54 protein-coding genes and 1 pseudogene (2 of these 55 cut by a window edge) are annotated in these 57119 nt (G+C 72.4%); 42 read left to right on the top strand and 13 right to left on the bottom strand.

Features of this window, described 5'->3' with window-relative positions; genetic code table 11:
* Window positions 1-1800: the 5' portion of a M14 family zinc carboxypeptidase gene (locus tag J2S42_RS32395; RefSeq protein WP_307245306.1), read on the bottom strand. 696 nt of this gene lie to the left of the window's left edge; the window shows 1800 of its 2496 coding nt (coding positions 1-1800); its start codon is at window positions 1798-1800; its stop codon lies off the left edge, out of view.
* An 82-nt stretch (window positions 1801-1882) separates the two neighbouring features.
* Window positions 1883-2320 carry a MarR family winged helix-turn-helix transcriptional regulator gene (locus J2S42_RS32400; RefSeq protein ID WP_307245308.1) on the bottom strand — a complete coding sequence of 146 codons (438 nt, stop codon included), beginning with the start codon at window positions 2318-2320 and terminating at the stop codon, window positions 1883-1885.
* A gap of 225 nt (window positions 2321-2545) precedes the next feature.
* Here J2S42_RS32400 and J2S42_RS32405 point away from each other — a divergent pair, with 225 nt between their 5' ends.
* Window positions 2546-2776: a hypothetical protein gene (locus J2S42_RS32405; protein WP_307245310.1), complete on the top strand. Its 231-nt coding sequence runs from the start codon at window positions 2546-2548 to the stop codon at window positions 2774-2776.
* A 1-nt stretch (window position 2777) separates the two neighbouring features.
* On the opposite strand, the gene J2S42_RS32410 is transcribed toward J2S42_RS32405, so the two are convergent.
* On the bottom strand, window positions 2778-3461 hold the full coding sequence (locus J2S42_RS32410; protein ID WP_307245312.1) for a pentapeptide repeat-containing protein: 684 nt from the start codon (window positions 3459-3461) through the stop codon (window positions 2778-2780).
* Window positions 3462-3544: 83 nt separating this feature from the next.
* Here J2S42_RS32410 and J2S42_RS32415 point away from each other — a divergent pair, with 83 nt between their 5' ends.
* From J2S42_RS32415 to J2S42_RS32425, 3 genes are all read left to right on the top strand, one after another.
* A complete protein-coding gene (locus tag J2S42_RS32415) occupies window positions 3545-3703 on the top strand; it encodes a hypothetical protein (protein WP_307245314.1) in 159 nt (52 codons plus the stop codon).
* Window positions 3704-3791: 88 nt separating this feature from the next.
* Window positions 3792-4418, top strand: a complete 627-nt coding sequence (locus J2S42_RS32420; RefSeq protein WP_307245316.1) for a winged helix DNA-binding protein — start codon at window positions 3792-3794, stop codon at window positions 4416-4418.
* Between the two features lie 29 nt (window positions 4419-4447).
* Window positions 4448-5407 (top strand): TIGR03557 family F420-dependent LLM class oxidoreductase, encoded by a 960-nt coding sequence (locus J2S42_RS32425; protein WP_307245317.1) that lies wholly within the window; start codon window positions 4448-4450, stop codon window positions 5405-5407.
* Window positions 5408-5465: 58 nt separating this feature from the next.
* Here J2S42_RS32425 and J2S42_RS32430 read toward each other — a convergent pair whose 3' ends face one another.
* Together J2S42_RS32430 and J2S42_RS32435 are read right to left on the bottom strand one after the other, a co-directional pair.
* Window positions 5466-5744, bottom strand: coding sequence for a GNAT family N-acetyltransferase (locus J2S42_RS32430; protein WP_307245319.1), 279 nt, complete (start codon window positions 5742-5744; stop codon window positions 5466-5468).
* A 31-nt stretch (window positions 5745-5775) separates the two neighbouring features.
* Window positions 5776-6972 carry a cysteine desulfurase-like protein gene (locus tag J2S42_RS32435; RefSeq protein WP_307245321.1) on the bottom strand — a complete coding sequence of 399 codons (1197 nt, stop codon included), beginning with the start codon at window positions 6970-6972 and terminating at the stop codon, window positions 5776-5778.
* A gap of 20 nt (window positions 6973-6992) precedes the next feature.
* Between J2S42_RS32435 and J2S42_RS32440 the strand changes: the two genes are divergently transcribed.
* From J2S42_RS32440 to J2S42_RS32465, 6 genes are all read left to right on the top strand, one after another.
* Window positions 6993-7370, top strand: coding sequence for a hypothetical protein (locus J2S42_RS32440; RefSeq protein ID WP_370879309.1), 378 nt, complete (start codon window positions 6993-6995; stop codon window positions 7368-7370).
* A gap of 42 nt (window positions 7371-7412) precedes the next feature.
* Entirely contained in the window at window positions 7413-8234 is an 822-nt protein-coding gene (locus J2S42_RS32445) for a DUF1206 domain-containing protein (protein ID WP_307245325.1), read from the top strand.
* A gap of 150 nt (window positions 8235-8384) precedes the next feature.
* Window positions 8385-9575, top strand: coding sequence for a mechanosensitive ion channel family protein (locus J2S42_RS32450; RefSeq protein ID WP_307245327.1), 1191 nt, complete (start codon window positions 8385-8387; stop codon window positions 9573-9575).
* A gap of 139 nt (window positions 9576-9714) precedes the next feature.
* Complete coding sequence (locus J2S42_RS32455; protein WP_307245330.1) at window positions 9715-10170, top strand: phage holin family protein; 456 nt, start codon at window positions 9715-9717, stop codon at window positions 10168-10170.
* Window positions 10167-10595 (top strand): DUF3618 domain-containing protein, encoded by a 429-nt coding sequence (locus tag J2S42_RS32460; protein WP_307245332.1) that lies wholly within the window; start codon window positions 10167-10169, stop codon window positions 10593-10595. The genes J2S42_RS32455 and J2S42_RS32460 overlap by 4 nt, the downstream gene beginning before the upstream one ends.
* An 18-nt stretch (window positions 10596-10613) precedes the next feature.
* Window positions 10614-10886: a DUF4235 domain-containing protein gene (locus J2S42_RS32465; RefSeq protein ID WP_307245333.1), complete on the top strand. Its 273-nt coding sequence runs from the start codon at window positions 10614-10616 to the stop codon at window positions 10884-10886.
* A gap of 157 nt (window positions 10887-11043) precedes the next feature.
* On the opposite strand, the gene J2S42_RS32470 is transcribed toward J2S42_RS32465, so the two are convergent.
* From J2S42_RS32470 to J2S42_RS32480, 3 genes are all read right to left on the bottom strand, one after another.
* Window positions 11044-11292 carry a hypothetical protein gene (locus tag J2S42_RS32470; RefSeq protein ID WP_307245336.1) on the bottom strand — a complete coding sequence of 83 codons (249 nt, stop codon included), beginning with the start codon at window positions 11290-11292 and terminating at the stop codon, window positions 11044-11046.
* 90 nt (window positions 11293-11382) lie between these two features.
* Window positions 11383-11694 (bottom strand): hypothetical protein, encoded by a 312-nt coding sequence (locus J2S42_RS32475; RefSeq protein ID WP_307245338.1) that lies wholly within the window; start codon window positions 11692-11694, stop codon window positions 11383-11385.
* Window positions 11688-12674: an aldo/keto reductase gene (locus tag J2S42_RS32480; RefSeq protein WP_307245340.1), complete on the bottom strand. Its 987-nt coding sequence runs from the start codon at window positions 12672-12674 to the stop codon at window positions 11688-11690. Before J2S42_RS32480 ends, J2S42_RS32475 begins: the two co-directional genes overlap by 7 nt.
* 78 nt (window positions 12675-12752) lie before the next feature.
* Between J2S42_RS32480 and J2S42_RS32485 the strand changes: the two genes are divergently transcribed.
* Genes J2S42_RS32485 through J2S42_RS32510 form a run of 6 tightly spaced genes read left to right on the top strand, consistent with a single transcriptional unit; the run spans window position 12753 to window position 22156 of the window.
* Window positions 12753-13538, top strand: coding sequence for a trans-aconitate 2-methyltransferase (locus J2S42_RS32485; protein ID WP_307245342.1), 786 nt, complete (start codon window positions 12753-12755; stop codon window positions 13536-13538).
* Window positions 13535-14566 (top strand): adenosine deaminase, encoded by a 1032-nt coding sequence (locus J2S42_RS32490; RefSeq protein WP_307245344.1) that lies wholly within the window; start codon window positions 13535-13537, stop codon window positions 14564-14566. The genes J2S42_RS32485 and J2S42_RS32490 overlap by 4 nt, the downstream gene beginning before the upstream one ends.
* Window positions 14567-14620: 54 nt before the next feature.
* Entirely contained in the window at window positions 14621-15634 is a 1014-nt protein-coding gene (locus J2S42_RS32495; RefSeq protein WP_307245346.1) for a zinc metalloprotease, read from the top strand.
* Window positions 15631-16812: a trypsin-like serine peptidase gene (locus tag J2S42_RS32500; RefSeq protein WP_307245348.1), complete on the top strand. Its 1182-nt coding sequence runs from the start codon at window positions 15631-15633 to the stop codon at window positions 16810-16812. The genes J2S42_RS32495 and J2S42_RS32500 overlap by 4 nt, the downstream gene beginning before the upstream one ends.
* The gene (locus J2S42_RS32505) at window positions 16809-18623 is read left to right on the top strand and encodes a trypsin-like serine peptidase (RefSeq protein WP_307245350.1); all 1815 of its coding nucleotides are present in this window, start codon (window positions 16809-16811) and stop codon (window positions 18621-18623) included. The genes J2S42_RS32500 and J2S42_RS32505 overlap by 4 nt, the downstream gene beginning before the upstream one ends.
* Entirely contained in the window at window positions 18620-22156 is a 3537-nt protein-coding gene (locus J2S42_RS32510) for an AAA family ATPase (RefSeq protein WP_307245352.1), read from the top strand. Before J2S42_RS32505 ends, J2S42_RS32510 begins: the two co-directional genes overlap by 4 nt.
* Window positions 22157-22232: 76 nt before the next feature.
* On the opposite strand, the gene J2S42_RS32515 is transcribed toward J2S42_RS32510, so the two are convergent.
* The 4 genes from J2S42_RS32515 to J2S42_RS32530 form a co-directional block, all read right to left on the bottom strand.
* Window positions 22233-22766: a hypothetical protein gene (locus tag J2S42_RS32515; RefSeq protein WP_307245354.1), complete on the bottom strand. Its 534-nt coding sequence runs from the start codon at window positions 22764-22766 to the stop codon at window positions 22233-22235.
* A gap of 6 nt (window positions 22767-22772) precedes the next feature.
* Entirely contained in the window at window positions 22773-25310 is a 2538-nt protein-coding gene (locus J2S42_RS32520; RefSeq protein ID WP_307245356.1) for an RICIN domain-containing protein, read from the bottom strand.
* Window positions 25311-25709: 399 nt separating this feature from the next.
* Window positions 25710-27113, bottom strand: coding sequence for a HAMP domain-containing sensor histidine kinase (locus J2S42_RS32525; RefSeq protein ID WP_307245358.1), 1404 nt, complete (start codon window positions 27111-27113; stop codon window positions 25710-25712).
* A 29-nt stretch (window positions 27114-27142) separates the two neighbouring features.
* Complete coding sequence (locus tag J2S42_RS32530; protein ID WP_307245360.1) at window positions 27143-27832, bottom strand: response regulator transcription factor; 690 nt, start codon at window positions 27830-27832, stop codon at window positions 27143-27145.
* A 356-nt stretch (window positions 27833-28188) separates the two neighbouring features.
* Between J2S42_RS32530 and mgrA the strand changes: the two genes are divergently transcribed.
* The 5 genes and pseudogenes from mgrA to J2S42_RS32555 all read left to right on the top strand — a co-directional run bounded on the left by mgrA (window position 28189) and on the right by J2S42_RS32555 (window position 34142).
* Window positions 28189-29223, top strand: coding sequence for an L-glyceraldehyde 3-phosphate reductase (gene mgrA / locus J2S42_RS32535; RefSeq protein ID WP_307245361.1), 1035 nt, complete (start codon window positions 28189-28191; stop codon window positions 29221-29223).
* A gap of 256 nt (window positions 29224-29479) precedes the next feature.
* Window positions 29480-31480 (top strand): annotated as a pseudogene (thrS, locus tag J2S42_RS32540) (threonine--tRNA ligase); the annotation flags it as partial.
* 404 nt (window positions 31481-31884) lie between these two features.
* Entirely contained in the window at window positions 31885-32904 is a 1020-nt protein-coding gene (locus J2S42_RS32545; protein ID WP_307245364.1) for a pectinesterase family protein, read from the top strand.
* Window positions 32905-33010: 106 nt separating this feature from the next.
* A complete protein-coding gene (locus J2S42_RS32550; protein ID WP_307249158.1) occupies window positions 33011-33469 on the top strand; it encodes an HIT family protein in 459 nt (152 codons plus the stop codon).
* 46 nt (window positions 33470-33515) lie between these two features.
* A complete protein-coding gene (locus J2S42_RS32555; protein WP_307245366.1) occupies window positions 33516-34142 on the top strand; it encodes a maleylpyruvate isomerase N-terminal domain-containing protein in 627 nt (208 codons plus the stop codon).
* Between the two features lie 43 nt (window positions 34143-34185).
* Here the strand turns inward: J2S42_RS32555 and J2S42_RS32560 are convergent, their stop codons facing one another.
* A complete protein-coding gene (locus J2S42_RS32560) occupies window positions 34186-36342 on the bottom strand; it encodes an elongation factor G-like protein EF-G2 (RefSeq protein WP_307245368.1) in 2157 nt (718 codons plus the stop codon).
* Window positions 36343-36560: 218 nt separating this feature from the next.
* On the opposite strand from J2S42_RS32560, the gene pgsA reads away from it, so the two are divergent.
* The 21 genes from pgsA to J2S42_RS32665 all read left to right on the top strand — a co-directional run.
* Window positions 36561-37193, top strand: a complete 633-nt coding sequence (pgsA, locus tag J2S42_RS32565) for a phosphatidylinositol phosphate synthase (protein ID WP_307245370.1) — start codon at window positions 36561-36563, stop codon at window positions 37191-37193.
* Window positions 37190-38086 carry a phosphatidylinositol mannoside acyltransferase gene (locus tag J2S42_RS32570; RefSeq protein WP_307245371.1) on the top strand — a complete coding sequence of 299 codons (897 nt, stop codon included), beginning with the start codon at window positions 37190-37192 and terminating at the stop codon, window positions 38084-38086. Before pgsA ends, J2S42_RS32570 begins: the two co-directional genes overlap by 4 nt.
* Before the next feature lie 11 nt (window positions 38087-38097).
* Window positions 38098-39240, top strand: a complete 1143-nt coding sequence (locus J2S42_RS32575; protein WP_307245373.1) for a glycosyltransferase family 4 protein — start codon at window positions 38098-38100, stop codon at window positions 39238-39240.
* Window positions 39241-39245: 5 nt separating this feature from the next.
* Complete coding sequence (locus tag J2S42_RS32580) at window positions 39246-39839, top strand: LemA family protein (protein WP_307249160.1); 594 nt, start codon at window positions 39246-39248, stop codon at window positions 39837-39839.
* Window positions 39840-40329: 490 nt separating this feature from the next.
* On the top strand, window positions 40330-41241 hold the full coding sequence (gene pdxS, locus J2S42_RS32585; protein ID WP_307245375.1) for a pyridoxal 5'-phosphate synthase lyase subunit PdxS: 912 nt from the start codon (window positions 40330-40332) through the stop codon (window positions 41239-41241).
* Entirely contained in the window at window positions 41238-41843 is a 606-nt protein-coding gene (gene pdxT, locus J2S42_RS32590; RefSeq protein WP_307245377.1) for a pyridoxal 5'-phosphate synthase glutaminase subunit PdxT, read from the top strand. The genes pdxS and pdxT overlap by 4 nt, the downstream gene beginning before the upstream one ends.
* Before the next feature lie 26 nt (window positions 41844-41869).
* A complete protein-coding gene (locus J2S42_RS32595; RefSeq protein ID WP_307245379.1) occupies window positions 41870-42625 on the top strand; it encodes a YebC/PmpR family DNA-binding transcriptional regulator in 756 nt (251 codons plus the stop codon).
* 603 nt (window positions 42626-43228) lie between these two features.
* Window positions 43229-43699, top strand: a complete 471-nt coding sequence (locus tag J2S42_RS32600) for a hypothetical protein (protein WP_307245381.1) — start codon at window positions 43229-43231, stop codon at window positions 43697-43699.
* Window positions 43696-44868: a sensor histidine kinase gene (locus tag J2S42_RS32605; RefSeq protein WP_307245384.1), complete on the top strand. Its 1173-nt coding sequence runs from the start codon at window positions 43696-43698 to the stop codon at window positions 44866-44868. Before J2S42_RS32600 ends, J2S42_RS32605 begins: the two co-directional genes overlap by 4 nt.
* Window positions 44865-45524, top strand: a complete 660-nt coding sequence (locus J2S42_RS32610; RefSeq protein ID WP_307245386.1) for a LuxR C-terminal-related transcriptional regulator — start codon at window positions 44865-44867, stop codon at window positions 45522-45524. The genes J2S42_RS32605 and J2S42_RS32610 overlap by 4 nt, the downstream gene beginning before the upstream one ends.
* A gap of 92 nt (window positions 45525-45616) precedes the next feature.
* The gene (locus J2S42_RS32615) at window positions 45617-46735 is read left to right on the top strand and encodes a DUF1996 domain-containing protein (RefSeq protein ID WP_307245388.1); all 1119 of its coding nucleotides are present in this window, start codon (window positions 45617-45619) and stop codon (window positions 46733-46735) included.
* A 110-nt stretch (window positions 46736-46845) separates the two neighbouring features.
* A complete protein-coding gene (locus J2S42_RS32620; RefSeq protein ID WP_307245390.1) occupies window positions 46846-48417 on the top strand; it encodes an MFS transporter in 1572 nt (523 codons plus the stop codon).
* Window positions 48418-48575: 158 nt separating this feature from the next.
* Window positions 48576-49190: a TetR/AcrR family transcriptional regulator gene (locus J2S42_RS32625; RefSeq protein ID WP_307245392.1), complete on the top strand. Its 615-nt coding sequence runs from the start codon at window positions 48576-48578 to the stop codon at window positions 49188-49190.
* Window positions 49191-49273: 83 nt separating this feature from the next.
* A complete protein-coding gene (gene ruvC, locus J2S42_RS32630) occupies window positions 49274-49831 on the top strand; it encodes a crossover junction endodeoxyribonuclease RuvC (RefSeq protein WP_307245394.1) in 558 nt (185 codons plus the stop codon).
* Window positions 49828-50430, top strand: a complete 603-nt coding sequence (ruvA, locus tag J2S42_RS32635) for a Holliday junction branch migration protein RuvA (protein WP_307245395.1) — start codon at window positions 49828-49830, stop codon at window positions 50428-50430. The genes ruvC and ruvA overlap by 4 nt, the downstream gene beginning before the upstream one ends.
* A complete protein-coding gene (gene ruvB / locus J2S42_RS32640; protein WP_307245397.1) occupies window positions 50427-51473 on the top strand; it encodes a Holliday junction branch migration DNA helicase RuvB in 1047 nt (348 codons plus the stop codon). The genes ruvA and ruvB overlap by 4 nt, the downstream gene beginning before the upstream one ends.
* Window positions 51474-51672: 199 nt before the next feature.
* On the top strand, window positions 51673-52035 hold the full coding sequence (gene yajC / locus J2S42_RS32645; RefSeq protein WP_307249162.1) for a preprotein translocase subunit YajC: 363 nt from the start codon (window positions 51673-51675) through the stop codon (window positions 52033-52035).
* Between the two features lie 162 nt (window positions 52036-52197).
* On the top strand, window positions 52198-54126 hold the full coding sequence (gene secD, locus J2S42_RS32650; protein WP_307245399.1) for a protein translocase subunit SecD: 1929 nt from the start codon (window positions 52198-52200) through the stop codon (window positions 54124-54126).
* A 1-nt stretch (window position 54127) separates the two neighbouring features.
* On the top strand, window positions 54128-55285 hold the full coding sequence (secF, locus tag J2S42_RS32655) for a protein translocase subunit SecF (protein WP_307245401.1): 1158 nt from the start codon (window positions 54128-54130) through the stop codon (window positions 55283-55285).
* 108 nt (window positions 55286-55393) lie between these two features.
* Window positions 55394-55942 carry an adenine phosphoribosyltransferase gene (locus J2S42_RS32660; RefSeq protein WP_307245403.1) on the top strand — a complete coding sequence of 183 codons (549 nt, stop codon included), beginning with the start codon at window positions 55394-55396 and terminating at the stop codon, window positions 55940-55942.
* Window positions 55943-56234: 292 nt separating this feature from the next.
* A protein-coding gene (locus J2S42_RS32665) for a RelA/SpoT family protein (protein ID WP_370879452.1) crosses the window boundary here: on the top strand, window positions 56235-57119 show its start. It continues 1512 nt past the right edge of the window; the window shows 885 of its 2397 coding nt (coding positions 1-885); the start codon lies at window positions 56235-56237; its stop codon lies beyond the right edge, outside the window.

A 57119-nucleotide genomic window follows, 5' to 3' on the forward strand; every position in this document is an offset into this window, starting at 1 on the left:
GGTGGCGGCGATCTCGGCGGCCGCCCGGCGCGGCACCACGACCGTGCCGTCCGCGAGCCGGCGGACCGGGACACCGCGGTCCAGCAGCGCGTTCAGCGCGCGGACGTCGGCCGCGTCGGTGAGCGTGAGCAACACGTCCCCGCGGCCGGCCGGCACCGCACCGGTGGGAGCAGCGACCGTGACCGGGTGCAGGCCGCCCGGCAGCGTGCCGCGCCGGACGATCGAGACCGGCGCGCCCCAGAGCAGCCGGTGCGACCAGCCGGAGATGTCGTACATCTGCGGCACCAGCGCGGAGATGTCCCGGCCGGCCTCCAGCATCGCGTTCGCCAGGCCGCGCTTGGGCTGATGCATGTCGACGACGTAGGTGCCCGCGGCGTAGGACCGCCCGGACAGCACGAAGCCGCGGGACGCCCGGCCGACCCGGATGTCGTGCGCCACCAGGTGGTCCACCAGGCGCGCGGCGGCCGGGGAACCGGCCGGGATCACGTACGCGCGCGGGAACTCGGTCTTGTAGCGGTCCTCCGGGCCGTACCCGGGCACGAACTCGTCCGGGACGTCGCGCAGCGGCTCACCGGCCCAGCCGCGGCGGAACTGCTCGATCTGGCCGGCGATCAGCGACTCCCGGTTCGCGGACGTGTACTCCAGCGCACCGCGGATCGTCGCCTCCACGACGGACGTGTTGAGCGCGGCGCGACGTTGCAGCTCCGCGGCCGGCAGCGCGTCGTAGTCCGCGTTGTTGACCCGCAGCGGGATCTCCACGGTGTGGCCGATCGCGCCGTGGTACATCGCGTACATCGGGGTGAAGATCGGTGGCCAGTCGTCCCAGTCGCCGGGCGCGTAGTCGCGGAACGGGATGTCGACGGCCTGGCCGAGCGCGTTGACCCGGCGTTCCATGCCGAGCGCGTTCCGGTAGGCGTGCGGCAGGTAGAGGTCGTACTCGTAGTTCTGGCCGTGCGGCGGCGTGCACGGCTCGATCAGCGTGGTGCCGGTGTAGCCGTGCTCGTCCAGCATGACCAGCGGCTGCGCGTCGATCGCGACCGCGCGCACGGCCCGGGACTCCGGCTGCGACGACGTGACGTGGTCCCGGTTGATGTCGAAGCCGGCGCCGTTCGCCCTGGTACCGGCGATCCGGCCATCCGGGTTGTTGGTGACGGTGAAGTAGACCCGGGTGCGGCGCAGCATGGCGGTGGTGGCGGCGTCCGTCGCGGTGGCGAGCTGCTCGATCAGGCGCAGCGAGCCGTCCGTACCCTCCCATTCGTTGCCGTGGATGTTCGCGTTGATCCAGATCGGCGCCTTGTAGTCGCGCTTCAGCGCGCGGTCGCGCGCGGCCCGGACCGGGTCGTCCTCGATCAGCCGCCGCCACTCCGACTGCCGGCGCGTCTCGGCCGCGCTCTCCGGTGCGGTGACGGTGACCAGGTAGAGGTCCCGGCCGAGCACGGACTGGCCGATCACCTCGGCGGAGACGCGGTTGCTCGCGGTCTGCAGCGCGTTCAGCCGGGGCGCGATCCCGTGGTACGGCACCAGCCCCAGCTTGATCGACTTGTCGGCCGGGTTCTCCGGGTAGACGCGCAGCCGGGTCTGCCGCGGGTAGCCGCCGCCGTGCCGGTCCGCGGTCCGTTCCGCGGCGGCCGTGCTCGGCGGCGCGTCGGCCGGTGCGGCCGCGATCTCGTTGCGCTCCGGCCCGTTGCCGAAGTCGCGGGTGACCGGATCCGGCGGGGCGGCGACCGCCGTCGATGGCAGCGCGGTGACACCGAGACCCGCGATCAGCAGCCCGGTGAGGATCTTGCCCGGTGAGCGCACGAAGCACCTCCACGATGGATGTGCTCAAGATCCTGGCCGGGCGACAGAGATCGAATCAATATCTGTCGCTGTCAAATGCGTGTTACAGCTGGTGCAGCGCCTTCACCAGTGGTGCCAGCTCCGGCGTCCGGCCGGCCTCCTCCAGCGCCCGCGCCAGCACCTCGTCGTGTGTGGGCCGCGCCTTCGCCAGCAGCTCGCGCCCCGCCGGCGTCAGCTCGGAGTAGATCCCGCGGCGGTCGTCCTGGCAGAGATAGCGCCCCAGCAGCCCGCGATCCTCCAGCCGGTTGACCAGCCGGGTCGCGGCGCTCGACGACAGCGCGGCCGCGCGCGCCAGCTGCGACATCCGCATGTGGAAGCCGTCCTGCCGGGACAGCGCGTCCAGCACCGTGAACTCGACCACGGACAGCCCGTGCCCGGACGACAGCGCCCGCTCCAGCGCCGCGTCGATCAGCCCGTACAGCGCGGCGAGCGTCCGCCACCCCTGCGCCCGGACCTGCACCGCGTCATCCGCGATCCCCATCCGGCCAGCCTAACAGGCGCAAGCCCATACCCGGCGTGTGCAAGTATCACCCGGTGCCGTCCTTCGCGCTGCTCGCCCGGCGACCGCTCCACGAGCGCCCCGGCGCGGCGACCGTCGTGGTCACGTCACGCGGCCGGCTCACCCCGTTCGCACCACACCCGCATCGAAGTCGCCACGGTCCGGCGTGAGCCGCCCCGGGCCCGTCCGGCCCCGCGGTGGCTCCGCGTGCCGGCCGCCCACGGCCCTCGCTGCTGGTCGCTCACCCAGCGCGGCCTGCTGACCCGCCACGACCTGGACACCGGCGCATCGCTCCGGGAACGCGCGCTGCGACCCCTCACCGGCCACCCGGCGCGGCCACACCGCAGCGGCACGCTGGACGCCGCGACCGGCGCGACGATCCACGGCGTGCCGGTGCTGGCCAAGCGGACGCTGTACGCGGTAGAGACCCGGCCGTAGGTCAGAACTCGGTGTCGACCGTGATGCCCATGGCGGCGGCGAGGACGTGGGAGAGGGCGGGTAGGTCGGTTTCGTGGACGATCGCGCCGCGGAGCTGGCTGGGGCTGCCGATGCCGGCCAGGGAGCAGGCGCGGAAGCGGGTGCCGGTGAGGTCGGCCTGGTGGAGCTGGGCGCCGGTGAGGTCGCAGCGGGTGAAACGGGCGCCGCGCAGATCTGCGCCGGTGAGGTCGGCGCCGGTCAGGTTGCAGCCGATGAAGTGGACGGCCTCGAAGCGGGTGAAGCGCCAGCCGGAGAGGTCGAGCCGGCACTCCTCGGCGCGCACGTCGCGCAGCGTGCCGTCGGTGATCGTGAGGCCGGTCATCCGGGAGTCGCGCAGGTCGACCCGGGTGAGTGCGCCGCCGTCGCTGGTCAGGTTGGCCCAGTTCGAGTTCTGCACCAGGCAGTCGGTCAGCGCGAGCTGGTCCAGGCGGGCGCCGGAGAGGTCGGCGGCGCGGAACCGGCACTGGGTGAACCGCAGCGCCTCGGCCGCGCGCCCGGACAGGTCGACGTCGTAGTAGGCGAGCCGGGCGTACGAGCCCTCCGGCTCCGGGTCGCCGGGGGCGATCTCCACGGTGGACGGCGGCTTCGGCGGCTTCGGCTCGGCGGAGCTGGGTGCTGAGGCGGCGCGGCGGCGGGACGGAGGCACCCGGACACCCTATGGAGCGGGCGCACCGCCGGTCCGACGTGCCCCTCTCGCCGTACCCTCGAATGGGTTTTATGGTTCTGGGCGTGGATTCTTTCGTGACACCCGACCGGGTGATGTCGGTGCTGGCGGCCGAGGAACGGGCCTGGTCCGACATCGGTGTCGTGCAGGCGCTCGGCATCGTGGCAGGCGTGTTGTTCCTGGTCCTGGCGATTCGGGCGATGTTCGGCGGCGGGAAGCGTTAGCCGTTCGGCCGTCATGCTCTGCAATTTGCACTCCGGGTACCGTGGCGACCTGCACAGAGACGGAGCGTCACCGACCTGGGGCGGAACTGTGGATCTCGAACTGTCGCAGCACCATCTGGCCGCCGGGCTCGCCCGGGTGGCGGTCGCGGTCCGCGCGGCCGACGACGACGCACCGGCGGCCGAACGCACGCTCGCCCAGCAGCAGGTGCTGCTGGTGTTGCGCCGGCGCGACGCCAGCTGCCCGCTGAGCGAGCTGTCCAAGGACCTCGGCATGACCACGAAGTCACTGCTCGCGGCCGTGGAGACGTTGGTCGCGGAGGGGCTGGTCGCGATGGGGCCGGCGCCGTCGTTCTCGCCGGCCGAGATGCGGCTGTCGCTGACCGAGGCCGGGCGTGCCGAGCCGGCCGAGCCGATGAACTGGGCCGCGGACCTGCTCAACGGGCTGCACGATCTGGACGCGCTGCGCCGCCAGCATCTGCTCGACGTGGTCACCACCAAGATCAGGACGATGCAGGCGGCCGACCAGATCCCGATCACGAAGATGTGTGTGACCTGCCGGTTCTTCGAGTCGTACGCGTACCCGGGCAGTGGCCAGCCGCATCACTGCTGGCTGGTCGGCAGCCCGTTCGGCCACCTGGACCTGCGGCTGCGCTGCCCGGAGGCGAAGCCGGGCGAGGCGATGCACGTGATGCTGGCCCCGCGCGACGACGATTGACCTGCTCGTCGCGGGGTAACCGGCATGCCATGAAGATCGGTTACTTCCTGTCCAGCGAGGAGTTCACGCCGGCCGAGCTGCTGGAGCAGGCGCGTGGCGCCGAGCAGGCCGGGTTCGAGGCGCTCTGGATCTCCGACCACTACCACCCGTGGGTGGACGCGCAGGGCCAGAGCCCGTTCGTCTGGTCCATGATCGGCGCACTCAGCCAGGTCACCACGCTGCCGGTCACCACGGCCGTGACCTGCCCGACCGTGCGCATCCACCCGGCCGTGCTGGCCCAGGCCGCGGCCACGTCCGCGGTGCTGCACAACGGGCGGTTCGTGCTCGGCGTCGGCTCCGGCGAGGCGCTCAACGAGCACATCCTCGGCGACGCGTGGCCGAACGCGGACACCCGCCTGGAGATGCTCGAGGAGGCGGTCGAGGTGATGCGCAAGCTGTGGGCGCACCCGGACTCGTTCGTCGACCACGAGGGCAAGCACTACCGGGTGGAGAACGCGCGGATCTACACGATGCCGGAGAAGCCACCGGCGATCTACGTGTCCGGCTTCGGGCCGAAGGCGGTGGACCTGGCCGCGCGGATCGGCGACGGCTACGTGAGCGTCATGCCGGACGGCGACATGGTGCGCCGCTTCCGGGAGAACGGCGGCGGCGACAAGCCCGCGCAGGGCGGCTTCAAGGCGTGCTTCGCGCCGACCGAGGACGAGGCGGTGGAGATCGCCTACCGGCGCTGGCCGAACGCGGGCGTGCCGGGCGAGCTGTCCCAGGTGCTGCCGTCGCCGAAGCACTTCGAGCAGGCGTCCGAGATGGTGCCGAAGGACAAGATGCGTGAGGCGCACGTCTGCGGCAGCGACCCGGAGGCCCACCTGGAGCAGATCTCGGCGTACGCGAAAGCCGGCTTCGACGAGGTCTACGTGTCCAACATCGGGCCGAACTGGGCGGGCTTCTTCGACCTCTACCGGGAGAAGGTCTTCCCCGCCCTCAAGAACTGAGATGCTGACCGCACGCCACGACCGCCGGCCGCTCCCGGCGGCCGTGGCGGGATCCGGGTCAGGCGACCAGGTCCTGGTAGTCCGGGTGGCGCTCGATGTAGGCCTTGATGAACGCGCACCGCGGGATCACGGTGGCGCCGCGCTCCCGGGCCGCGTCCAGCGCACCGGCGGCCAGCGTGGACCCGAGGCCCTGACCCTCGTGACCGGGCTCGACCTCGGTGTGCGTGAAGATCAGCGCATCGTCGCGCACCCGGTAGGCCGCGAACCCGGCGACCGCGCCGTCGACGACGATCTCGAACCGGCTCTCGGCCGCGTTGTCCCGTACCTCGGCACCCATCAGTGCGCCCCCTCGATCGACTTCCGCAAGACTAGCCCTGTAGCTCGGACAGCGCGTTCAGCAGCGTGTCCACCTCGTCCGCGGTGTTGTAGTGGTAGATCGACGCGCGTACCGCGCCGCCGCCGTCCCGCAGGCCGAGCGCCTCGAAGAACTCGTAGGCGTAGTAGTCGCCGGCCGACACGCAGATGTTCCGGTCACCGAGCAGCGCCGCGGTCCGGGCCGGTGCCTGGTCGGCCAGCCGGAACGACACGGTCGGGCAGCGCCGCCGCGGCGCCGGGAGCACGGTCACGCCCGGCAGCGCGGCCAGGCCGTCCAGCAGCCGGGTGAGCAGCCCGGTCTCGTACCGCTGGATCTCGGCGAACGAGGCGCGGAGCCGGCTGCGGCGGTCCGGCCCGGAGGACGAGGCGAGATCGGCCAGGTGTTCGACCGCCGCGGTCACGCCGGCCAGCTGCGCGAAGCCCGGGGTGCCCAGCTCGAACCGGTCCGGCACCGCCTCGGACGACGGCGCCAGCTTCATCGGCCGCAGCCGCTCCCACAGCGCCGGATCGGCCGCGACCGCCGCGAGGTGCGGGCCGGACCACTTGTACGCGCTGGTCACGTAGAAGTCCGCGGTCGTCTGGGTCAGCACGTGCGGCGTGCTGTGCACGCCGTCCACATAGGTCAGCGCACCGGCGGCGCGGGCGATCGCGGTGATCGCGTCCACGTCCGGCACCGCGCCGTTCGCGTTGCTGCCCGCGGTCAGCGCCACCAGCCGGGTCCGCTCACCGATCAGCTCGGTGAACTGCCCGGCCGGCAGGTCGCCGGTGGCACGGTCGAACTCGGCCCAGCGCACGACCGCGCCGGCCCGCGCCGCGAGCTGCACCCACGGGCGTACGTTCGCGTCGTGGTCGAGCCGGGAGACGATGATCTCGTCGCCCGGCCGCCAGGTGTCCGCTAGCGCGCGGGCCACCCGGTAGGTCAGCGCGGTGGCGCTCGGCCCGAGCACGACACCCTGCGGCGCGGCGCCGAGCAGGTCGGCCAGCGCGTGCCGGGCGGCCGCGACGATCTCGCCGGAACGGCGGCCGGGCTCGAACGCGGGACTGCGGTTGGAGACGGCCGCGCGCATGGTGGCCGCGACCGCGTCCGCGACCGGCGCGGCGACCTGGCTGCCGCCCGCGTTGTCGAAGTGCAGGTAGCCCTCGGCCAGGGCGGGATAGCGGGAACGGATCGCGTCGACGTCGAACGACATGCGGCGCACGATAACCGGCGATGATCATCGAGGTGGTGGCGGCCCCGTACCCTGGACGGGTGACGACGAACCGACGCATCATCCGCGCCGTGCCCGCCGCCCTTCTCGGAGCCGTTCTCGCGCTCTCGCTCGCCGCGTGTTCCGGTGAGGGCTACAGCACGCAGTGCGGCCTCGACCAATGCACCGTGACGTTCGACCGGGGCGCTACCGCCAGCGCCGAGATCCTCGGCATCGAGGCGAAGCTGGTGGAGGTCCAGGGCCAGGTCGCCACGTTCGAGGTGGCCGGCGAGCAGGTGGCGCTCACGGTCGGCCAGGCCGCCACCGAGGTCGGTGGCTTCCTGGTCCAGCTGGAGTCGCTGACCGACACCCAGGCGGCGATCCAGATCTCAGTCAACTGAGCAGTACGTTTACGAATCTCTCCATTCGGTGATTGACGGTTCATGTCGCTCACCCATGAAGCTCGAGGCACGGCGTCCCGTGCCGCCAACAGCAAGTCGCTGGAGCTGCTCGCCCGGGCCGGATTCATCGGGTACGGCGTGCTGCACCTCCTGCTCGCGTGGCTGGCCCTCCAGGTCGCGTTCGGCAACTCAAGCGGGGAGAACTCGCAGGCCGGCGCACTGGAGGAGCTGGCGTCGCAGTCGTTCGGCGCGTTCCTGGTCGGCGCGATCGGCGTGGGCCTGGTCGCGATGGCGATCTGGCAGGCGCTCGAGGCCGCGGTCGGCCACCAGGCCGAGCAGGGCCGGGAGCGGGTGTTCGAGCGCCTGGTCTCGGTCGGCCGCGCGCTGACCTACCTGTACTTCGCGTACACCGCGTACAAGGTGGTCTCCGGCGCGAACGCGTCGAACGCGGACAGCTCGCAGCAGCTGACCGAGAAGCTGATGGACTCCACCGGCGGCCGGCTGCTGGTCGGCCTGGCCGGGCTGGCCGTGCTGGGCGTCGGCCTCGGCATGATCTACCACGGCTGGAAGAAGAAGTTCGAGGAGCACCTGAAGACCGGCGAGATGAGCCCGTCGGTCCGCAGGATCTCTCGCCGCCTCGGCATGGCCGGTTACATCTCCAAGGGCATCGCGTACGGCATCGCCGGCTTCCTGGTGATCACGGCGGCCGTGACGTACGACTCGGAGAAGGCGCGTGGCCTGGACGCCGCGCTGCGTACCCTGGTCGAGCAGAGCTACGGACCGATCCTGCTGACGCTGGTCGCGCTCGGCATCGCCGCGTACGGCGCCTACTGCTTCGTGCAGTTCCGCTACCGCAAGGTCTGAATCACCGTTGCGTCACACCCGAGCCGGGTCGCGTGCGCGACCCGGCTCCGTCATGTGATGTGCCTAGCATGGGTCCGAGGTTTCCTCAGGAACAAGACGGGCAAAAGCCTCGGTTCGAATCAATCCCGACACGGAGGGAGAGACGTTTCCGTGGAGGACGTCCTGATCACGGTGGGCGTGACCGTCGCGGCCGCCGCGCTGGCGCTGCTGTTCGTCGCGGTCACCCACGTGATCATCAAGAAGCTCGCCGCTCATTCCCGGCTCGCGTCCGAACTCGCCGAGCACACCCACCGGCCGGTGCAGTTCGCGATCACGCTGATGGCGGTCCAGCTCGCGGTGCGCTTCACCACCGCGGACTCGGCCGGTGCGGAATGGCGCCGGCACCTGCTGCACGCGCTGGTGCTGCTCGTGATGGCCGCGGGCGCGTGGCTGATCGGCGCGTTCCTGGTCGCGTTCGAGGACCTGACGCTGTCCCGCTGGCGCACCGACGTGCCGGACAACCGCCGCGCCCGCCAGCTGCACACCCAGGTGGTGATGCTGCGCCGGGTCACCATCGCGGTGATCGTGGTGGTCACGGCCGGCGTGATGCTGATGACGTTCCCGGACGTGCGCGCGGTCGGCGGTGGTCTGCTGGCCTCCGCCGGTCTGGTGTCCGTGGTCGCGGCGCTGGCCGCGCAGACCCTGCTCTCGAACTTCTTCGCCGGCCTCCAGCTCGCGTTCAGCGACGCGGTCCGGCTGGACGACGTCGTGGTGATCGAGGGGGAGTGGGGCAAGATCGAGGAGCTGACGCTCTCCTACGTGGTGGTGCAGATCTGGGACGACCGCCGGCTGATCCTGCCCACGTCGTACTTCACCAGCAAACCGTTCCAGAACTGGACGCGTACGCAGTCCGCCGTGCTCGGCACCGCCGAGTTCGACGTCGACTGGTCCGTGCCGGTGCAGGACATGCGCGACGAGCTGCGTAACCTGCTGGAGGGCACCCAGCTGTGGGACGGCCGCGTCTGCGTACTTCAGGTGACGGACGCGACCGGCGGCATGATCCGCCTCCGCGCGCTGGTCAGTGCGCAGGACGCGGGCACGCTCTGGGACCTGCGCTGCCTGGTCCGCGAACACCTGGTCGCCTGGGTGCGGGACCGGCAGCCGACCACGATGCCGCGCTGGCGTGCCGAGGTCGGCGACTCCCGCGGGGACCTCAGCTGGCAGTGGGGCGAGAAGCGCCGCCCGGCGGCCGGACGGCCGTCCGAACCGCACGACGACGCGCGCCTGTTCGGCGGCAGCGAGGACGGCAACGAGCGCAACGACGCGTTCGTCGGACCGGAAGAGCCGGTACACACGCATTAGAGCCGGTATCGACGTGGCATGCCGGGCTGCGGCGAGGCCAGCCGCCGCCCGGACCGGACCGCGCGCCTCGCTCCGACCCTCACGTCGATTCAGGCGCTAGGCCTGCATAAACCGGCGCCTCGCGGGGAAGTAATGAGTCATGGCGGATGTCCTGAACCGAAGTTCCGCTCAGGCGGGTAACGGCCGGGTGGTGACCCGGGTCGGTGAACCCTCCACGTCCGAGCTGGTGCAGCGGGCCAGCGAACAGATCACACGACTCATCAGGGACGAGTTCGCGCTGGCGAAGGCCGAACTCACCGAGAAGGGCAAGCACGCCGGTGTGGGCGTGGGCCTCTTCGGCGGCGGCGGCGCGCTCGCGCTCTACGGGCTCGGCGCCGGCATCGCGACCATCATCCTGGCGCTCGCGCTGGTCATGCCCGCGTGGCTGGCCTCGCTGATCGTCACGGTGGTCCTCTTCATCGGCGCGGGCATCCTGGCGCTGCTCGGCCGCAAGCAGGTCAAGCAGGCCGTACCCCCGATGCCCCAGGCGGCCACGGACGGCGTCAAGGCCGACGTCGAGGCCGTGACCGAAGCGGTGAAGCGAGGTCGGGCATGACCATGGAAGACGTCCGGAAGAACGACGGGACCTCGCAGGACCTCGACGCACTGCGCGCCGAGATAGAGCGCACCCGGGCCGAACTGGGCGACACGGTGCAGGCGCTGGCCGCGAAGGCGGACGTGAAGGCGCGCGCCAAGGAACAGGTCGAGCAGGCCAAGGCCGCGTTCGCGATGCGCGTCCAGGACGCGAAGGACACGGTGACGCTGAAGGCGCACGAGGCGGCCGACATCGTGTCGCACCGCGCGCACGAGGCAGCCGGCGCGATGTCGCACCGCGCACACGAGGCCAAGGACGTCGTGTCGGTTCGCGCGCATGACGCGGGCGACACCGTGCGCCGCAACCCGGTGCCGGCCGCGGCGATCGCGGCCGCCACCGCCGCGGCGATCGTGCTCGCGATCTGGCTGATCCGCCGGCGTCGCTGACAATCAGGGGGAGGAACCGTGGGAAAGAAGATCAATAAGCTGGCCTACAAGCCGGTCGGTATCCTCGCCGGTGTAGCCGCGGGTGCGATCGCGGGCGCGGTGTTCAAAGAGGTCTGGCGCCTCGCCGGTAACGACGACGACGCACCGAACGCGACCGACGAGGACCGCGGCTGGACCGAGATCCTGATCGCCGCCGCGCTCCAGGGCGCGATCTTCGCGGTGGTCAAGGCCGCGGTCGACCGGGGTGGCGCGGTCGGCGTCCGCCGGGTCACGGGCCACTGGCCCGACTAGGCCGTACGTCCGGGAGCGCGCACCACGCTCCCCGTACGTCCACGCGGCGGGTGTCGCCTCCGGGCACACCCGCCGTGCCGCGTCCGCTGGAGGATCGTGGCTGATCGACGCGATCGCCGGCTCGCCCCTCCGCGGGTCGTGCGCTTCAGCCGGCGCATTAGTCGGAGATCTCGGTCGCGTAGTTCTTCCAGAGGGGTGCCATGGTCTCGGCGTTGACCGGCCGGCCGGAATCGATCATGGCCTTGAAGTCGCGGAAATACTGTACGTACCGGTCCGGCGTGAACGTGTTCAGCATGACCGCGTTCTCGTCTCCGACGGTGGCGAACGTGCCGGCCAGCTTGTTGACCAGCGGCGGAAACCCGCTGGCGGCCAGGGCGCCCTGAAACGTCCCGAGGTTGCCGATCACCGGTCAACGGTAACGGCTACCGAGCCGTGCACTCCTCTGCCGCGGGGCGGGGCCGGCCGCCCCGCGACCGGCCCCGGGCCGTGACGACTCTCAGCGCCAGGTGGGCAGTGGCGCGTTCTCCCGGATCGGGGGCAGGCCGACCGCGGTGGGCTGTTCGGTGATGGGGAGCTGGTCAGGCGCGGTGGGGGCCGGGGTCGGCGGCCGCAGCCGGGAGCGGAGACGGACGCCGAAGATCATCGCGATCAGGCCGCTGACCAGGAGAATTGCGCCGGCGATAGACCAGATCGGACCCTTGGTGATGGAACTGCCGGGGATCATCTCCAGGCCCTCGAAGATCCAGAGGGCGCCGAGGACGAAGCCGAGCAGGCCCAGCGTCAGCGTGCCCCACACCTTGGTCACCATCGCGTGTGCACCTGCGGGCGGATCAGCTCGTCGTAGACCTCGGTCACGGCGGCGTGGGTCTCCGGGGAGAGCGGCGGCAGCGCGGCGGCGGAGGCGTTGGCCCGGGCCTGGGTGGCGTTGCGGGCGCCCGGGATGATGACGGTGACGGCCGGGTGGTCGAGGATCCAGCGCAGCGCGAACTGGGCGAGCGTGGTGCCCTCCGGGACCAGCGGCGTCAGGCGGCGGACCGCCTCGAGGCCGGTCTCGAAGTCGACGCCGGAGAAGGTCTCGCCGACGTCGAAGGACTCGCCGTGGCGGTTGAAGCTGCGGTGGTCGTTCGCCGGGAACGTGGTGTTCGCGTCGTAGCGGCCGGAGAGCAGGCCGCTGGCCAGCGGTACGCGCGCGATGATGCCGACGCCGGCCTCGGCGGCGGCGGGGAGCACCGCCTCCAGCGGCTTGAGGCGGAACGCGTTGAGAATGATCTGGACACTGGCGGTGCCGGGACGGGCGATCGCCTCCAGTGCCTCCGCGGTGGTCTCGACGCTCACGCCGTACGCCGAGATGCGCTTCTCCTCGACCAGCGTGTCGAGCGCGTCGTAGACGGCCTGGGTGGAGAAGACCGGCGTGGGCGGGCAGTGCAGCTGGACCAGGTCGATCGTGTCCACGCCGAGGTTGGTGCGGGACCGGTCGTTCCAGGCGCGGAAGTTGTCCAGCGTGTAGTTGGCCGGCTCCTGCGGGACGCGGCGGCCCATCTTGGTGGCGACGGTCAGCCCGTGGCCGGGGTGCTCGCGCAGGTAGCGGCCGATCAGCTGCTCGCTGCGGCCGTCGCCGTAGACGTCCGCGGTGTCCAGGAACGTGACGCCCGAGGCCACGGCCGCGTCGACGGTGGCGAGCGCGTCGTCCTCGTCGACGTCCCCCCAGTCCGCGCCGAGCTGCCAGGTGCCGAGGCCGATGACGCCGACGGCACGGCCGCCGAGCTTGGGGAAGCTTCTTCTCTCCACGGTCCGAGCCTATCCCCAGCGCCCGGCGATGTCGTTTAGAGTCTTGCAAGACGGACGTACGGTTTGGTGGAGGTGCGCATGTGGGATCCGGACGTGTACCGGCGGTACGGCGACGAGCGCGCGCGGCCGTTCCTCGACCTGCTCGGCCGCGTGCGCACCACGGCGCCGCGCCGGGTGGTGGACCTCGGGTGCGGTCCCGGCGACCTGACCGCCACGCTGGCCGGGCGCTGGCCGGAGGCGCGGATCGAGGGCGTCGACTCGTCCCCGGAGATGATCACCAAGGCGGCCGCGATGAACGCGCCGGTGGACTTCACGGTGGGTGACGTCCGCGCGTGGGAACCGGCCCCGGACGTGGACGTGCTGGTCAGCAACGCGGTCCTGCAGTGGGTGCCGGGCCACGAGGAACTGCTGCCGCGCTGGGTGCGCGGCATCGCGCCCGGCGCGGTGATCGCGTTGCAGGTGCCGGGCAACTTCGACGCGCCGTCACACCGGGCACTGCGGGCGCTGGCCGCGGAGGAGCCGTGGAGCGAGGCGCTGGCCGGTGCGGGCATCATCCGCCGGGTGCCGGACTTCATCGAGTACGCCCGCATCCTCGCCCGGAGCGGCTGCACGGTCGACGCGTGGGCGACCACCTACCTCCACCTGCTCCCGGCGGCTGACGGGGACGAGCACCCGGTGCTCCGGTGGATGGACGGGACCGCGCTGCGACCGGTCAAGGCGGCGCTCCCGGAGGCCGACCATCCGGTGTTCCGCGCAACGCTGGGGGAGCGCCTCGCGGAGGCGTACCCCGTGGAAAATGGTCTTGTTTTCTTCCCTTTCCACCGCAATTTCGTGGTGGCCCGCACTCCACAGGGGGACGCGTGAGCGATCTGACCGACTTCATCGCCGGTCTGCCCAAGGCCGAGCTGCACGTGCACCACGTCGGCTCGGCGTCGCCGCGGATCGTGGCCGAGCTGGCCGCGCGGCACGAGGGCAGCACACCGGTGCCGGCCGACCCGGAGGCGCTCGCGACGTACTTCGAGTTCCGCGACTTCGCGCACTTCATCGAGGTGTACCTGAGCGTCGTCGACCTGATCCGGGACCCGGAGGACGTCCGCATCCTCACCTACGAGATCGCGCGCGAGCTGGCCCGGCAGCAGGTCCGGTACGCGGAGGTGACGATCACGCCGTTCTCCACGGTGAACCGGGGCATGCCGGCCGAGGCGTTCTGCGAGGCGATCGAGGACGCCCGGCTGAGCGCGGAGAAGGAGCTGAACATCGCGCTCCGCTGGTGCTTCGACATCCCGGGCGAGGCCGGCCCGAACGCGGGCGAGGACACCCTGCGGATCGCGCTGGACCAGCGGCCGGACGGGCTGATCAGTTTCGGGCTGGGCGGGCCGGAGGTGCCGCGGCCGCAGTGGAAGCCGTACTTCGACGCGGCGCGCGCGGCCGGGCTGCGCTCGGTGCCGCACGCCGGTGAGACCACCGGGCCGGAGACGATCTGGGACGCGATCCGGCACCTCGGCGCGGAGCGGATCGGGCACGGCATCGCGGCGGCGCGCGACCCGGAGCTGATGGCGTACCTGATCGAGCACGACATCGCGCTGGAGGTGTGCCCGACGTCGAACGTGCGGACCCGCGCGGTGCCGTCGCTGGCCGAGCACCCGCTGCCCGCACTGGTGGCGGCCGGTGTGCCGGTGACGATCAACTCGGACGACCCGCCGATGTTCGGCACCACGCTCAACGACGAGTACCGGGTCGCGGCCGAGCTGCTGGGGCTGGACGCGGCCGGCGTGGCGGAGCTCGCCAAGGCCGCGGTCACGCACTCGTTCATGCCGGCGGGGGACAAGGTCACCCTGACGAACGAGATCACCGCTTACGCGGGAGGCGGATTATCGGACATCCGTCGTTGACAGGCTCCCCACGTGGGCTAAGGCTCATATTCGTCCACGTTGGGGGGTGTGATCATGGCGAGATTGTTCGAGTCGCTGCCGGAGCACATCGAGGCGGCCGTCGAAGTCCGGGATGCCTGGCGCCGCCGGGTCGCGGCGGAGACGGCCGGCCTTGAGTTCCTGGTGCAGGACCTGTCCCGGTGGGCGCCCGGCGCGGTGCTCCGGGTCGCGTTCCTGGACGGTGACACCGAGGCGCACGCGCGGATCGAGGAGGCCACCCGGCAGATCACCGATGCGTGCGGCATCGCGCTCGACTTCGGCCGTGACCCGGCGACCGGTGCCTACCGGCGGTGGGCCACCACCGACACGGAGTACGCGGCGGAGATCCGGGTCAGCTTCGACCAGGGCGGCTACTGGTCGCTGGTCGGCACGGACAGTACGGACGCCACGCTCGCGGACGCGAACTCGCCGATCGGCGGCGCACCGTACCAGCGCAGCCTCAACCTGTCCGGATTCGACGGCATCCTGCCGGACGACTGGGCCGGGACCGTGCGGCACGAGTTCCTGCACGCGCTCGCGTTCAAGCACAGCCACCAGAACATGCGCGGCCCATGCCAGGACGAGTTCCGGTGGGAGGACGACGAGGGCTACGTGCCGACCCGGGACACCCGCGGCGTGTTCGTCGCGGACGAGGCGGGCCGGCGGCCGGGCGTCTACACCTACCTGGCCGGGCCGCCGAACCGGTGGACGCGCGCGAAGGTCGACTTCAACCTGCGGGCGCAGGACCCGGACGAGGCGGTCGCCGGGCCGTTCGACTCCGAGTCGGTGATGCTCTACCAGTTCGAGCCGTTCTTCTACCGGAGCGCGCCGTCGCCGTGCGCGCCGACCGGGAACGGCATCGACCTGTCCACCGGCGACATCCGCGGGCTGCAACTGCTCTACCCGCGGGCGCCCGAGCCGGACATGGTCAAGCGTGCGTCGACCGCGCTGTCCACGCTGGGCGGCGGCGTCGAGGGCGCGGCGTTCAGCCCGTACCGGCAGCGGCTCGTGGAGGTCCTGACCGCGCTGGTCGAGGGACGGGTGCCATGACCGGGGACGCGGGCCGGTACCTCGGCCTGATCGCCACCGGCGGCGGGCGGCAGACGCTGGCCGAGTCGGCCGCGTCGAGCGCCGGCAACGCGGCACCGGCCGCGAAGACCGAGCTGGTGGAACGGCTGGAGGCCGAGCTGGCCTACATCGAGTCGAAGACCGGCGTGACACCCGACCCGGCGCTGCGCGACGAGCTGCTCGCCCAGGCGGACACCGCGCTGGACAAGCTGCTCGGCGACGGCGCGGCCGCCGCGCTCACCGACGACGACGTCTCCGGCCTGGAGGCGGTCGTGGTCACCGACGGCACCCGTCCGGTGCTGTTCGTCGAGGACGACTTCGTCGACCTGCTCGCACCCAGCATCGGTGACTACGCGGCGCCGCTGTCCCGGCTCGCCGAGGAGGTCCGCTCGGTCTGCCGGTCGGTCGGCCGGGTCGACGACCCGGCCGCGGCGCCGCTCGGCTATCAGGGCACCGCCTGGGTGGTGGCCGAGGGCCTGGTCGCCACGAACTTCCACGTGCTGCAGGCGATCGCGCCGCGCGGCGTCCGCGAGGACGGCCAGTTCACCGGCCGGCTCAACCCGGGCGTGGCGGTCCACTTCGGGCACGAGGTCGGTCGGCCCTGGCCGGACCGGCGGTTCCCGATCCGGCGCGTGGTCGCGGTCGGCCGGGAGGGCGCGCCGGAGCACGTGCACACGGTGCTCGGCGGGCTCAACTTCGACGGCCTGGACCTGGCGATCCTGGAGCTGGAGCCGGTGCCGGGCCGCGCGTTCCCGCCGCCGGTGCCGGTGGCCCGCGGCGACGACCCGATCACCCGCGGCGGGCTGGCCACCGCCGGGCGCGGCGTCTACGTGGTCGGCTACCCCGGCAACGAGCACTCGACCACGCGTGAGCTGTTCACCCGGATCTTCGCGGGCGTGAAGAGCTACAAGCGGCTCGCGCCCGGCCGGATCACCGCGGCCGCCGGCGAGGTCCCCGACGACCCGCGCGGCTGGGTGTTCACCCACGACGTCTCGACGCTCGGCGGCAACTCCGGCTCCGCGGTCGTCGACCTGGACGCGGACGGGCGTGCCGTGCTCGGGCTGCACTTCGCCGGCCAGCCGGAACGGCAGAACTGGGCGCACGCGCTGGAGCGGATCACCGGGGAGTTGTCCGCCGTACTGCCCGCCGCGGCCCGATGACCGCGGCGACCTCGCTCAGCCTCTCCGCGCTCGCCGACACGGTCACCGCGCCCGCGACCGACTGGATCGTGGTCGAGCGCGTCTGGGAGCGGGTCAGCCGTGCCCGCGGCGTGCACATGCCGCCGCAGACCAGCCCGAATCTGCGGGACCTGCTGATCGGCGCGTTCGCGGCGGCCGGCGAGCACGGCTTCCTGGACGTCTTCGCGTTCGAGCTGATCAAAGCGGGGCTGGCCGGGCCGTCGCTGGTCACCGCGCTGCGCGCGATCGACGAGAACGCGGGCGGCTTCCAGTTGCAGGCGCTGCAGAACGGCGTGCGGCACGCGGTCAACCCGATGATGTACGCGGAGGGCCTGCTGCGCGCCTGCGACTACGTCTGCCGGATAGACATCAGGGGCGTGCAGGCCGGCACCGGCGTGCTGGTCCGGCCGACCGTGGTCGCGACCATGGCACACGTGGTCTGGCCGCTGCTCACCCAGGCGCCGGACGGCACGCTCGCGGCCGCGCCGGACAGCCTTCGCCACCTGGTGGTCACGTTCCGCGACTACGTGGACCGGGCCGCGACCCGGCTGGCCGGCGAGACCGCACCGCTGCACCCGGACTGGCTGCTGCACGGCAGCCCGCCGACCGAGGCCGAGCGGCTGCGCGCGGACGTGCGCGACATCGCCGGCATCGCCGCACCGGCCGGGCCGTGGGACCTCGCGCTGATCCGGCTCGCCGCACCGCCCAAGGGCGCGGCGCAGGCCGAGCTGATGGGCAGCCCGCCGGCCGGGCCGTTCGAGGTCAGCCTGCTGCACCACCCGCACGGGCCGCACGAACGCGGCGAGCCGCTGCTGCTCTCCGACGGGCGGCTGGACGAGCAGCTCGGCACGCCGCCGGTGCGGTACCTGCACGACGTGAACACGCTCGGCGGCTCGTCCGGCGCGCCGGTCTTCGACCAGCGGTGGCGGATCGTGGCGCTGCACCAGGGCGGCGTCACCGGCGTGCGCAACCGGGCCGTGCCGGTGCGCGACTGGTCGCCGATGCTGGACCGGCCGCTGCCGGACGGCGTGCCCTACCTGCGCGGCCTGGAACGTTCCACCGACCTGGCGCCGACGCCGTACCCGGTGATCGGCCGCCGCGTCACCCAGCAGCGGCTGTGGCGCGCGCTGCGCCCGGACGCGGCACCGGCCGAGCGGCTGTTCGTGGTCCGCGGCGGGCCCGGCACCGGCAAGCGCTTCACGAAACGGCTGGTCCGTGAGTTCGTCGAGAAGTACAGCGACGGCGTGGTGGTCACGCTCGACCTGGCGAACGCGCTCGCCCAGGACGCGGACGGCTTCGCCCGCTGGGTCACCGGCGCGCTCTCCGCGCCCGGCCCCACGCTCACCCACGACGACGTGCTGACCACGGCGCCGCGGGAGATCCGCGACGGCGTGCTGCCCGGACTGGCCCGGCGCGTGTCCGAGGTGGGCGGTGACCGCGCGGTCTGGCTGGTGCTGGAGGGGTTCGGCGGCGCCGCGCTGGACGTACCGCCCGGGGTGAAGGACGTGGTGGTGAACCTGATGGGCCGGCTCCGGGACAACCCGTCGCAGCGGCTCGTGCTGGTCGGCTGGGACGAGCGGCCGCCGGAGGGCTTCGAGGCGGCGATCGAGGAGCTGGCGTCCCCGACCGCGTACGACATCGCGGCGCACTTCACCCCGGCCGGCTCGGCCCCGGCGGACGCACTGGTCACGGCCGTGCCGTCGCTGCTGGCGCTACAGCAGGCGCAGGGCCTGACCGGCTACCCGGCCGCGCACGCGGTGCTGCGCATGCTGGCCGCGGGTGTGGCGGCATGACGTCACCGCAGGACGCGGCGCTCGCCGCGATCCGGAACATGTGGGCCGGCCGCTCCGACGCCGAGAGGTCCGCCTTCGCGTCCACGCTGGAAACCCATCCGCCTGCGGCGGATCAACACCTTCAGGACGAGATCACCAGGGTACGGTGGCGGGGCGCACTGTCCGGCGGTGTCGACCCGGCCGCGCTCGTGACCGGCCTGGATCCGGCCGACGCGCAACGCGTGCTCGACACGCTGGTGCCCGAGTTCGACCGGTCCCACGTGGACGAGCAGTGGCGCTGGACGATGCGCAGCGGCCCGCGCCGCGACGCGCTTCGCACGCTGGCCGACTCCCCGCGCGCGCTGACCGACGCGATCACGGACACGGTGCGCGTGCCCACCGACGACGCCGGCTACTACCTCCGCCTGCTGGCGGCCCGGTCCACCGGCGTCGGCGACCTCCCGGCGGACGGCCTCGCGGCTCGCGCGGCCACGCTGCCCGGCCGCGCGACCGAGCCGGGCCTGACCACCGTGCCCGCCGCGGGTCCCGGTGACACGACGGAGGCCCGCGCGTCGCTGCCCGGCGCGGCCGACGCGGAGGGGCTCGCGGCGCTGGACGCGGCCCGGCTGCTGGCCGCGATCGCGGCGACCGGGACGCCACCGCCGGAGCAGCCGGTCGCCACCCGGACCGCGTTGCAGGCGCTGGCCTGGGCCGAACCGCTCGGCGGGCTGGCCGGGGACCTGGCGGAGGCGCGGCGGCGGGTGCGGGTCGAGGCGGTGGTGGACAGCTACGGTGCGCTGCTCGGCAACGGGTTCTTCGGGCGCGCGGAGGAACTGGCCCGGCTGCGCGACTTCGCCACCGGGCCGGTGACCGGCGACGGCGTGCCGGTGCCGCTGCTGCCCGTGGTCGGGCTCGGCGGCGTGGGGAAGTCGACCGCGCTGGCCGCGTTCGTCGAGCCGTACCTGCGCGAGATCCTGCGGCCGGACTCCACCGGCCCGGTGGTCATCGTGATCGACTTCGACCGCGTGCAGTTCCGGATCGACGCGGAGCTGGAACTGTCCTTCGAGGTCAGCCGGCAGCTCGGCAACGCGCACCCGGTCGCGGCCGCGGACTTCTCCGCACTGCGCTACCAGGTGCGCCAGGAGCGCGCGGGCACGGCCGCGGCCCGCTACACCGGGTCGCTCGCGGCCGGTGAGGGCGCCGGGGACGCGCCCGCGTTCGAACGGGACGCGTCGCTGGCGGTCCGGCTGCACGAGCTGGACACCCGGCCGGTGCTGCTGGTCCTGGACACGTTCGAGGAGTGGCAGCGGGACCGGCCGGACCCGGCCCGGCCGCGCCTGCACGACAACGACCCGGAAGCGCGCATCCTGCGCTGGATCGCACGGCTGCGGGACACCATGGGGCTGCACGGGCTGCGGGTGATCCTGTCCGGCCGCGCGGACGTCGCGATCAACGCGGCCGACGTCACGGACCGGGTCGAGACACAGGCGGCGATCTGCCTGGCCGACCTGGCCCCGGCGGCCGCGGCGGAGCTGCTCGAGGCGCACGGCGTACCGGCGGAGCAGGCTCTTGAACTCGCCGTTGTGGTCGGCGGGAACCCGTTGACGCTGCGGGTGGCCGCGCGGTTCTTCGCCCACCTGCCGCCGGGCGAGCGGGCGGACTTCGTCGCGAGCGCCGGCACCGCGCTCGACGGCGAACTGCGCCGGGAGGTGCTCTACACGCGATTCCTCGGGCACATCGCGGACCCGCGGGTGCGCCGCCTCGCCCACCCCGGCCTGATCCTGCGCCGCGTCACCGCCGGGCTGATCCGGGACGTGCTGGCACCGTACTGCGGCCTCGGCCCGCTGACCGGCGCGGACGCGGCCGAGCTGCTGGAACGCCTCGCGGACGAGGTGTGGCTGGTCAAGCGCGACGGCGACGAGCTGCGCCACCTGCCGGACGTCCGGCGCGCGATGCTGCACCTGATGACCACCGACCCGGCCTACCGGGACGTGCTGCCCGCGATCCACCAGGCGGCCGCGCACTGGTATCGCACGCGGCCCGGCGAGGAGGCGGCGGTCGAGGCGCTATACCACGAGCTGATGCTCCGCGTCGACGACACCGCCCGCGGGCTGTCCGAACGATCACCGGCGCGGCGTCCGCCGATGTCGACCGGTCACGGCACCACTCCGGGGTACGGGCAGCCGCCGGCCCGGCGCGGCCGGCCGAATGGGGGCTCCGGTGCCCAGCCGGGTGCGTGGCCCGCTCCGCCGCGGGCCGGCTCCGAGCCGAAGCCGCGACGGCGGCGGGGCTGGCTGCCGGTCTGGCCGTGGCGACGGCGACGGATGTTCGATCGTGGCGCCACGCTGTCGCCGGAAGCTCGGCCGGCCGATTCACCGGATCTCACGGACCCGGACGTGCCGATCCGGCGGCCGGACGGTGATCCGGACGTGCCGATCCGGCGGTCGGACGGTGACTCAGGCCAGGACCGGGACGGGGATCTGCTGGATCCGGCGGATCGCCGGCTGACCGGTCGGCTGGCCGCGCTCGGTGACGCGGTGGACGAGTTGCCGCCCGCGGTCGCGGCGGAGGCGCGGGTGCTGCGCGGGGAGACGCCGCCGCTGGCCGAGGCGCTGCTGCTGCGCGATTCGGCCTGGGCGCTGTGGCTGGAGCGCCGCGGCCGGTTCCTGGTCGACAACGACGCGGCGGCGGAGGCGCTGGAACTGCTGGGCGCACGGCCCGGGATGCCGGTCACCGAGCCGGAGTGGCTGGCCCAGGCGTGCTGCGACCTCGCGCGCTGGGACGAGTACGGCCCGCGGGCGTCGGAGTTCGGCGGCGGGCGGCTGACCGCGCACCGCTACCAGACCATCGCGGCACTGCTCAGCGGCTCGGTGATCGCGCTGCCGGCGGTGGACCCGGAGACGATCGGCGGCGGGCCCGGGTTCCATGATCACGCGCTCATCCACTACTTCTACCGGCTGCTGCTCGGCCGGCCGGTGGACATCGCGGCGTGGCGGCGGCGAGAACCGCTGCTCATCGAGGCCGCGTCGGACCTGACCGGCGGCGATCGTGGCGCCACCGACCTGTTCCCGGTCGACGAGCTGCGCCGGGCGCTGGTCTGGGTCGCGGCCGGCTGCCCCGGCGGCACGATCACGCTGCGGAACGCGGTGCCCGGCATCGGCACGTCGCTGTCCCGGCAGCAGATCGTGGACGCGCCGGAGATCCTGCGAAACCTGCGCGGCGACAACCCGGAACTGCGCGCTGCCGTCCGCACCGCGCTCGCCGAGGCTGCCGCTGCCGAGGCTGCCGCCGGGGGCGGCGGTGCCGTGGACGGCCATGCCGGGAGGGGGGTTGCCGGGAGGGGTGTTGCCGGGATTCCTGACGCCGATGTGCTTGTTCGGATCGATCTTGCGGGTGACCTCGGCGCCTATCTGGACCGGGCCGTGGCTCACCATCCCGGCGCGACGCTGCTGCCCCGGGTCCGCGACGCGTTCCACCGCTGGGCGCGGGCCAACGACGCGGTGATCGACGCCATCGTCCGCGACGCCGAGGCCGGCCGGCCGGACCGCGCCTGAGCACCAGCGACCGGAAGCTCGTACTTCCGGCATGCCGGCGCGGCGAGCGCGGCCCGGTGGATGCGGGCGGGCCCGGTCAGGGGCGGCGGCGGAGCGTGGCGAGCGTGATCGCGGTGAACAGCAGGGCCACCGAGGCCGTGCCGATCAGCAAGGCGGTGATCGAGGCGTGACCGGCGGCCGGGACCTCGACGTCGGCCATCCGGACCGCGGGTGCCGGGGGTGCGGCGCAGACGACCGTGCCGGGGACGGACGCGGCACCGCCGCCCGCGGCCGGCGTGGGGCAGGGGCCGGACGTGGCGACCGCGGCCGGACCTGCGGCGGTCCCCGAACCGAGGCCGGAACCGAAGCCGGAACCGGAACCGAGACCGGAACCAGAACTGAGGCCGGAACCGGAACTGAGGCCGGAACCGAGGCCGAGGCCCGAACCGGAACCGGAGACGAAGCCGGAACTCGGGCCGGTGGCCGAGTAGACCGGGTCCTGCCAGCAGGCGAGGAAGCCCAGCACGCCGAGCGTGAGCAGGATCGCCCAGCGGATGATGCGGCGGCGCGTGAGGAAGCCGCCGGCCTCCGGGGTGGAGGCCGGCATCGCGGGTGGGCGGCGCGGGCTCATGACCGGCTACCCGGGGAGCGCGGTCCAGGACTGGTGCAGCAGGCCCTCCGGGGTCTGCAGCGAGAGGACGCGCGCGCCGCCGTACCGTTGCTCGCCGAGACCGGCCACCAGGTTGGCGCCGGCCGCGCGGAGCGTGAAGCCGTTGGCGGTGGGCAGGACGACCCAGTGCTGTTCATCGGCCGCCTCCTTGCAGGTGACCTGGACGAGGGGGACTCCGGCGGCGACCTCGCCGTCCAGCGGGACCACGCACTTCCCGGTGACCCGGGAGATCAGCTGGAACGCGTCGCCGACCCGGCGCAGGCTCCACTGCTGCTGCGTGACGCCTTCGGCACGCTGGACCACGATCGGCGTGGACTCGTTGGAGCGGGCGCCGTAGAGGTGCGCGGCGCCGCCGGTGAGCGCGTTGTTGAGCTGGAACCAGCCGTCCATGATCGGGCGGGCGGCCGGTGAGGTCTTCGCGGCCAGCGCGTCCGTGAACCGCTCGCCGTCGTTGGTCAGCACCTGGATGCTGTACTCCGTGCCGGGCGTCAGGCCGATGATCCGGGCCCGGGTGGCCGCGGTGACGCCGATGATCTGCCCGTTGACCGTCACCGTGTAGTGCACCGCGTCCGTGGCCGCGTTCCAGCTGACCCGGGTGGACGTGCTGGTGGTGTCCCGGATCTTCAGAAAGCCGGGCGGCGGTGGCGCGCCGATCGGCGGTTCGCTGGCCAGGCCGGGATCGGCCGGTGGCGGGGACGGCAGGGACGGTCGCGACGGCGTCGGCGAGACCGCGGACGCCGTGACCGACGGGCTGGGCGAGGCCGGTGCACCGGCGCCCCGGCCACCGGCCTGCGGCTGATCGCCGTCGCCGGTGTCCTCCGGGTCCTCGGGATCCTCCGGGTCGTCCTCACCGCTGGTCGGCGTGGGGGACGCCGGCGCCGGCGTGGGTGACGTGGTCGGCGCGGTGGACCGGCGCGGCGACGGCGACGGGTTGCCACGCGGCGGTGTCACGGCCTCGGCCGGGCGCTGCGGAGCGGGTTCCGCGGCCGCTGCGGCCTCGCGGATCAGGAACTCGCTGTTCGCCAGGTTCCAGTTCTGCGTGAGGTAGCTGCCCGGCTCCGGGTCGGTGTTGAAGTAGTCGTCGCCGCCGCAGTCGAGCAGTGCCTCGCCGGACGCACTCTCGCAGTCGAGCCGGACCTCCTCGCCGCTCTCGTCCGGGTAGCACATCAGGTCGTGGTCGTCGACGCAGTGGCCGAGGCCGCTGCCGTTCGGCGCGTCGTCCCCGACGCCGCCGAGCGTGTGCACGAGCTGGTGCGCGGCCATCGGCGCGGACCAGCAGCCGGCGTCCACCCGGGCGTAGGACGGACCGCCGTTGTTCAGGTTGCCGGCGTCCGCCCGGGAGTCCCGGATGATCGTGCCGATGCCGCAGTAGACGTTCGTGTCCGCGAAGATCAGGTACTTCCGGTCGGTGCGGTCGTAGCCGAGCGCGCGCAGGCCGGCGAGCGTCACGTCGAAGCTGTCCAGCCGGTCCGCGGGCAGCTGCACCTCGGTCACGTCGACCCGGCAGTCCGGCGTGGTCACGTAGCGTACGTGCCGGATGCCGCCGGTGCGGGCCGCGCTGGCGGAGAAGATCTCGTCGACCTCGGCGGCCCAGCGGCGGATCGACGGCAGGTAGCGGCTGAACCGGCTGACCGCGTCCGTCGGGTAGGCGTAGATGACCTGCACCCGCTTGCCCTGATAGCCGTCGCCCTCGCAGGCCACGCCGTCCTCGCCCATGGTGAACGTGTCGTCGCCGCTGGCCGGGTCCGGCACCAGCGCGGGCATCGTGCTGGCCGGCACGACCGCGCCCTCGTCGCGCACCACGTCCGCGTCGTCCGGCACGCCGCGGGTGTCCTTGACCGGCTCGACCAGCGGGGGCACGCCCTCCGCGATCGGGGCCACGTCCTGGGTGACCTTGAACGTCGGCGGTGCCGGGTCCGGCCCGTACGAGCAGGCGCCGCCGGAGTCGTTGATCTCGTAGGCGCCGATGCAGAGCGAGTTGCGGCTGGCCGGGGTGAGCCCGTCGTAGACCAGGCCGTCCTCCGGCTGGCTGGCCGGCAGCGCCGCGATCGGGACCAGGCCGGGCAGCGAGCTGATCCCGGGCGTCCACTGGGTGAGCAACGCGGGCAGCACCAGCAGCGCGATGCCGAGCACCACGGCGCCGGTGGCCAGGTTGATCCGGCGCGGGAGACGCACGGTCGCGGGCAGGTCGCGCGCGGCCGACGTGCGGCGGACGACCTCGCCGTGCCGCTTCGCCGCGCGCGGCTCGGCCGGGGCCGGGACGCGCCCGCCGCGGTCCCGCCGGATCGCCTGCACGCGCATCAGCTGCGTGCGGCTGGCCCAGGCCGGCAGTTCCTGGGCGCGGCGGCGGGCGCCCTCACGGCGTACCGCGGACGGGGTTCGCGGCTCCTGGGGTGTTGCGGTCGCGGCCGGGCGGGTGAGGCGGTCGCGCAACGCCGGCACCAGCTGTGCCGAGACGATCTCGCGCAGCCGCGCCCAGCGCGCCGCAATGCCGGCGGACCGCATGATCCCGGGCAGTCGCGCGAGTCCGGTGGGGAGACCGGCACGCCGCGGCTCCGGGGCACCGGCACGGCGGTGCCGTGCGGTGGTCGAGCCGAACGACGCCGGAAGATCCCGGATGAAGGAGCGCGTTGTGGCCGTTCGCCGCCGTGGAAGCTCGCGGTGCGACGACACGCGTGTGATACCTCCGCATGGTGGGCGCGCGGCGGGGTGAGGGTTTGGGGGACCGCACCCCGCCGCACGCGGGTTACACCGGACCGGGGTGTGGGGACGACTTGCGGGCGGTGGTCCGAGGTAACCGGATGGGATCGGGTTGAAGACTGCCACCTGGCAGATGGCTGTGGGAATGGGCTTAAGGCGAAACTAAGCAAAGCTTGGGATTCGGATCGTTGGGTGTTCTGCACATCACTCGGCGTTATCCCGCGGGCGCGGCCAGCGGGGTCGTCCGGGTTCGCCGGCCAGGCGCCCGACCAGGCCGAACCGGCTGGCCTGCTTCGGTTTCGCCTCCGCGTCGCCGAACAGCATGACGACGCTGGCACCGCCGAGCGAGGACCGCGCGATGCTGACCGAGCCGCCGGTGGCGAGCGTGGCCCGTTTCGCGATGTCCAGCCCGAGCCCGGTGGAGCCGCGGTCGGACGCGCCACGCTGCAGCGCCCGTTCCGGGTCCGGGATGCCGGTGCCCGCGTCGTCGACCCGGATCGCGATCCAGCCGTCCCGCCGGGACACGCCGATCTCGAACGCGGTGCCCTGCGCGGTGTAGCGGAACACGTTGCCCAGCACCGCGTCCAGCGCGGCGGCCAGCTCGGAGCGGGGCACCTGCACCGGGATGCGGGTCTGCGCGCCGATCACCCGGTACGGCCGGTTCTGGTCGCCGGCCAGCGCGGACCAGAACGTCATCCGCTCCCGGACCACCTCGCTGGCGTCGCAGCCGCCGTCCTCCGGCGGTGGTGCGCCGCGGTCCGCGACCGCGCGCCGGGTGGTGGTGATCAGCGCGTCCACCTCGCCCTCCAGGGTCACGATCGCCTGCCGGATGCGCCGGATCGTACGCCGCCGGTCCAGCTCCGCCGCGGAGAAGTCGCCGACGCTGGTGTCGTCCGGGTCCAGCGCCTCCGCGTCCAGCCGCAGCACGGTCAGCGGGGTGCGCAGCCGGTGCGACAGGTCCGCCACCATCTCCCGTTCGTTGGTGCGCGAGGTGACCAGGCGGTCCGCCATCCGGTTGAACGCGTAGCCGGCCTCGGCCAGCTCGCGCGGCCCGGTCGGCTGGATGCGCACGCCGAGGTCGCCGTCGCCGACCGCCATCGCGGCCCGGACCAGCGACTTCGCCGAGCCGACCGTCCGTCCGGCCAGCCGGTCGACGACGAACACGCTGGCACCGACCAGGCCGAGCGCGATCAGCGCGAGCGTCCACCAGATCGCGGGCACGCCGTCGTTGAGCGCGTGGTCCGGCACGAACACCTCGACGACCGCGGTGCTCTCGCCGACGATCACCGGTTCCAGCCGCAGCGCGCCGCCGGCCACGCCGACCACCAGCGGACGGCCGCCGTCGACCGTGCGTTCCAGGTCGGCGTCGGAGGCGCGGCCGGTCGCGGACTCGTTGGAGAGCCCGAGCACCACCGGCGTGTCCGTCAGCGGGCCGCTGCCGGCCGCCTCGATCGCGCGCTGCACGCCCGCCTCGTCGGCCTGTGCGGCCAGCGCACCGGCGACGATCGCGCTGCGCCGGCCGGCCTCGGTCAGGGCCCGCTCGCGCGCGTCCTCCCGGACCTGGATGGCCAGCGGGATCACGAAGACCAGCGCGGCCACCGCGGTCATCGCCGCGCTGACGTACGCCAGTCCCGCTCTCAGTCCGGTGCCACCAACCGGAATCCGACCCCCCGCACGGTGCGCAGGTAGCGCGGTTTCGCCGCGGACTCGCCCAGCTTGCGGCGGAGCCAGTACAGGTGCACGTCGATCGTCTGGTCCTCGCCGACCGATGGCTGTCGCCATACCTCCTCCAACAGCTCCCGGCGGGACACCACGCGGCCCGGACGGGCGGCGAGATAAGCGAGCAGGTCGAATTCCTTGCGGGTCAGCGCGAGCGGCGTGCCGTCCAGCTGCGCGGAGCGCTCGCCGACGTCGACCCGCAGGCCGCCGACCTGGTGCACGGCCGGCTGGGCGGTGCGGGTGGCGCGGCCGGCGCGGCGCAGCACGGTGGTGATGCGCGCGTCCAGGTGGGCGCCGGTGAACGGCTTGACCATGTAGTCGTCCGCGCCGGAGCGCAGCAGCCGGACGATCGACTGCTCGTCGTCCCGCGCGGTCGCGATGATGATCGGCACGTCCGTGATGCCGCGCAGCATCCGCAACGCGTCCGCGCCGTCCAGGTCGGGGAGCCCGAGGTCGAGCACGACCAGGTCGGGGGTCTCCGCGGCGACCCGGCGCAACGCCTCCAGCGCCGTGCCGACGGCATGGACGGCATGCCCACGATCGGCGAGGCTGCGCAACATCGCACCTCGCACGACGTGGTCGTCCTCGACGAGCAACACCGTGGCCATGCGAAGAACGTACTTGGCGTGGCAAGCGCGACGGCGCCAGGGGCATCGACGTTGTGGGATGAGTCAGGAAATATCGGGCTATAAAGACCAGGGCAAAATCGTTCGGCGGTACGGAATTCAGCCGCTCGTCCGACCCGTCGCGCGCCGTTCGGCGTACCCCGGGCCGGTCCCCGGTTCGACGGTTCGATCGAGGGCGGTGAGTTCGACGATCGCGGGCGCGCACGTCGTCCGGCTTCATCATCACCGGTGCGCCGGGCGCGGTCACGCCGCGCCGCACCGCGACGGTCCGATCCGTCCGTGGCGGGCCACGGCGATGCTGCCGGGCGGATCATCCGGAGGGCGCATATAAAGGCAGGATGAGCTACACCGCCGCTTCCGCACGTTATGACGGTCCGATGCAGTACCGGCGCACCGGCCGTTCCGGACTCGACCTGCCGGTGCTGTCGCTGGGCCTCTGGCACAACTTCGGCGACGACGTGCCGGCCGAGACGCAGCGGGGGATCGTCCGGGCCGCGTTCGACGCCGGGATCACCCACTTCGACCTGGCCAACAACTACGGGCCGCCGTACGGCGCGGCCGAGCGCAACTTCGGCCGGCTGCTCCGCGAGGACCTGCGACCGTACCGGGACGAGATCGTCGTCTCCACCAAGGCCGGCTGGGACATGTGGCCCGGCCCGTACGGCCAGGGCGGCGGCTCGCGCAAGTACGTGCTGGCCAGCCTGGATCAGTCGCTGGACCGGCTCGGGCTGGACTACGTCGACATCTTCTACTCGCACCGGTACGACCCGGACACGCCGCTGGAGGAGACCGCGGCCGCGCTGGACACGGCCGTCCGCTCCGGGCGCGCGCTGTACGTCGGCATCTCGTCCTACGACGCGGACCACACGCGCGAGATGGCCGGTTTGCTGCGCGAGCTGGGCACGCCGCTGCTGATCCACCAGCCGTCCTACTCGATGCTCAACCGCTGGATCGAGACCGAGGGCCTGCTGGACGCGGCCGCGGACCTCGGCGTCGGCGTGATCGGCTTCACCGCGCTCGCCCAGGGGCTGCTGACCGGCAAGTACCTGACCGGCGTGCCGGCCGGGTCCCGGGCCGACCAGGGCAAGTACACGATCGACGACGACCGGGCCGGGCAGCTCACCGCGCTGAACGACATCGCCGGTCGGCGCGGGCAGAGCCTGGCGCAGACCGCGCTGGCCTGGGCGCTGCGCGACCCGCGGGTGACGTCGCTGGTGATCGGCGCGAGCAGCACCGGGCAGCTGGAGCAGAACATCGGCGCGCTGGCGAACCTGGAGTTCACCGCGGACGAACTGGCCGAGATCGACAAGGTGCTCGCCTCGAACACCACGTCCGTGGACGCCTGGGAGGACGCGCGCCGCGGCACGCTCTGACGCCCTCGGCCGGCGGGGTTCCGGGCGCTGTGTGGGCGCAGTCCGAAACCATGCCGAGCGGTGCTGTCGAGGCCGCGCCCGGCCGGGATGCCGCTGCGGGGTGATGTCGGGCCCGGCTCGGCGGCGCCAGCGTGGTGCTGCTGTTCGGCGACCCGGACGCGGCCCGCGAGGAGCGCGTCCCCCGTCAGCGGCGGCGCCCGCAGCGATAGCATCGGTGGGTTGTGCTTTGGAAAACCGAATGAACGGAGATCCCACCGTGTCCGCACCGACATCGAAGCCCGCTGAGACGGACCACGTCGTCGTCCCGGCCGGGACGACGGCGGCCGACGCGGTGGCGGCGATCGGCCTGCCGCTCGCCGGCCCGAAGGCGATCGTCGTGGTCCGCGACGAGCACGGCAAGCTGCACGACCTGGACTGGTCGGCCGACCACGAGACGGTGATGACGCCGGTCCCGCTGGACTCGCCGGACGGGCTGAACGTGCTGCGCCACTCGACCGCGCACGTGCTCGCGCAGGCCGTGCAGACGCTGTTCCCGGAGGCGAAGCTCGGCATCGGGCCGTACATCCGGGACGGCTTCTACTACGACTTCGACGTGGCGAAGCCGTTCACGCCGGACGATCTCAGCAAGATCGAGAAGAAGATGCAGGAGATCATCAAGAGCAACCAGCGGTTCCGCCGCCGGGAGTTCGCCTCGATCGAGCAGGCGCGCGAGGAACTGGCCGGCGAGCCGTACAAGCTGGAGCTGGTGGGGGAGGCCGGTGCCGGTGGCTTCGACGCCGAGGAGATCATGGAGGTCGGCGGCGGCGAGCTGACCATCTACGACAACCTGGACGCGTCCGGCGAGAAGGTCTGCTGGGGCGACCTCTGTCGCGGCCCGCACCTGCCGAACACGCGGCTGATCGGCGCGTTCAAGCTGATGCGCTCGGCCGCGGCCTACTGGCGGGGCAGCGAGAAGAACCCACAGCTGCAGCGCGTGTACGGCACGGCGTGGCCGACCCGGGACGCGCTCAAGGCGTACCAGAGGCTGCTCGAGGAGGCGGCCCGCCGCGACCACCGCAAGCTCGGCGCGGAACTCGACCTGTTCTCCTTCCCGGACGAGATCGGCTCCGGCCTCGCGGTCTTCCACCCCAAGGGCGGCATCATCCGGCGCGAGCTGGAGAACTACTCGCGTGAGCGGCACGAGGCGGCCGGCTACTCGTTCGTGAACACGCCGCACATCACCAAGGGCAGCCTGTTCGAGACGTCCGGGCACCTGCAGTGGTACGCGGACGGCATGTTCCCGCCCATGGAGGTCGAGGGCGCGAACTACTACCTGAAGCCGATGAACTGCCCGTTCCACAACCTGATCTTCCGGGGGCGCGGCCGGTCCTACCGGGAGCTGCCGCTGCGCCTGTTCGAGTTCGGCAGCGTCTACCGGTACGAGAAGTCCGGCGTGATCCACGGCCTCACCCGGGTGCGCGGCATGACGCAGGACGACGCGCACATCTACTGCACGGCCGAGCAGATGGGCGACGAGCTCAAGTCGCTGCTGACGTTCGTGCTCGACCTGCTGCGCGACTACGGGCTGAACGACTTCTACCTGGAGCTGTCCACGCGCAACCCGGAGAAGTCGGTCGGCACGGACGAGAACTGGGACCGGGCCACCGAGGCGCTGCGGATCGCGGCCGAGGACTCCGGCCTGGAGCTGGTCCCGGACCCGGGCGGCGCGGCGTTCTACGGCCCGAAGATCTCCGTCCAGGCGCGTGACGCGATCGGCCGTACCTGGCAGATGTCCACCATCCAGGTGGACTTCAACCTGCCGGAGCGGTTCGGCCTGGAGTTCGCGGCGTCGGACGGCACCCGGCAGCAGCCGGTCATGATCCACCGGGCGCTGTTCGGCTCGATCGAGCGGTTCTTCGGCGTGCTCACCGAGCACTACGCGGGCGCGTTCCCGGCCTGGCTCGCGCCGGTGCAGGTGGTCGGCATCCCGATCCGCGACGACCACGCGTCCTACCTGGAGGGTTTCGTCTACCTGCTCAAGGCCGCGGGCATCCGGGCCGAGCTGGACACGGGTGACGACCGGATGCAGAAGAAGATCCGTACCGCGCAGCAGCAGAAGATCCCGTTCATGGTGCTCGCCGGTGACGACGACGTGGCCGGGCAGACCGTGTCGTTCCGCTACCGGGACGGCTCGCAGCGCAACGGCGTCCCGCTGGACGAGGCGGTCCGGCACGTCACCGACATCGTCCGCTCCCGCACCAACGTGCCGCCGTCGGCCAACCCGGCCGAGGAGCCGCCCGCGCCGGACACCAGCGCGGCGGACCTGGAGGAGCGCACCATGCAGGAGGTGACAGCGCTCGCCAACCAGGCGGCCGCCAAGCACGCGCAGTAGGTCTCGTCGCGACGGGCCGGGGAACGTTCCCCGGCCCGTCGCGCGTTCCCGGCATCCGCCGCCGTGCATGTCCGGGAGGTTGCAAAAAAGCTGCACGTCGATGTCGTTGACCCGGTCGCGGGCGCGGGTTAGCGTCGTGTCACTCGCGCGGGCAAGCGCTTTCCCTCGGTGTCGCGGTCCGCGCCGGCTCCACGTTAGACCCGGTTCGTCCCTTTTGATGTGCACCGTTCCGTCCGCCGACGCCGCGTTTCGCCCGACGCGGCGCCGGCCACCTCGCTGAGGAGCACGCCATGCGCCGACGGACCTTCCTCACCGCGACCGGCGCCGGCGCGCTGCTCGCCGCCGCCGGACCCGCCTCGGCCACCGCCGCGGGACGACGTGACGTGCTGGTCGTCGCGCCCGGTGACAGCGTGCAGGCCGCGGTGGACGCCGTACCCGTGGGGGTGGCCTGTTCGATCCTGATCCGTCCGGGTACGTACCGTGGGCAGGTCGTCATTCCGGCCGACAGGCCGTTCTTGACCTTGATCGGGCTCGGCCGGCGACCGTCCGACGTGGTGATCGTCGACGACCGGGCGAACGGCACGCCGAACCCGGCCACCGGCGGCACCTGGGGGACCTCCGGCAGCGCGTCCGTGACCATCTCCGCGAACGACGTCACCGCCCGCAACCTGACGTTCGCCAACGACTTCGACGAGGCCGCCCACCCGGAGATCTCCGGACATCAGGCGGTGGCGGTGCTGACCCGCGGCGACCGGCTGCGCTTCCACGACGTGGCGTTCCTGGCCAATCAGGACACGCTCTACGTCAACAGCCCGGCCGTCGGCACGATCTCCCGCGCGTACTTCCGGAACTGCTACGTCGAGGGCGACGTCGACTTCATCTTCGGGCGCGGCACCGCCGTCTTCGATCGCTGCCGCGTGCACTCGCTGCACCGGCATCTCGGCTACGTCACCGCGGCCAGCACCGACGTCGGCAACCCGCACGGTCAGCTCTTCACGCACTGCCGCTTCACCGGCGACGCGCCGGCCGGGTCGGTCTGTCTCGGCCGGCCCTGGCACCCGGGCAACGACCCGAACGCGATCGGCCAGACGATCATCCGTAACTCGTATCTGGGCGCGCACATCCGGGCCGACGCGCCGTGGTCCGACTTCGGCACCTGGCCGTGGACCGCGGCCCGCTACGGTGAGTGGCGCAACGACGGCCCGGGTGCCGCGACCGGCCCGAATCGTCCGCAGCTGACTTCGCCGGACGGCTACGACCCGCGCACGTTCCTGGCCGGCGCCGACGCCTGGAACCCGTGCAACCCATAGGATCGCGGGTGTGGGAGAGCTGAGCACGCCGCCGGGAGACCGTCCCATCACACCGGTGGAGACCGGCGAACCGGACGCGCTCGACCGCCTCTGGACCCCGCACCGGATGACCTACATCGCCGGGCAGGAGCGGCCGTCCACCGGGTGCGCGTTCTGCCGGGCGCCCGGCCTGCCCCGCCCGGACAGCCTGGTCGTGGCCCGTGGCACGCTCGTCTACGCCGTGCTCAACCTCTACCCGTACAACCCCGGCCACCTGCTGGTCTGCCCGTACCGGCACCTGGCCGACTACACCGACCTCACGGTCGAGGAGACGGCCGAGCTGGCGGTCTTCACCCAGACGGCGATGCGCGTCATCCGTGCCACCAGCAGCGCCCACGGCTTCAACATCGGGCTGAACCAGGGATCGGTCGCCGGCGCGGGCATCGCCGCCCACCTGCACCAGCACGTCGTCCCGCGCTGGGGCGGCGACGCCAACTTCATGCCGATCGTCGCTCGCACCAAGATCCTCCCGCAGGTCCTCACGGAGACCCGCGATCTGCTCTCGTCCGCCTGGCCCGCCTCGTAAACCGGTTCGCGTCGAACCTCGGGCCGCCCGCTGTCGTCTCTCCAGCATGACGATTCGCAACATTTATCTCGCTGCGGCCGAAACGTTCGCGGACCTGGCCTCGCGGACACCGGCCGACGGACTGGACGGTCCGGGTCTCGGCGAGTGGAACCTTCGTGAGCTGGTCGGGCACACGGTCAGCGCGGCGCTGCGCCCGGTCGCCGTCGTCGGCGCGTCGCCGCAGCCGGGGCCCGTGCTCGACTCCGCGGAGGCGTACTGCGTGGTCATCCAGGGGGCGCCGCGCGAGCTGCTCGCCGCCGCGGCGGCTTCGGTCACACAGAACGCCCGCGACTACGGAAAGGCGCTCGGTGACCGGCCGGGCGCGGTGGTACGAGAGCATCTCGCGCGGGCCGGGGCAGCGCTGGACGGTGTCGGCGACGACGAACTGGTCATGTCACCGGTCGGCGCGATGAAACTGCGGGACTGGTTGTCCACCCGGGTGCTCGAGCTGGTGGTGCACACCTCGGACATCGCCCTGGCCGCGGGCGTGCCGGTCACCCACGACGCCGCCGCCGTCACCGAGGCGGCGGTCTTCGCGGCGCGGTCGGCCGCCGCGCTGGGTGCGGGTGTGCCTCTCGTGCGGGCGCTCACCGGGCGCGAGCCGCTTCCGCGGGGCTTCTCCGTGGTGCAGTGACCGCCGCGGCCCGGGGCGCGCGGGCCCCGGGCCGCGGAACGGCTCAGGACGCTCCGTGCTCCTTCTTCACCGCGTCGGCGAGGTGGGCGGGCATCGGCTCGTAGCGGGCGAAAGACCGGCTGAACGTGCCCGCGCCGGAGGTCATCGAGCGCAGCTCGACCGCGTACCGGACCAGCTCGGTGGCCGGCACCTCGGCACGGATCAGCGTGCGGTCCGCGTCCGGGTCGGCGTCGCTGCCCATCACCCGGCCGCGGCGCCCGGAGAGGTCGCTCATCACCGCGCCGACGTACGCGTCCGGCACCCGGATGGTGACGTCGTCGACCGGTTCGAGCAGCGTGATCGCCGCCTTCTCGGCCGCGTCCTTCAGCGCCAGCGAGCCCGCGGTCTGGAACGCCGCGTCCGACGAGTCGACGCTGTGCGCCTTGCCGTCGAACAGCGTGACCCGCAGGTCGACCACCGGGTATCCGGCCGCGATGCCGCGCTCCATCTGCGCGCGGACGCCCTTCTCCACCGACGGGATGTAGTTGTGCGGCACCGCACCGCCGACCACCCGGTCCACGAACTCGAAGCCGGCGCCGGCCGGGAGCGGCTCCACCGAGATGTCGCAGACCGCGTACTGACCGTGACCGCCGGACTGCTTGACGTGCCGGCCGTGTCCCTTGGCCGGCCCGGCGAACGTCTCGCGCAGCGCGACCCGGACCGGCTCGGTGTCCAGGTCGACACCGCCGGTGCGCAGCCGGTCCAGCACCACGTCCGCGTGTGCCTCGCCCATGCACCAGAGCACGATCTGGTGCGTGTCCGGGTTGCGCTCCAGGCGCAGCGTCGGGTCGCCCGCGACCAGCCGGCCCAGGTTCTTGGCCAGCGCGTCCTCGTCGGACCGGGACTTCGCGACGATCGCGACCGGCAGCAGCGGCTCCGGCATGTCCCACGGCGCGATCAGCAGCGGCCGGTCCTTCGTGGAGATCGTGTCGCCGGTCTCCGCGCTGCCGGACTTGGTGATCGCGCAGATGTCACCGGCGATGCACGAGGTGACCTCGCGCAGCGTGGTGCCGAGCGGGGAGTAGATGTGCGCGACGCGCTCGTCCGCGTCGTGGTCCGGGTGACCGCGGGAGGCGAGGCCGTGCCCGGAGACGTGCACCACCTTCTCCGGGGTGAGCGTGCCGGAGAAGACGCGGACGAGTGAGACACGCCCGACGTGCCGGTCGATCGTGGTCTTGACCACCTCGGCGACGAGCGGGCCGTCCGGGTCGCAGGTGAGCGGCTCGTGAGCGGAGCCGTCGATGCCGGTGACGATCGGCAGGTCGTGCTCGAGCGGCGACGGGAACGCCTTGGTGAGCAGCTCCAGCAGCACGTCGAGGCCGACCCGGTCGGGCGCGCAGACCGGGACCACCGGGTAGAAGTGGCCGCGCGCGACCGCCTTCTCCAGGTCCGCGATGAGGATGTCCACCGGGATCTGCTCCCCGCCGAGGTACCGGTCCATCAGCGTCTCGTCCTCGGACTCCGCGATGATCCCCTCGATCAGCTCGTTGCGCGCCTCCTCGATGGCGCCGAAGTGCTCCGGGTCGGGCGCGCGGACCTCGGCCGGGTAGCCGTCGGTGTAGTCGTAGATCCGCTGGGTGATCAGGCCCATCAGGCCGGTGACGTTCTCGCCGTCGTCGTCCAGCATCGGCAGGTACAGCGGCAGCACGTTGTCGCTGAAGACGCGCTGGCAGAGCGCCACGGTCTCGTCGAGGTCGGCGCGCGGGTGGTCGAGGCGGGTGACCGCGACCGCGCGCGGCATGCCGACCGCGGCGCACTCCTCCCACAGCGCGGCGGTGGCGGCGTCCATGCCGTCGACGGCGGACACCACGAACAGGGCGGCGTCGGCGGCGCGCAGTCCGGCGCGCAGCTCGCCGACGAAATCCGCGTACCCCGGGCTGTCCAGGAGGTTGACCTTGATGCCGTCGTGGATCAGCGGCGCGCAGGCGAGCGTCACGGAGCGCTGCTGCCGTATCGCGGCCGGATCCTGATCACAGACCGTGGTGCCCTCGGTCACGGTGCCGGTGCGCGGCACGGTACCGGTCGCGGCGAGCAGCGCCTCGACCAGCGTGGTCTTTCCGGCGCCGGAGTGACCGACCAGCACCACGTTGCGCACCCTGCCGGGCTCGTCCACCACCGGCGCGCTGCCGGCGGCCGCCCTCTCCTGTGTCTTCTGCGCCATGATCGGCGCACCTCCTCGGGTCGATTTGTGTCGTTCCTGGCCCCGTCGCGTAGAGGCGTCGGCGATGATCCCCCAACGCCGCCCGTAACCTGAAGTTTCGCAAGGTGATGCCGGTCACGTTGCCTGATGTGATAGGTCCGTGGCAAGCCGTGACGCTGCGTCGGCTATCCGCGCGTGCGGTGTCGCGCACAGCGACGCGCCGCTATGGTGGGACGGCCATGGCAAAGATCCTCTCGGTCTCGGCGCGCGCCGGGATGGCTCATCTCATCGAACCGGTCAGTCGTGCCCTCCTCCGGCTGGGCGTCACGCCCAACGCGGTCACCGTGACGGGCACGATCGGCGTGGTCTTCGGCTCCGTCTTCTTCGGCGTCCAGGGCCACTTCCTCCTCGGCGGCATCGTCGTCACGCTCTTCTGCCTCACCGACCTGATCGACGGGACGATGGCCCGGCTGCGCGCGGGGCCGAACGGCAAGTTCGGCGCGCTCCTCGACTCCAGCATGGACCGGATCGCGGACGCCGCGATCTTCGGCGTGCTGGTGTACTGGTTCGGCAAGGAGGGCGACTGGGTCACCGCCACCGTCGCGCTGGTCTGCCTGGTCGCGAGCATGGTCGTGTCGTACGTGAAGGCGCGTGCCGAGGGTCTCGGCTTCGACTGCAACGTCGGCATCGTCGAGCGGGCGGAGCGCCTGATCGGCATCGGCATCGGCGCGCTGACCACCGCGTTCGGCGTGCTCTGGGGCATGCAGGCGGTGCTGTGGATCCTGGCGGCCCTGTCCATCATCACGGCCTGGCAGCGCATGCGGCACGTCTACAAGCAGGACCAGGCCGCACTGCGCGAGCCGGTCGCATGAGCGGCCTGGTGGAGTTCGGTTACCGGGCGGGGTGGAAGATCGTTCAGTGGCTGCCGGAGCGGGCCGCGATCGCGCTCTTCCACGCGGGCGCGGACCGTGCGGCGAAGAAGCGCGGCAAGGGCGTCGAACGGCTGCGGGCCAACCTGCGGCGAGTCCGGCCGGAGCTCTCCGAGACCGCGCTCGACGACCTGGTCAAGCAGGGCATGCGCTCCTACGCGCGGTACTGGTCGGACACGTTCCGCCTGCACACCCGTACCCCCGAGGAGCACCGGAGGCGATTCAGGTTCGACCGGTTCGAGGACCTGGCCCGGGAGGCGACCTCCGGCAACGGCGTCATCCTGGCGCTGCCGCACGGCGGCAACTGGGAGGCGGCTGGTGCCTGGGCGGTCGCGCACGGCTGGAAGCTGATCACCGTCGCCGAGCGGCTCAAGCCGGAGGGCGTCTACCAGCAGTTCCTCGCGTTCCGGCGGGCGCTCGGCATGGAGATCATCCCGACCAGCGGCAGTGAGCGGTCCCCGCTCGACCTGCTGGCCGAGAAGCTCTCGGCGGGCTACGTCGTCCCGCTGCTGGCCGACCGGGACCTGTCCCGGCGCGGCATCGAGGTGACGTTCTTCGGCGGCCGGGCGAAGATGCCCGGCGGTCCCGCGCTGCTGGCCGTGCGGACCGGCGCGCCGCTGTACGTGGTGCAGATGTGGAACGATCCGGACGGAATCGCCCACGGTCGGCTGGTAGGCCCGATCCCGGTGCCGGCCGAGGGCACGCTTGACGAGAAGGTGCGGTTCCTGACCCAGGAGATCGCGGACCGGCTCGCGGCCGGCATCGCCGAGCATCCGGAGGACTGGCACATGCTGCAGCGGGTGTGGGTGGACGAACCCGCGCAAGCACTGGCCTGAGGGAGGTACGAGTGCGGATCGGCATCGTGTGCCCGTACTCCTTCGACGTGCCGGGCGGTGTGCAGAACCACGTGATGGACCTGGCCGAGGCGCTGATCGGGCTCGGTCACGAGGTCAGCGTGCTGGCCCCGGCGGACGAGGACTCGCCACTGCCGCCGTACGTGGTCGCGGCCGGGCGGGCGGTCCCGCTGCCGTACAACGGGTCGGTCGCGCGGATCTCGTTCGGCCCGGTCTCCACGGCCCGGGTCCGGCGCTGGCTGGCCCGCGGCCACTTCGACGTGCTGCACGTGCACGAACCGCTCACGCCGAGCCTGTCGCTGCTGGCCGTGCTGAGCGCGGACGGCCCGGTGGTGGCCACGTTCCACACCGCGATGACCCGGTCCCGTGCGCTCGCCGCGGTGCAGGGCGCGCTGCAGATCGTGCTGGAGAAGGTGACCGCGCGGATCGCGGTCAGCGCGCTGGCCCGCCGTGTGCAGGTCGAGCACCTGGACGGCGGCGCCGTGGAGATCCCGAACGGCGTCGCGGTGGCGAAGTTCGCGGACGCGGTGCCGCTCGACGGCTGGCCCGGCCCCGGCGGCGCGATAGGTTTCCTGGGCCGGTTCACCGAGCCGCGCAAGGGCTTCCCGATCCTCCGCCAGGCGTGGGTGTCGCTGGCCCGGACGCGGCCCGGCCTGCGGTTGCTGGTGGCCGGCCCAGGCGACGGATCGGACCTGCTGGAGACCATCCCGGCGGAGCTTCATGATCGGGTGTGCTTCCTCGGCATGGTGTCCGAGGAGGACAAACCGCGCATGTTGCGCAGCGTCGACGTCTACGTGGCGCCGAACACCGGCGGTGAGTCGTTCGGCATGATCCTCACCGAGGCGATGGCCGCCGGGGCCGCGATCGTGGCCAGCGACCTGGACGCGTTCCGCCGCGTGGTGGACAACGGCCGCGCCGCCGTGCTGTTCCCGGTCGGCGACGTGGCCGCGCTGGAGAACGCGCTGGCCGGGCTGCTCGACGACGCGGAGCGCCGCGCCGAGCTGTCCGCGCTGGCCCGCCGCGCGGTCGCCGCCTACGACTGGCCGTCGGTGGCCCGCCGGGTGCTGGAGGTCTACGAGACCGCGATCGAGGCCACGGACGGCCGTGTCCTGGAAGCACCGCAGGTGATCGAATGACTACGATGCCAGGCATGTGGTGGTGGGTCGGCGCGGCCGTCGTGGTCTCGCTGCTCGCCGCCTACCTGATCTGGACCGACCGGCGCGTCGAACGCCTGCACGCGCGCGCCACGTCCGCCGCCGCCGCACTCGACGCCCACCTGCTCCGCCGCGCCGCGGCCGCGGCCGTGCTGGCCGAACAGATGGACGCGGTCGAGCTCTACGCCGCCGCCCGGATCGCGCTCGACGCCGGCTCCCGGCTGGACGGCGGCGACCCCCGGCTCGGCGCCGGCGCGGACTCCGGCGAGCGCGAGGCGGCCGAGAACGACCTCACCCGCCAGCTGCGCCGCCTCGCACCCAGCGCGGACCTGGCCACGGCAGAGCCGGTGGTGGCGGCCAGCCGCCGGGTCGCGCTCGCCCGCCAGGTCTACACGGACTCGGTCCGGGACGCGCTGATCAACCGGGACCGGCCGCTGGTCCGGGTCTTCGGCATGGCCCGGGGCCACGACCGCCCGCGCTACTTCGACATCGACGAGCCCACGCTGACGCCGTCACTGACCGAGCCACCCCGCCAGCTCACCCCCCGCGAAGCGCCGTCGTCGTCGCCCGTCAAGGGGTGATGAAGGGCGATGTCTCCGCTCATCGGCGGAGAGCGCGGCTCACCTGCTCCGGCGGAAGCCGAGCCGCCTCGGGGCTGAACCGAAGTGCCGCTTCCGGCGTGGTGCTATCGCCTGCTCCCGATTCTGTTGCCCATTCCCGCCAAGGCGCTGAGCACGTATACCTGGCCCGGCGGCCCGCGCGGCGTGGGTGGCCGGCCCGGCGTGGGCGCCCTGACGGCTCGGGCGGCCGCGCGGCTCGCGCGACCCGGTGGGTGCGTTCGCTGCGGTGGCGCCGGTGCCGCGGTGGGGCGCTGAGCCTTCGGTGGTCGCGTGCGTCGTGATTCTCGTGGGCGGCATCGGCGGCCGGTGGCTCGGACGAAATCGACATGCCGGAACTGTGGCTGCCGATCCCGGCCGGGTTTGCAGGCCACCTGAGGGTTGATTGGACATCGGCTGGGCGGCCACTCGGGCGTACCGTCGCGGGGTCGATCTCACTCTCGAGGAGCGTTCCGTGTCCGAGAACCCGGAAAACCCAGGTCAGCCCGTTGTCGGCAGCGCGCGGGTGAAGCGCGGCATGGCCGAGATGCTCAAGGGCGGCGTGATCATGGATGTGGTCACGGCGGAGCAGGCGAAGATCGCCGAGGATGCCGGCGCGGTCGCGGTCATGGCGCTGGAGCGGGTGCCCGCGGACATCCGGGCGCAGGGCGGCGTCTCCCGGATGAGCGACCCCGACATGATCGAGAGCATCATCGCGGCCGTGTCGATCCCGGTGATGGCGAAGGTGCGGATCGGGCACTTCGTCGAGGCGCAGGTGCTTCAGGCGCTCGGCGTGGACTACATCGACGAGTCGGAGGTGCTGACCCCGGCCGACTACGCGAACCACATCGACAAGTGGGCCTACACGGTGCCGTTCGTCTGCGGCGCCACCAACCTGGGCGAGGCGCTGCGCCGGATCACCGAGGGCGCCGCCATGATCCGCTCCAAGGGTGAGGCCGGCACCGGCGACGTCTCCAACGCGACCACCCACATGCGGAGGATCCGCGGCGAGATCAAGCGCCTCACGTCGCTGCCAGAGGACGAGCTGTACGTCGCGGCCAAGGAGCTGCAGGCGCCGTACGAGCTGGTCAAGGAGGTCGCCGAGACCGGCAAGCTGCCGGTCGTGCTGTTCACCGCGGGTGGCATCGCGACCCCGGCCGACGCCGCGATGATGATGCAGCTCGGCGCGGAGGGTGTCTTCGTCGGCTCCGGCATCTTCAAGTCCGGTAACCCGGCGCAGCGCGCGGCCGCGGTGGTCAAGGCCACCACGTTCTACGACGACCCGGACGTGATCGCGAAGGTCTCCCGTGGTCTGGGCGAGGCCATGGTCGGCATCAACGTCGACGACATCCCGGTGCCGCACCGCCTGCAGGAGCGGGGCTGGTGAACGGCGACCCGACGATCGGCGTCCTCGCGCTGCAGGGCGACGTCCGCGAACACCTGGCCGCGCTGGCCGAGTGCGACGCGCTCGCCCGGCCGGTGCGCCGTCCCGCTGAGCTCGACTCGGTCGACGCGCTGGTCATCCCGGGTGGCGAGTCCACCACGATCGCCAAGCTCGCGGCCGAGTTCGGGCTCTTCGAGCCCGTACAGAAACGGATCAACGACGGCATGCCGGTGTACGGGTCGTGCGCCGGAATGATCATGCTGGCCGGGACCGTGCTGGACGGCCGGCCGGACCGGCCGCCGTTCGGCGGGATCGACATGACGGTGCGCCGCAACGCGTTCGGCCGGCAGGTCGACTCGTTCGAGGCCGCGGTCGAGATCGCGGGCATCGACGGCGACCCGTTCCACGCGGTCTTCATCCGTGCGCCGTGGGTCGAGGAGGTCGGCCCGGCGGCGCAGGTGCTGGGCCGCGTCACGTCCGGTCCGGCCGCCGGTAGGATTGTTGCGGTTCGGCAGGGGCACCTGCTCGCCACCGCCTTCCATCCGGAACTCACGGGTGATCTCCGAGTGCACGACGCGTTCGTCGAGATGGTGCGGGCGAGCTAGACGCAGACGACTACGGGAGGCATGTGATGTCCGGCCACTCCAAGTGGGCAACCACCAAGCACAAGAAGGCCGTCATCGATGCCAAGCGTGGCAAGATGTTCGCCAAGCTGATCAAGAACGTCGAGGTCGCCGCCCGCACCGGCGGCGGCGACCCGGCCGGTAACCCGACGCTCTACGACGCCATCCAGAAGGCGAAGAAGAGCTCGGTGCCGAACGACAACATCGACCGCGCGGTCAAGCGCGGCTCCGGCCTCGAGGCCGGCGGCGCCGACTGGCAGACGATCATGTACGAGGGCTACGGCCCGAACGGCGTGGCGCTGCTGATCGAGTGCCTGACCGACAACCGGAACCGGGCCGCGACCGAGGTCCGCACCGCGCTGACCCGCAACGGCGGCAACCTGGCGGACGCCGGCTCGGTGGCGTACATGTTCTCCCGCAAGGGCGTCGTGATCGTCCCGAAGACCGACGGCCTGACCGAGGACGACCTGCTCATGTACGTGATCGACGCGGGTGCCGAGGAGGTCAACGACCTCGGCGAGGCCTTCGAGATCGTCTCCGAGCCGACCGACATGCCCGCGGTCCGGTCCGCACTCACCGACAACAAGATCGAGTACGACTCGGCCGACACGAACTTCGTCGCCTCCGTCAACGTCCCCCTCGACGAGGAGGGCGCCCGAAAGATCTTCAAGCTCATCGACGTCCTCGAGGACTGCGACGACGTCCAGAACGTCTTCGGCAACTTCGACATCTCCGACGAGGTCATGGCCGCCGTCGACGCGTGACGGCCCCGCGGAGATCCCCTCGGCGCCCGCGCCGGGGGGATCTGTCGTCTCCCGCCACTGCCGGCCGGGCGGCGCAGGTCCAGCCCGATGTTGCGGGACCGGCGCGCAGACCTGGCCCACGATTGCTCATCCGGGCATCCCGCGCCCCGCAATGTCGGTGTTCATGGAGCCTTCGGGGTCAGCGTGGCCTGCCGCGAGCTTCCGGGATTCAGCGAGCCGCGCTCGCCGCTTCGGTGCCGGCGGACGAATCGCCGGGCTTGCGTTCATCGCACTAAGATCCCGCTTGATCCCGGAACTCCGGGCCGCGCACGAGTGACGAGGCGGCGAGGCGTGCAGGCAGACGTGGCGGTGGCCGGGCCGCGGTGGGGCCGATACGCGGCACTCGCCGTCGCGGTAGGCGTGATCGCCGTGGGAGTGCCACCCCTGATCGCACCGCCCGGCGAGCCCTCGGCTCCCGTCGCGGCATCGGCACCACCGGTGACCCTGAGCCAGAGCCCAGCACCGGCCGCGAGCCCCAGCCCGAGCCCCAGCCCGAGCCCCGGCGAAAGCCGGAGCCTGAGTGAAAGCCCCAGCCCGAGCCCGCCCCCCGGCCCCGCGCGGTGCGTGGACGCCGGTGCCTCGCCGCGGCCGGCCTGTGCGGTCTACACCACCGCGCTCGGTTCCGGCTGGTCCGCCGAGGGCGTCGGGGTGAAGGTCGTACCCGCCGGCTTGGTGCCCGGCACCGAGATCGTGGCGCTGCGCGTCGAGCCGAAGGAGAAGACCGCCTCGGTCTCGCTGGTCGCGTCCGAGCCGTTCACCGTCGCCGACGGCACCGTGCTCAAGCTGCGGATCTACGGCGGGCGGCTGCACGGCACGGTCGCCCGGCTCGCGCTCTCGCCGACCACCGAGTTCGCCACGGACCGGCCGGCCACGCTGAACGCGCCGGTCGACGAGTGGGTGCCGTTCACCGTCCCGGTCGCCGATCTGCTGCCCGGTGGCGGGCCGATCCGGCGCATCGACGTGGAGATCGCCACCGAGGCGGTGCCGAACGCGTACCGGTTCTTCATCGACGACGTCGCGTTCGTGGCGCCGTGAGCGGGCAGCTCGTCGCGCCGGCCGCGATCGCCCGCGCGGTCCTGCTCGGCCGTGCGGTCGTGACGATCACCGCGGCCGCGGCCGGGCTGCTGCTGATCGAGGAGCGGTGGCGGGTCCCGGCCGTGATCGTGCTGGTGGTGGCCGCGACCGCGGTGCAGGTCGCGGTGCTCACCCGCCGCGCGGCGGCACTGGTCCGGTCCCCGTGGCCGGCGCTGCTCGCGGACCTGCTGGTGGCCGGTGGCGTGCTGGCGCTGAGTCGCGGCGGCACGGCGTTCTTCTGCTATTCGGCCGGTGCGGCCGCGCTGGCCGGTGCGCTGCTCGGCATGCGCGCGCTGCCGCTGTGGGTGGTGCACGCCGCGCTCGGCTTCGCGTCCGCCGCGGTGCTGCTCCGGCAGAGCCGCCCGTCGCCGGAGGTGACCGCGTTCGTCGCCGCGTTCCCGGTGCTCGGCCTGCTGGCCGGCGTCGGCGCGACCGTGGCGACCGCCGCGCTGGTCCGGTACGTGGAGCTGACCGTGGCCGTGGTCGCGTCCGCGCAGCGGTCGGCCGCCGCGTCCGAGCGTGCCCGGCTGGCCCGGGAGCTGCACGACTCGGTCGCGAAGACGCTGCGCGGGGTCTCGTTCGCCGCGGTCGCGCTGCCGCAGTCGCTGCGCCGCCATCCCGCGCTGGCCGAGCAGCTGGCCGACACGGTCTCGCGCGGCGCCGAGGTCGCGGCGCGGGAGGCGCGTGAGCTGATGGAGGGCCTGCGCGCGGACGATCCCGGCCAGGACTTCGGGTTCGGCGTGGCCCGCGCCTGCCGCGACTGGGAACTGCGCACCGGCGTACCGGTCCGTACCCGGATCGACGACGTCGACCCGCCGCTGGAGACCCGGTACGAGCTGCTCCGGATCCTGCGCGAGGGCCTGACCAACGTCGAACGCCACGCCCGCGCGAGCACGGTCTGGGTCGAGCTGATCGGCGAGCCGGGCGCGGTCGAGCTCACCGTCGCGGACAACGGCGTCGGCTTCTCCGCCGGCGGCCTCGACGAGCTGCGCGCGGCCGGTCACCTCGGCCTGGTCGGCATCCACGAGCGTGCGACCGGCGTGGGCGGCGCGGTCGAGGTCCGCTCGGCCCTCGGCCGCGGCTCGCTGCTGCGGGTCCGCGCGCCGCTGCCCACCGAGGTCTCCGCGTGATCCGGGTGCTGGTGGTGGACGACAATCCGATCGTCCGGGACGCGCTGCGGTCGCACCTGGACGCGTCCGGCACCGTGCTGGTGGTGGGCGAGGCCGGGGACGGCCGCGCCGCGCTGGCCGCCGCGCGCCGGTTGCGGCCGCACGTGACGCTGCTCGACTACCGCATGCCGGTCGCGGACGGCCTGTCGATCGTGGCCGAGCTGGCCCGGATCACCGCGGTGCTGGCGCTGACCAGCGAGGACGCCGGCACGGTGGTGAGCGAGATGCTGCGCGGCGGCGCCCGCGGATACCTGGTGCACGGCGAGTTCGACCCGGCCGAGCTGGTGCGCGCGGTGACCGTGGTCGCGTCCGGCCGGAGCTGGCTCTCCCCGGCCGCCGCGACCGTCGCCGCGGAGGCGCTGCGCCGGGCCCAGGAGGCCGCCGAGGCCGGGGCGAGAGCAGATCAACGGCATCGGGAGATCCGGCGACGGTACGGCCTGACGCCCCGCGAGCGCGAGGTGCTGGACCTGGTCGCGGAGGGGCTGGCCAACGTGGTGATCGCCGAGCGGCTCCGGCTCACCGAGAAGACCGTCAAGAACCACCTGCACGCGGTCTTCACCAAGCTCGGCGTCCGCAACCGCACCGAGGCCGTGCTCCGCTGGACCGGCCGGCAGTAGCACCGGCTGGGACTTTCGGCTCAGGAAAACCGGCCGCGGCGGCTCTAGCGTGCTGGCGAGCACGTGATGAACCGCATCGCCGGAAGGACGCCGTGAAACTCCACCGCCTACCCAGAGGCCTCAGCCTGGTGCCGGTCGCGGCGCTGGCGCTGGCCGTCAGCGCCTGTTCCGTGACCACCGTGCCGACCGCGGGCGGTTCGTCCGCGCCCGCGCTGGTGCTGCCGACCTGTATGCCGTCGGAGTACGCGGAGCAGCTGGCCACACCGGCCGCGCAGGCCGGGCTGACCATGCCGCCGTGCGCACCGGCCACCGGCACGCCCTCGGCGTCCGCGCCGGCCGCGGCCACCCCGACCGCGGCGGCCACCTCGGCGGCGCCGGCGCCCAGCGCGACCCGGCCCGCGGCCGAGCCCACCGTGACCACGCCGGTGAGCGTGCCGTCGTTCAGTGACGCGCCGCCGCGCGCGCAGTACCGCGAGCTGGCGGCGAACTGCACGATGACGCACCGGCGCGGGGACGACCCGATCGTCTTCCCGGGGCTGCCCAACGCGTCGCACGACCACACGTTCGTCGGCAATCCCAGCACGGACGCGTTCAGCACGCCGGAGAAGCTGGTCGGCGGGAAGACCTCGTGCCAGGACCCGAAGGACGGGTCGGCGTACTGGTTCCCGACGCTGCTGCAGAACGGCAAGCCGCTGACGCCGCAGCAGGTGACGGTCTACTACAAGTCCGGCGTGGACGACTACCGGACCGTGCAGGCTTTCCCGGCCGGGTTCCGGCTGCTGGTCGGCAACGCCAAGGCACCCGCCGGTGAGCAGTTCGCGGGCACCTGGAGCTGCGGCGGGCAGACGCTGACCACGATCCCGGCGTCGTGCCCGGACGGTTCGTCGCTGATCGTCCGGTACAAGGCGCCGAGCTGCTGGGACGGCAAGCACCTGGACACGGCCGACCACAAGTCGCACATGGCGTGGCCGGTCCGTGGGAAGTGCACGCCGAGCCACCCGGTGCCGCTGCCGATGTTCGAGATGAAGGTGCCGTACAAGCTGCCCGGCGGCGTGACCAAGGGGCTGACGCTGTCGTCCGGCGCGCCGAACACGTTCCACTACGACTTCGTGAACGGCTGGGACCAGGCGCGGCAGGTCGAGCTGATCAAGCACTGCGTGAACGGTGGCCGGCAGTGCAACGGCGTGGGGTACGACCAGCACAAGCCGTGACCGGGGACACTTAAGAAACGGAACGGTTCCGTATCGCAAAGGCGAAGCGTAGTCTCGCTGACGGATACGGGACCGTTCCGTATCGTAAATCGTCCTTGGGGGGACCGCGGATGGATCCGCAGACCAACACAGGTCACCCGCGGCGCTGGGCCATTCTCGGCGTCCTCGTGATCTCGCTGCTCGTCGTGGTGCTCGACAACACGATCCTCAACGTCGCGATCCGCGTGCTCGCCGACCCGCGCGAGGGCCTCGGTGCCACCCAGGCCGAGCTCGAGTGGGCCGTCAACTCGTACACGCTGGTCTTCGCGGCCCTGCTGTTCAGCTTCGGCATCCTCGGCGACCGCTGGGGCCGCAAGCGGTTCCTGATGGCCGGCCTGTTCGTCTTCGGCCTCAGCTCGCTGGCCTCGGCGTACGCGCAGAGCCCGGAGCAGCTGATCGCGATGCGCGCGCTGATGGGTCTCGGCGGCGCGGCGATCATGCCGGTCACGCTCTCCATCATCTCGGTCGTGTTCGACCCGCGGGAGCGCGCCAAGGCGATCGGCCTCTGGTCCGGCTCGGTCGGCCTCGCGGTCGCGATCGGCCCGATCCTCGGCGGCTTCCTGCTGGAGCACTTCTGGTGGGGCTCGGTCTTCCTGATCAACGTGCCGATCGTGCTGCTCGGCATGGTGCTGATCGCGGTGCTGGTGCCGGAGTCGCGCAACCCGCACCCGGGCCGGCTCGACCTGGTCGGCGTGCTGCTCTCGGTGGTCGGCCTGACCTCGCTGGTCTACGGCATCATCGACGGTGGCGAGAACGGCTTCGACCAGCCCGCGGTGTGGGCGTTCATCGTGGCCGGCCTGGCCGTGCTGACCGGGTTCGTGGCCTGGGAGCGGCGGTACGCCTACCCCTCGCTGGACGTCAAGCTGTTCCGCAACGGCCGCTTCTCTGCCTCGATCGCGTCCATCGGCCTGGTCTTCTTCGCCAGCATGGGCACGTTCTTCTTCATGAGCTTCTACCTGCAGCTGGTCCGGGACTACTCGCCGCTGCAGACCGGCCTGCTGCTCCTGCCGTTCGCGGTGGCGCAGCTGGCGTTCGCGCCGCGCAGCGCCGCGATGGTGCACCGGTTCGGCGGCCGGGCCGTCTCCGCGACCGGCCTGGCGATCGTCGGCCTGTCGCTGCTCGGCTTCATGCTGATCAGCGCGGACACCCCGATCTGGGTGGTCGCGGCGCTGTTCTTCCTACAGGGCACCGGGATGGCGAACATCATGCCGCCGGCCATGGAGGCGATCATGTCCACGCTGCCGCGCGAGCAGGCCGGTGTCGGCTCCGCGATCAGCAACACGATCCGGCAGGTCTCGGTCGCGCTCGGCATCGCCGTGCTCGGTTCCGTGCTCGCCGCGGTCTACCGCAGCCAGGTGGCCGACGCGGTCACGGCGCTGCCGGAGACCGCACGCGACGCGGCGTCCGAGTCGATCGCCGGCGCGTACGCGGTCGCCGCGCAGGCCGGCCCGCAGGGTGCCCCGCTGGTCACCGCCGCGAACGACGCGTTCATCAACGCGGTGCACACCTCCGCGCTGATCGGCGCCGTCGTGGTGTTCATCGGCGCGCTCATCGCGCTGCGGTGGCTGCCGGGCCGGGAGAAGAACGCGCCGGAGTCGCGGGTCGAGCGCGCTCCCGAGGCGGCCGCGCTGCTCGAGGCGTAGAGCCGGCATCGAGACGTGGGGATGCCGGGCGGCGGTGAGGCCCAAGCGCCGCCCGGACGCACGTCGATACCGGCTCCCGGACGAGGCTGCGGATCCGCGACCGGCCGGGTCGCGGGCCCGCGCTGGTCGATCAGATCAAGATCAAGGAGAATGGGGACATGACACTCACCGCGCCGGAGGCGCCGCGATCTCCCGAGCAGCGCGCGCCGGGCCGTCCGCGGAGCAGCCGGGCGGACGAGGCGATCATCGAGGCCACGCTGGACCTGCTCGCCGAGGGCATGAGCATCGAGTCGCTGACCATCGAGGCGATCGCCGCCCGGGCCGGCGTCGGCAAGGCCACCATCTACCGCCGCTGGGCCGGCAAGGAGACGCTGCTCCGCGACGCGCTGCTGCGGCTCAAGGCCCCGCCGGCCGACCCGGACACCGGCAGCGTCCGGGAGGATCTGCTGACGCTGGCACGCTCGATCGCCCGCAACCGCGACCCGCGCGCCGCGCAGATCATGCCGTGCCTGGTGCCCGAGGCGATGCGCTCCCCGGAGCAGTACGAGCGGTACCAGCAGATAGTCGAGCCGCGCCGGCAGGTCATGCGCCAGGTGCTGCGCCGCGGCGTCGAGCGCGGCGAGCTGCGCGCCGACCTGGACATCGAGCTCACCCTGCTGATGGTCACCGGACCGGTCCTGATGCAGCGGATGCTGCACTGGAGCCCGAAACTGGACAACGACGCCGTACCGGACCAGGTCATCGACATGGTGATGAAGGCGATCAAGGCCTGAGGTGTGTCGCCGCGCCCACGGAAAACCGGCAGCGCTAAGGTGTCGAACAGATGTGCGGCCGAGCTTCGGGGAGGGGTGGGCGCGTGCGGGTGCTCGGCATCGACCCGGGCCTGACCAGATGTGGCGTCGGCGTGGTCGAGGGCGTGCCCGGCCGGCCGTGCACGCTGGTGGCGTACCACGTGGTCCGCACGGACACGTCCGACGAGCTGCCGCACCGGCTGCTGCGCCTGGAGACGGAGCTGAACGCGCTGGTCGGGGAGTACGCGCCGGAGAGCGTCGCGGTCGAGCGGGTCTTCGCGCAGCACAACGTGCGCACCGTGATGGGCACCGCGCAGGCCTCCGCGGTCGCCGTGCTCTCCGGTGCGCGCCGCGGGATTTCCGTGGAGACCTACACGCCGAGTGAGGTCAAGGCCGCGATAACCGGCTCCGGCGTCGCGGACAAGGCGCAGATGATCACCATGGTGCAGCGCCTGCTCCGGCTGGACGCGCCGCCCAAGCCCGCGGACGCGGCGGACGCGCTCGCGCTCGCCATCTGCCACATCTGGCGCGGCGGGACGAAGGCGCGCGTGGCAGCGGCGGCCGCGAAGATCGAGGCCGCGGTGCAGAAGGCCAGAATCCAGCAACGAAGGGGCTCCAGATGATCGCCAGCGTCCGGGGGAAGGTGCTGGCCGTCGCGCCGGACGCCGCCGTGATCGAGGTCGGCGGCGTCGGCATGGCCGTCCAGTGCAGCCCGAACACGCTCGCCGGCCTGCGCCTCGGCGAGGAGGCCCGGCTGGCTACCTCGCTGGTGGTCCGGGAGGACTCGCTGACGCTCTACGGCTTCGCGGACGACGACGAGAAGCACCTGTTCGAGCTGCTGCAGACCGCGTCCGGCGTCGGGCCGCGGCTGGCCCAGGCCGCGCTCGCGGTGCATACGCCGGAGGTGCTGCGCAAGGCGATCGGCGGTGGCGACACCGCGACGCTCACCCGCGTACCCGGTATCGGCAAGAAGGGCGCGGAGCGCCTGGTCCTGGAACTTCGCGACCGGATCGGGCCGCTGCCGATCGGCGCGGACGGCGTCACCGGACCGACGTCCGGTGCCTGGCAGACCCAGGTCGCGCAGGCGCTCACCGGGCTGGGCTGGACGCAGAGCCAGGCCGATCAGGCGGTCGCCATGGTCGCGGAGACCGTCGACGGTCCCACACCGCCGGTCCCGCAGCTGCTGAAGCAGGCCATCCGCCTGCTGGGCAAGACGCGATGAACGACGACGTCGTCGTCTCGGCCTACGCGAACCCGAGCGAGCGGGAGGCGGAGGCCAGCGTCCGGCCGAAGCGGCTGGAGGAGTTCATCGCGCAGCACCGGGTGCGTGACCAGCTCGACCTGCTGCTGAAGGGCGCGCTCGGCCGCGGCACGCCGCCGGACCACATCCTGCTCTCCGGCCCGCCCGGGCTCGGCAAGACCACGCTCGCCAACATCGTCGCGGCCGAGCTGGGCGTCGGCATCCGCACCACCAGCGGCCCGGTGATCGAGCGGTCCGGCGACCTGGCCGCGATCCTGACCAGCCTGTCCGAGGGCGACGTGCTGTTCATCGACGAGATCCACCGCATCGCGCGGCCGGCCGAGGAACTGCTCTACAGCGCGATGGAGGACTTCCGGGTCGACGTGGTGGTGGGCAAGGGGCCGGGCGCGACCGCGATCCCGCTGGACGTGGAGCCGTTCACGCTGGTCGGCGCGACCACCCGGTCCGGCCTGCTGACCGGACCGATGCGCGACCGGTTCGGCTTCGTCGCGCACCTGGACTTCTACGACGCGGCCGACCTGGAGGCGCTGATCCGCCGCTCGGCCGGCATCTTCGGCATCCCGATCACGGACGACGGCGCGGCCGAGATCGCCCGCCGCTCCCGGGGCACGCCCCGCATCGCGAACCGGCTGCTGCGCCGCGTGCGCGACTTCGCCGAGGTGCGCGCGGACGGCGTGATCACGCACGACGTGGCGAAGGGCGCGCTCAAGGTGTACGACGTCGACGACCTCGGCCTGGACCGGCTGGACAAGGCGGTCGTGCACGCGCTGGTCACGTCGTTCCGCGGCGGGCCGGTCGGCCTCTCGACGCTGGCCGTGGCCGTGGGTGAGCAGCCGGACACGGTCGAGGAGGTGTGCGAGCCGTTCCTGGTCCGGGCCGGGCTGCTGGCCCGGACGCCGCGCGGCCGGGTCGCGACCGAGGCGGCGTGGCGGCACCTCGGCAAGACGCCGCCGGGTCCGATTCTGCCCGGTCAGCCCGATCTTTTCTCGCGAGGCGGTGAGTAATCGTGGATCAACGGACCGCACGCCCCTGCTCGGAGTTTTCAGTCACAGGGGCTACACTCGCCGCGATCCGATAGACATTAATCTGCCTCCTCGCCCGCGCTCAGCCGGCTCCCGGGCAGACCATCAGCTGGAAGGTCTCAGCGTGCATACCCACAATTTCGCGCAGCAGGCGACGGGCGGCTCCGGCGGCGGCTTCACGATGATCCTCATGATGGTCGGCCTGATGGCCGTCATGTACTTCATGATGATCCGCCCGCAGCAGAAGCGCCGTCGCGAGGCCGAGCGCATGCAGAGCGAGCTCGGCATCGGCGACGAGGTCGTCACGATCGGCGGCCTGCACGGCGTGGTGGCCGGTTACGACGACGACACCGTGACCATCGAGGCGTACGACGACGTGCTGCTGCGCTTCGCGCGCCCGGCGATCGCGCGCGTCGTCACCAAGGCGGACGCGCCGGTGACCGACGAGGCCGTGGCCGCGGAGGAGCCGGTGGTCGCGGCCGGTGAGACCCCGGCCGAGACCAAGCGTGCCTCCATGGACAGCAAGGACGTTGTCAAGGAGTGACCCCTTCACAAAGGGTCATTGAAGTTGTTGGATAATCGCGCGAGGTGTGCCCGGAACCGGGCGCTTCTCGTACACCATCACGCTCCTCGCCGGTTCGCGTCGGCGCTCCAACCCAGCCGCCCCACCCGGCGGCCTCCAGGCCCGTAAAGGAACCCAACAGCCGTGGCACCACCTCAGGGACAGATGCGCCCCGGGCGGCAACTTGCCGTGCTCGGCCTGATCTTCGTCGTCCTCTTCCTCATGGTCTTCTTCGTCGGCGTTCCCGGCAAGTCGAGCCTCGCCGAGCGTCTGGAGCCCAAGCTGGGTCTGGACCTCATCGGCGGCACCCGGGTCACGTACACCGCCACCACCATGGACGGATCGGACCCGCCGGCGGAGCAGCTCGAAGAGGCCCGTCAGATCATCGAGAGCCGCGTCAACGCGCTCGGCGTCTCGGAGGCCGAGGTGGTGATCGAGGGCAACCGGAACATTGTCATCTCGCTGGCCGGTGAGAACCGGGACGACCTCAAGCAGGTCGGCGACGCCGCGCAGCTGCGGTTCCGCAAGGTTCTGAAGGCCACGGACGGCTCCGGCGTCGCACCGGCGGCGTCCGAGACCCCGACCGCGACGCCGTCGCCCGGTGCCAGCGGCTCCCCGGCGGCCAGCCAGTCGCCCGGGGCCGCGGTGACCCCCAGCCCGTCCGCCAGCGGCGGCACCGGTGGCCAGGGCGGTGGCGCGGCGGCGACCGCCACCCCGACGCCGGCCCCGTCCGGTGCCGCGAGCGGCACGCCGTCGCCGGCCGCCAGCGGCTCGGCCGCCCCCGCGCCGGTCAGCACGGACGTGGCCGCGATCCGGGCCGAGGTGCAGAAGAAGGTGGGCGAGGCCGCCTGGGCCGCCGCGTCCGGCCTGCAGGGCGTGGCCGACCTGACCACCGACCCGACGCTGGCCACCACGCTGGCGCCGTTCGCCACGCTGGACCCGGAGACCGAGGTCCGCGCGCTCGAGCCGGCCATGCAGTTCAACGTCCCGCAGATCAGCTGCGCGATGCTGGACGCCCGCCCGGCCGGTTCGATCGTCGACGAGAAGTCGCAGGCGGTGGCCTGTGAGGCCGGCGCGAAGTACCTGCTGGACGTGGCGAAGGTGCTCGGCACCGACGTCGAGGGCGCCAGCGGCGTGCTCGACCAGCAGACCGGCGACTGGGTGGTCAGCCTCGACTTCACCGGCGACGGCCAGGAGAAGTGGACCGCGCTGACCCGCGAGGCGTACAACAACGAGGGTGGCGCCTGCGACCAGACCGCGCTCGGCGACGGCAGCCGCTGCCGCGTCGCGGTGGTGCTGGACAACGAGGTCATCTCCTCGCCGGAGATCCAGGCCGTGCTCACCGGTGACTCGCAGATCACCGGCAGCTTCAACTCCGCCTCGGCCAACGAGCTGGCGTCGAAGCTGCGCTACGGCGCGCTGCCGCTGACCTTCGAGGCGGACGAGGCGCAGAACGTCTCCGCCACGCTCGGCGCGGAGCAGCTGCGCGCGGGTCTGCTCGCGGCCGGCCTCGGCATGCTGCTGGTGGCGATCTACGCGTTCTTCTACTACCGCCTGCTCGGCACCGTGATCTTCCTGAGCCTGATCCTGTCCGCGCTGCTCACCTACGGCGCGCTGGTGGTGCTCGGCCGGCAGATCGGCTTCACGCTGACCCTCGCCGGCATCGCCGGCTTCATCGTGTCGCTCGGTGTCGCGGCCGACTCGTTCATCATCTACTTCGAACGGTTGAAGGACGAGATCCGCGAGGGCCGCAGCCCGCGCAGCGCGGTCGGCCGGGCCTGGACCCGCGCCCGCCGGACGATCATCTCGGCCAACGCGATCTCCCTGATGGCCGCGGTCGTGCTCTACATCGTGTCGGTCGGCCAGGTGAAGGGCTTCGCGTTCGCGCTGGGTCTGGCCACGCTGCTCGACCTGATCGTGGTGTTCCTCTTCCGGCACCCGGTGATGACCATGTTCGCCCGCACCCGGGCGTTCCTCTCGCCGCGGGTCAGCGGCCTGGGCCGGGTCCTGAAGGAGAAGCCGGCCGCCACCGACACCGTCAAGCCGCGCTCGTCGCGTGTGAAGGAGGCCTGACATGGCCAAGGAAGGTCTTGCCAGTCGCCTCTACCGGGGCGATGCCGGCCTCAACATCATCGGCCGGCGCAACATGTGGTTCGCGATCGCCGCGGTCGGTGTGCTGATCGCGCTCGGCAGTTTCGCGCTGCGTGGCTTCACGCTCGGCATCGAGTTCACCGGCGGCACCGAGTTCCAGGTGCCGGCCGCCAGCGCCACGATCGACGAGGCCGGCAACGCCGTGACCCGGGCGATCGAGGAGGTCGGCGCGGAGGACGTCAAGGTCGAGTCGTCGCAGCAGGTGGGTGACGCCGCTACCGGCACGATCCTGATCAAGACCGGTGAGGTGACCGCCGAGCAGTCGATCGAGATCAAGAACTCGGTCGCGGAGTCGCTCGGCGTCGACCTGGCGCAGGTTTCGGACAGCCGGGTCTCCGGTGCCTGGGGCGCGTCCGTGACCGAGCGCGCGGTGCTGGCGCTGCTGGTCTTCCTCGCCGTGGTCTCGCTCTACCTGGTACTCCGGTTCGAGTGGCGGATGGCGGTCGCGGCCGTCGTCTCGCTGCTGCTCGACCTGGTGCTCACCGCGGGCGTCTACTCGATCGTCGGCTTCGAGGTCTCGCCGTCCACCGTGATCGGCTTCCTGACCATCCTCGGCTACGCGCTCTACGACGTGGTCGTGGTGTTCGACAAGGTCCAGGAGAACACGAGGGGCATCACCGCGGGCAGCGGCCAGACGTACGCGGAGGCGTCCAACCTGGCGATCAACCAGACGCTGATGCGGTCGATCAACACCTCGCTGGTGGCGCTGCTGCCGGTCGGTGGCCTGCTCTTCATCGGCGCGGGCGTGTTCGGCGCCCGCACGCTGGAGGACCTGGGCCTGGTGCTGTTCGTCGGCATGGCGCTGGCGATCTACTCCTCGCTGTTCTTCGCCACGCCGGTGCTGGTCGCGCTGAAGAACCTCGAGCCGCGGATCAAGGTGCACAACCAGCGGGTGCTGGCCCGCCGCGCCTCCCTGGCGAACCGTGCGGCCGAGTCCGGCACGGACGCGGTCCCGGCGGACGCGGAGCACGCGCTGGCCGGTTCCACGCCGCGGGTCGGCGCCCGGCCGAACACCAAGCGGCCGAACACCGGCAACCGCGGCAACCGCCCCGGCAACACCGGAGCCAAGCGCCGCGGCTGACGCGCAACGCTGATCGAGAAGGCCCGTCCGGCACCTGCCGGGCGGGCCTTCTCCGTGCCGGGTGCCCCCGGGTTGAAGCGGCGGTACCCGGTCACGAAGAATGACCCGGTGAGACTCTCCGGTGACCTTGGTGCCGACGTGGCCGCGCTGGTCGCGAGCCGCACGGTGGACGTGCCCGACTTCCCGAAGCCGGGCATCCTGTTCAAGGACCTGATGCCGTTGTTCGCGGACGGCGCCGTGTTCAGGGAGACGATCGACGCGATCGCCGCGCACTACGGGCCGGACTCGTTCGACGTGGTGGTGGGCGTGGAGGCGCGCGGGTTCATGATCGCGGCCGCGCTGGCCTACGCGACCGGCACCGGCGTGGTGCCGATCCGCAAGGCCGGCAAGCTGCCCCGCGCGGTGCACTCCGCGTCGTACGCGCTGGAGTACGGCGAGGCCACGCTGGAGGTGCACGAGGACGCGTTCGTGGCCGGTCAGCGCGTGCTGGTGGTCGACGACGTGCTGGCCACCGGCGGCACCGCGAAGGCCGCGCTCGACCTGGTGGAGAAGGCCGGCGGCACGGTCACCGCGTTCACCGTGCTGCTGGAGCTGTCGTTCCTGGAGGGCCGCCGGCGACTCCCCGGCCGTACCGTTGATGCGCTTCTGACTGTTTGATGACTGTTTGTCAGGTGGCCGAGCGTAGGGTGTGCCCGCTGCCCGGACGGGTAGGATTGCCTTCCGGACGCGACTCGGGCGTTACCTCCCGGTGGCGCGGACGTGGACCGTGCGGATACGGTCAGGGCGTCCACACATGTGGCCGATCGGAGAGGTGAGGGGGCCGATGTCCAGTCACGTCGCCTCTCCTGGTGAGGGCAGAGCAGGCGAGGGCGCGGTGGCGACGAACGAGGTGGAACGGCTTCCGGACATCGTCTCGGCCGTCGAGGCCGAGCGTGTCCCCGAGCCCCCGATGAACGATCTTGAGACCCCGGCGCCGCCGGCGAACCACCCTACCGATGACGGCGAGGGCGTGGTGCTGCCGTTCCCCGGCGGCCCGAGCGTCGCGGACCAGCTGGCCGCCGGTGAGCAGGAGGACCCGACCTTCCTCACCGGCGTGGCGTCCGGCCGCCGGGTGCGTGCCCGGCTGGCCCGGTTCAATGCGCCGTGGCAGACCCCGCAGGTCGCGGAGGTGCTGGAGCCGCTGATCTCGATCCACCGGGCCAGCCACCCGAAGGCGGACGTCCGGCTGCTCCAGCGCGCGTTCGACATGGCCGCGAAGTGGCACCTGGGTCAGTACCGCAAGTCCGGCGACCCGTACATCACGCATCCGCTCGCGGTCGCCACGATCCTGGCCAATCTCGGCATGGACACGACCACGCTGGTCGCGGCGCTGCTGCACGACACCATCGAGGACACGGACTACAGCCTCGACGCGATGCGTACCGACTTCGGCGGCGAGGTCGCGCTGCTGGTCGACGGCGTGACCAAGCTCGACAAGGTCAAGCTGGGCGACGCGGCGAAGGCGGAGACGATCCGCAAGATGGTCGTGGCGATGGCGAAGGACCCGCGCGTCCTGGTCATCAAGCTCGCCGACCGGCTGCACAACATGCGCACGCTGACCTTCCTGCCCCGCGCCAAGCAGGAGCAGAAGGCCAAGGAGACGCTGGAGATCCTGGCCCCGCTGGCGCACCGGCTCGGCATGAACACGATCAAGTGGGAGCTGGAGGACCTGTCCTTCGGGTTCCTGTTCCCCAAGCGGTTCGAGGAGATCAACCGCCTGATCGGCGAGCACCAGCCGCAGCGCGACACGCTGCTGCGCGAGGTGACGAAGAAGGTCCAGGCCGACCTGAAGTCC

Origin of the sequence: Catenuloplanes indicus (assembly GCF_030813715.1) — a bacterium.
GTDB lineage: Bacteria > Actinomycetota > Actinomycetes > Mycobacteriales > Micromonosporaceae > Catenuloplanes > Catenuloplanes indicus.

What these genes read in the sequence shown, in the direction of transcription:
- ruvA (WP_307245395.1), top strand. Translation starts at nt 49,828, where the DNA reads ATGATCGCCAGCGTCCGGGGGAAGGTGCTGGCCGTCGCGCCGGACGCC.
- yajC (WP_307249162.1), top strand. Translation starts at nt 51,673, where the DNA reads ATGATCCTCATGATGGTCGGCCTGATGGCCGTCATGTACTTCATGATG.
- ruvB (WP_307245397.1), top strand. Translation starts at nt 50,427, where the DNA reads ATGAACGACGACGTCGTCGTCTCGGCCTACGCGAACCCGAGCGAGCGG.
- J2S42_RS32620 (WP_307245390.1), top strand. Translation starts at nt 46,846, where the DNA reads ATGGATCCGCAGACCAACACAGGTCACCCGCGGCGCTGGGCCATTCTC.
- J2S42_RS32500 (WP_307245348.1), top strand. Translation starts at nt 15,631, where the DNA reads ATGACCGGGGACGCGGGCCGGTACCTCGGCCTGATCGCCACCGGCGGC.
- J2S42_RS32435 (WP_307245321.1), bottom strand. Translation starts at nt 6,972, where the DNA reads ATGTCGTTCGACGTCGACGCGATCCGTTCCCGCTATCCCGCCCTGGCC.
- J2S42_RS32515 (WP_307245354.1), bottom strand. Translation starts at nt 22,766, where the DNA reads ATGAGCCCGCGCCGCCCACCCGCGATGCCGGCCTCCACCCCGGAGGCC.
- J2S42_RS32555 (WP_307245366.1), top strand. Translation starts at nt 33,516, where the DNA reads ATGACGATTCGCAACATTTATCTCGCTGCGGCCGAAACGTTCGCGGAC.
- J2S42_RS32445 (WP_307245325.1), top strand. Translation starts at nt 7,413, where the DNA reads ATGTCGCTCACCCATGAAGCTCGAGGCACGGCGTCCCGTGCCGCCAAC.
- J2S42_RS32400 (WP_307245308.1), bottom strand. Translation starts at nt 2,320, where the DNA reads ATGGGGATCGCGGATGACGCGGTGCAGGTCCGGGCGCAGGGGTGGCGG.
- J2S42_RS32530 (WP_307245360.1), bottom strand. Translation starts at nt 27,832, where the DNA reads ATGGCCACGGTGTTGCTCGTCGAGGACGACCACGTCGTGCGAGGTGCG.
- J2S42_RS32595 (WP_307245379.1), top strand. Translation starts at nt 41,870, where the DNA reads ATGTCCGGCCACTCCAAGTGGGCAACCACCAAGCACAAGAAGGCCGTC.
- J2S42_RS32485 (WP_307245342.1), top strand. Translation starts at nt 12,753, where the DNA reads ATGTGGGATCCGGACGTGTACCGGCGGTACGGCGACGAGCGCGCGCGG.
- J2S42_RS32510 (WP_307245352.1), top strand. Translation starts at nt 18,620, where the DNA reads ATGACGTCACCGCAGGACGCGGCGCTCGCCGCGATCCGGAACATGTGG.
- J2S42_RS32475 (WP_307245338.1), bottom strand. Translation starts at nt 11,694, where the DNA reads ATGGTGACCAAGGTGTGGGGCACGCTGACGCTGGGCCTGCTCGGCTTC.
- J2S42_RS32550 (WP_307249158.1), top strand. Translation starts at nt 33,011, where the DNA reads ATGACCTACATCGCCGGGCAGGAGCGGCCGTCCACCGGGTGCGCGTTC.
- J2S42_RS32525 (WP_307245358.1), bottom strand. Translation starts at nt 27,113, where the DNA reads ATGACCGCGGTGGCCGCGCTGGTCTTCGTGATCCCGCTGGCCATCCAG.
- J2S42_RS32625 (WP_307245392.1), top strand. Translation starts at nt 48,576, where the DNA reads ATGACACTCACCGCGCCGGAGGCGCCGCGATCTCCCGAGCAGCGCGCG.
- J2S42_RS32560 (WP_307245368.1), bottom strand. Translation starts at nt 36,342, where the DNA reads ATGGCGCAGAAGACACAGGAGAGGGCGGCCGCCGGCAGCGCGCCGGTG.
- J2S42_RS32570 (WP_307245371.1), top strand. Translation starts at nt 37,190, where the DNA reads ATGAGCGGCCTGGTGGAGTTCGGTTACCGGGCGGGGTGGAAGATCGTT.
- J2S42_RS32440 (WP_370879309.1), top strand. Translation starts at nt 6,993, where the DNA reads ATGATCATCGAGGTGGTGGCGGCCCCGTACCCTGGACGGGTGACGACG.
- pgsA (WP_307245370.1), top strand. Translation starts at nt 36,561, where the DNA reads ATGGCAAAGATCCTCTCGGTCTCGGCGCGCGCCGGGATGGCTCATCTC.
- J2S42_RS32425 (WP_307245317.1), top strand. Translation starts at nt 4,448, where the DNA reads ATGAAGATCGGTTACTTCCTGTCCAGCGAGGAGTTCACGCCGGCCGAG.
- mgrA (WP_307245361.1), top strand. Translation starts at nt 28,189, where the DNA reads ATGAGCTACACCGCCGCTTCCGCACGTTATGACGGTCCGATGCAGTAC.
- J2S42_RS32545 (WP_307245364.1), top strand. Translation starts at nt 31,885, where the DNA reads ATGCGCCGACGGACCTTCCTCACCGCGACCGGCGCCGGCGCGCTGCTC.
- J2S42_RS32520 (WP_307245356.1), bottom strand. Translation starts at nt 25,310, where the DNA reads ATGCGGTCCGCCGGCATTGCGGCGCGCTGGGCGCGGCTGCGCGAGATC.
- secF (WP_307245401.1), top strand. Translation starts at nt 54,128, where the DNA reads ATGGCCAAGGAAGGTCTTGCCAGTCGCCTCTACCGGGGCGATGCCGGC.
- J2S42_RS32505 (WP_307245350.1), top strand. Translation starts at nt 16,809, where the DNA reads ATGACCGCGGCGACCTCGCTCAGCCTCTCCGCGCTCGCCGACACGGTC.
- J2S42_RS32495 (WP_307245346.1), top strand. Translation starts at nt 14,621, where the DNA reads ATGGCGAGATTGTTCGAGTCGCTGCCGGAGCACATCGAGGCGGCCGTC.
- J2S42_RS32430 (WP_307245319.1), bottom strand. Translation starts at nt 5,744, where the DNA reads ATGGGTGCCGAGGTACGGGACAACGCGGCCGAGAGCCGGTTCGAGATC.
- J2S42_RS32580 (WP_307249160.1), top strand. Translation starts at nt 39,246, where the DNA reads ATGCCAGGCATGTGGTGGTGGGTCGGCGCGGCCGTCGTGGTCTCGCTG.
- J2S42_RS32460 (WP_307245332.1), top strand. Translation starts at nt 10,167, where the DNA reads ATGACCATGGAAGACGTCCGGAAGAACGACGGGACCTCGCAGGACCTC.
- J2S42_RS32455 (WP_307245330.1), top strand. Translation starts at nt 9,715, where the DNA reads ATGGCGGATGTCCTGAACCGAAGTTCCGCTCAGGCGGGTAACGGCCGG.